We start from the raw sequence: 41,936 nt of genomic DNA, 5'->3' as shown, positions 1-41,936 counted from the left end.
TAGGTGACAGAGGTAACTTTTGAGCATTTCTATCTTCTTTGATCAGAGCTGTATAGCGTTTTTTCGTACATCAAAATACTTATGCAACGTATTTACTTCTAATATCTTAACTCTGAGTCGCAACCTTGAGCTTCGTGTGGGCGTTTTGCCGGAAACGTAGCGGTGGATGAGTTAAAGAGCTTGAGGATGTCATTTTGTAACGCAAATAACTATCCCTTACCTACGACAGGTTAATGGCGGTGAGCAGTGGGCGGTAGGCAGTAGCCTGTATTCGGTATTCAGGAGGGCTTTTTGCAGGAATTGTCGCAGGGTGTCAGGCTGAAAGGAATTTCCTCGGGAAAGCGCCGGGCGTGAAGAGCGGAATGCCGTTCCATTCGGCAGGATCGAGCGGGATGTAATGTTGCCGGAGATAATTTCAATCATTTTGGAGCTTCCTGTGAAGGTGCCTGTAAAGGTATTCGCGGAAATTATTGGCGACACTCTGTGATTGTATTGTTGTGACGACAATGTGCGTATACTGTATTGGACGTAAATTCGCCTTTTTAGAGGTTCCCGTCCATTAAAGGAGACGTCTGGCCACTACACATGTCACGGGCTCTTTCTTCCGTTTAAACGACCCACAATGCTTTACAACCTTCTCATGCTGCTCGTCATCTCATGTTTCAGTATTGACGCATACGGACATGATAAGGCGGCATTTGTGCTCTACGATAAAGCCGGCAGGGAGGTGAGCTATCATAAGCTGCTGAAAAAGGCGAAGAAAAGCGACGTCGTCCTGTTCGGGGAGTTGCACGACAACCCCATTGCACACTGGCTGCAGCTGGAGCTGACCAGGGATCTGCACAAAAGGAAAAAACTGATTATGGGCGCCGAAATGTTCGAGGCCGACAATCAGAAGGCGCTCGACGATTACCTGTCGGGCCTGATCGATTACTCCAGGCTGAATTCTCTCGTCAGTCTGTGGTCGAACAATAAAACCGATTATGCTCCGCTGGTGGATTTCGCCAGAGATCATCGGATTCGCTTTATCGGAACGAATATCCCGAAAAGATTCGCTCGTCTGGTCCATAAAAACGGAGGCTTCGCCGCCCTGGAGAAGCTCGGCGATGAAGAAAAAAAGTGGATCGCTCCACTGCCGGTTCATTTCGATCCTGAACTGCCGGGGTACAGGAACATTCTGACGATGATGGGTGAACACGGGACTCCCGAACTGGTCAAGGCCCAGGCCATCAAGGATGCCACGATGGCGCATTTTATTCTGCTGAACCATAGGCCCGGCCATATCTTTCTTCACTTCAACGGGGCGTACCATTCGGACTTTCATGAGGGAATCGTATTCTATTTACGGCGAGAGAATGACTCCCTGCGATACTTGACCATCACCACGGTTGAGCAGCAGGATATCCGGCATCTGGAGGTACAGCACAGAGGACGTGCCGATTTTATTATCTGCGTGGATAGCGATATGACGAAAACCTACTGAAGGTTGATGGCGATGAGCTGAGGGAGGTAGCCGGAAGAGTGTAAGCGGTGAGCGGTGGGGGTTTTGCCGGAATGTGGCGGTGGATGTGGCCGATCATGCGTTGGCTTTCCCTGAGGATCACTGCTTGTTGCGTTATGCCTCGTAAGGCTCCATGATATACCCGAGACAATCCTGCAGGATAACCTTCACATCACTGGTGAACATCGATGGTACGACCGGCACCCTGGTGAGAATGCGGTTCTCGCTGAAAAGGAGGTAGCGGTCGGTGACGTCGCGGTTAAGGTTGTCGATGACCACGAGCGGCGGAAGGCCGTTGCGGTAACGACCCAGTTCCGTTCCGTCAGGCACCCGCTCGAAATTGAGTGTTTCAAGATCCTCACGAAAACAGACATCAGTATTGTCGGCGCACCGGCCGAATCCGGGCCTGATGCCATCAGGGAGGAGTATCCTTGCGGTGGTATGGAACAGATCGTTGTGGTGATTGGCCGGTGGTGTGAAAAAGCTCTCCTCGGGCAGTTCAAGGCAATGCCGGAGATAATTTTCCACATGCTTTGTTCCTGCCGCATCGCCTGACACTCCGCATTCAAGCGTGACCGTTGGGCATATCGAGGAGAGCGCGACCGCAAGGACTTCGTGCGGTTCCGTAAACCAGACGATGGTTTTGCTGAACCGCCGGGCAAGAGAGAGGGAGTTGTGGTCGAGTCGGTTGATACAACCATAGTGCGGGTTTTTGCCGGTGTTGTTGTGCAGGTCGATGCCGGCAATCGGAGCCGCCTTCGAGATTTCCGCCAGAACATGCCGTGCCAGCAGGTGTTCCGGATAGCGGTTTCCCTGCCAGATGCGATTGTAATCGGCCTGCCCGTCGAGTTTGCGCACGCCCCGCACGGCAGCGGCGACGTTGCCGACAAACAGCAGCAAAGGTCTCGGCAGCTCGCGGAGGGGCGCCCCGAATCCGGCGAGGAGTTGCTGCATGGCTGTAAACCCGGTGGTTTCGTTGCCGTGCAGCAGGATCGAAACGAAGAGCGGAGAGCCTTGTTCGCCCTCGATACGGATGAGCGAAGGGCCCGGGAGGATCGAGGCGAGTTTTTCGGTCTCGATTCCGGTGAACCCGTCGGGAAGTCGGTCGAACAGGTGCAGATCGGGCGGATGAATGTGGTTCAGATGCTCCATTCGTGTACGGGAATGTTTCTGTTCTGGTTTTCGAGATATGCCTGGGTCATTGCCCTGAAATCGGGGCCGTGGCGCCTGATGAAGGCTTTTTGCCACCAGGCGCCGTTCCGGCGCGTCGCTACGCGTCTTGAGAGGATATCGCCAAGGTAGTATTTCAGATCATGACGTTCGATTCCCCGTTCGCCGAGAGCCTGCATGGCTCCGGGGATCAACTGTTGCAGCAGAAGAGTATCCGCTGGTATGGCATTTCCCGAACTCCAGATGAGCATGGCTTCAAGCCCGAAGCGCGAGGCGGTGTAAAAGTTCGTGCGAGCCTGTTCGAACGATATCGCTACCTGGGGAACTTCGGGCTGCAGGTGAAGTACCGCGCCATAAAAAAAGAGGATATTGGCTACAATGTCCGGAATCGATGGTCCTGCCGGCGGTACGCGATGTTCGATCCGCACATGAGGGCGACCACCCTCACCGAATCCTATGAGAGGACGGTTCCAGCGCCAGATGGTTCCGTTGTGCAGCCGCAGATGGTTGAGCCGGCTGAAATCCTCGTCGAAGGTGACCGGCAGGAGTACAGGAAATCCGTCGAGATTTTCGAGGAAGACCTCCTTGAGCGAATTGCGGACGTAGTCACGTCCGAACGTGACGCGCGAAACTACTCTTCCGGAGAGGTCAACGAACGCAGGGGTTTTTACGGCCTGCTCGTAAAGGGGAATGCGTGTTTCATCCCAGAGCTCCCTGCCGAAGAGGAACGGGGAGTTGGCCGTGAGTGCGACCATCGGCGCCGACAGCACATGGGCGATGTTGTAAACGGCGGCTGCCTTGCTGACGGGAACCTGAAAGTGGATCTGCAGCGATGTCGTGGCCGCCTCTGCCATGACGTCCTGATGGACGACCTCCAGCGAATCACCGGTTCCTTCGATGTGTATTCTGAGGGGGTGATGGGCTCTCGATCGCAGTATTTCACGGTTCAGTGCGAGATACCTATGCAACGAAGAGATGTTTCGGAGCGTCAGCATCCTGTCCTGCAGGGTCGGCAGGATGCCCACCATAAGGGTATTGCACCCCATGTCACGTGCATTGACGGTGCAGATATTCCAGAGCTTCCGGAGTTCCCTGTTCAGGAATGCGGGGAGATGGCTATCCAGCGGATGCGGTGCAATATTGAGTTCGAAGTTGTATTTCGACAGCTCGGGCACAACCAGGGGACTGTTGACCCGCTGGAGGAACTCCTCGTTTCTGGCAGTCGGAGCGCAATGCCGGTCGACGAGCCATGCTTCGAGTTCGAAGCCGCACATCTCCTGGTGGTTGTCGAAGAGATCCGAGGAAAACCACTCCATCAGAATCCGCGTTTCCTTTCTCAGATTCTGGTGAAACTGCCGGAAATCCTCTTCGCTGAACTCTGTTTTTGCTATTTCACTGCCCATCGATGACTGGTTTACGGTCGGTCTGACGGATAGGGTACTTTGAACAATCTGGATAATAGCATGCTTAGATGCAAATGATTTGCAGGCAGTTGTGAAAAGAGAGTTGGGAATTGGACGGTTTGATGGGTATCCTTTCTTTAGAGATACCTTTGAAATCGAAATCGTTGAACAGCAGTGCATTTTTCAGGTTTAAAAATTTTCCGGACGGCGGCCATTCGAAAATTTTTTTTCCCCGTTGTTTCGTGGATTTTGTTGAGTGTTATTTTTGCGGCTTGTTCGTCTCAAAACCATGAGCCGGCGTCAAGAGCTCGTCAGGCAGGCGAACATGCCGTAACACAGCAGGCTCCGATCAATGGGGGATCCCGGGATATTGACGTGCAGGAACCGGCAGAGGCCGGCTTTGCGCTGATGCAGTCTGAACGACTCGGCCCTCTGAGGCTTGGATTACCTGCAGGCGAATTGCTGCAAGTGCTTGGAAAACCGGAAGAAAAGTCTGAACGCAACGTCTGGGGGGCTGATGGTGCGGAGCATCAGTCGTGGCGTTACGTTGCACAGGGAATAGTACTTGGCATGATTGCCGAAGGCGCAGCCAACAAGCAACAAATCGACGGGATAACCATATCGGTTCCGTGCCGGTTCCGGACAACAAGGGATATAGGGATCGGGAGCAGCAGGGAGGCGGTGCTCGAAGCGTATCGCAAGGAGATAGCTCAATCCTCCGGAGACAGTGCGGTCGGAATCAGTGACGACACGGTTATCGCGGGATCTGTCTATGGGGGAGTCGTGTTCACCATCAAAGACAATAAGGTTTCAGGTATTTTTATCGGAGCCGGTGCGGAATAGAGCTTCACTGAAACGCAGCGGCGGACGATTATAACAATCTTCGGATACGGGGATTCTCGATGAAACAGACAGTATCGGATCAGGAGCGCAGTCGTCTGGATGAGCGTGTTGCCGAAACGGAACGGCGCACCGGAACACAGATCGTCCTGAGCGTCATCCAGCGAAGCGATTCCTATGCGGAACTGCCTTGGAAAGCGTTCGCCCTCGGCGCATCGGCCGCCGGACTGATTCTTCTTCTGCTTTATTGGCGGTTGTACGACTGGTATCCGGATGTGCCCGCTCGAATCATGGTGGTGGGCATTCTCTCATGTGGTGCCCTGTTGGCGCTCATGAGCGTGGCGTTTCCACGATTCGCGAAATGTTTTTTATCCGACTATCGCGCAGAAGCGGAAGTGCGGCAATATGCAAAATCGCTGTTTCTGGACCGGGAGCTGTTTGCTACCCAAAAGAGGAGAGGCATTCTGCTGCTGCTGAGTCTGTTTGAACGTCGGGTTGTTATTCTGCCGGACAGGGGGCTGGATGAGCGTTTCAGGGAAGAGGATGTGGAGAAGATGATTGCGGCGATGACTCCGTTTCTGAAGCGTAAACAGATCGGTCATGCATTCGATGCCGGTCTGGACTGTCTCACCCGAATACTCACTCCTCCCATTCCCGAGGCCAGTAACGACGAATTGCCGAATGAAATCATCGAGGAGAAGGGAATATGAAGGCCAAAGCGATGTTCCTGCTGCTCCCGATTGCAATGCTCATCAGTACCATACTTTTTGCTGCTGACGTTCCCTATCTGACCGGGAGAATCACGGACAATGCGCAGCTTCTCTCGCCGGAGGTCAACCGGTCATTGTCGGACAGCCTGCAGGCGCATGAAAAGCGCACCGGCAACCAGATTGCGGTTCTGACGATTGCAACACTCGATGGCGAGAGCATTGAAGATTACGCAGTCAGGGTGTTCGAGTCGTGGAAACTCGGACGGAAAGGCAAGGATAACGGTGTTCTGATCGTGGTGGTTCCCAATGACCGGCGGATGCGCATCGAAGTGGGTTACGGGCTTGAAGGAACCCTCACCGATGCCATGGCGGGGCGGATCGTTCAAAACGTTATGACCCCCAAATTCAAAAACGGCGACTTTGACGGAGGTATCGCCGATGGAGCCGGGGCCGTGATCGAGCTTCTTGAGGGCGGCGAACTGCAGGAGTCAGGCATCAAAACCGGTTCGACGGAAAAGTCGGAATTCTTTGAAATGGATGGGCCTGAGCTTTCGATTCAGGAGCGTATTCTTCTTGGAGCGTTTATTTTCGGAATCATCGGACTGTTTACCGCCATCGGGATACTGACGCCGGGAGTCGGATGGTTTTTATACTTCTTTCTGATCCCCTTCTGGGCGGTATTTCCGATCGTTGTCCTTGGCTCGGGCGCTTCGTTCTATTGTTTTATCGCCTATGTGATCGGCTTTCCGATTACAAAACTGTTCATCCGAAAGACCGACTGGTATATAAAGGCTCAAAAAGATTTACGCACCAAGGGGCAAGCTTCAATCGGCGGCCTTTCGATCGGTTCCGGCAGTTCCGGTTCATCGTGGTCGTCGGGCAGCTCGGGCTTTTCAGGCGGCGGCGGATCATCCGGCGGCGGCGGTGCGTCCGGCAGCTGGTAGGGATTCAGGGACTTGCCGTGCTGAAAACCCAAAACAAGAAGTCATTCTGATGCAATATAATTATGCCAAATGCCTGGCCATGGATCGACTGCAGGCGTTCAGGCTTCGATGTGCTGTGTTTTTTTGAGCAGAATCCTGAAGAATGTGCTGAACTCCTGTTTCAGCCATTTCCGCTCGAATCTGGTGTCGAATTGAGGAGGTATGGTGCTGTTTTCAACCTCGAAACCGGTATCGGGGAGCTGTTTCAGCATCCAGTTGCAGTAATCTTCGCTGTCGGTCACGATGAGCGCTTCGCATCCTGAAACAAGCCGGTTGTTGAGCAGGCGCAGGTATTGCGTCGAAAAGAGTCTGTACTTGCTATGCTTTCTTTTTGGCCAGGGATCGGGAAAGAGCGAATATGCCCGTGAAATGGAACAGGCAGGGAACAGATCGGTGAAGGCGTCCCTGGCGCACGACTCGAGCAGCCGGATGTTATTGAGATTATGGCTCGCAACCCTTTTAGCAACCTCCGTTATCATGCCGGGTTTCTTTTCGATGCCGATAAAGAGTCTGTCAGGGTATTGCGATGCCCTCCTGAGAAGATACTCTCCGCTGCCGAAGCCTATTTCAACCTCGATCGTTCCGGCATCCTTCAGATGTATCTCCTCCCATGCTTCCCGATCTGCGATAATGACAGGATTCTCGCACAATGACGTTCTGGTATCCATGAACATGCAGGATTGCGGTATGACTCACGGGAACCTCTGAAAAGTTATCGCACTCCTTTACAGCGGTTCCTATAAAACGGATGGCAATATACGCAAAGTCCTGAAAGAGGCCTCAACGAGCCTGAAAAAGCCTCTCTGTTCGTCCGGCATGCCGAGTGACACCCTTGTTGCCTGCCGCTTTATGGCTATATTTTCAGAAACGGCCCATCCCGCTTTTCTTTGAGACAAATACTTTAGTTACGGACATTTACAACCATTAAAGGTTATAGTTGATGAAAACCCTTGATTTGCTGAACAAGACGGGATCGGGCGAATCGCTTTCGCGCGATGAACTGGTTTTTCTGCTCGATCTTCCTCCCGATTCATCCGATACCTATATGGTTATGGGTGAGGCAAACCGGATATCGAAGGAGGTATCGCAGGGAAAAGCCGAAGTTCATGCCCAGTTCGCTCTCAATCTTGCGCCGTGCAGCTGCGATTGCCTGTTTTGCTCGTTTGCGGAAGTGAACGGGGTTTTCAGTACGTCATCCGCGTTGAGTTCCGCGCAGGCCGTCGCTTACGCGCGTCAGTTCGAAACGGACGGCGCGAACGCTCTTTTTCTGATGTCGACGGCCCACTATCCTTTTGAGCGTTTTCTGGAAATATCGGGGGAGGTGCGCAAGAACCTGAAGCCGGAAACGACCTTGATTGCCAATGTGGGCGACCAGTCGCTCAAAAGCGCCCTCAAGCTTAAGGATGCCGGGTTCACCGGCGTGTATCATGCGCTTCGGCTTCGCGAAGGAGTCGATACCACCCTCGATGCCGGCAGGAGAAAGCGGAGTATCGAGAATTTCAGGGAGGCAGGTCTCGAAGTCGGAACATGCGTGGAGCCGGTTGGGCCCGAACATACCAACGAGGAGCTTGCCGATATGATAGCATTCACCGCGTCGTTCGATCCGGCCTATAGCGGCGCGGCACGCAGGATTCCCATTCCGGGCACCGGATTGGCCGCGCTCGGCATCATCAGCGAGCTGCGAATGGCCCAGATCGTTGCCGTCACGAGACTGGGTATGCCGAGGAGCGTTTCGGGAAATTGCACCCATGAACCCTGCACGTTAGGAGCTATTGCCGGCGCAAACCTTTTCTGGGCCGAAGTCGGAGCCAACCCTCGTGACGTTCAGGCGAAGACCGAGGAGGGGAGAGGCGAAAGTGTGATCAGCTGTCGCTCTATTTTTCAGGAAAGCAATTGGGAGGTGCTGCAGGGGCCGTCACGGTTTTATAATCGGTAGCCAGCAGGCGGTGGTAGGCAGTATTCAGGAAGATGAAGGGGAGGAAGATGTGAGCGGTGGGCTGGAGGCTGGAGCCGTAAGCTTGTATCCAGTTCCTGTTTTCACATCTTTTGTGACTCCGGGAATCTTCGTTGTGGTTCGCACTTTATGTCTGTAACCCAGATTCGAGTGTTTCAGGATGCTGCTCTGCCGGTGAACCGACAAGTAGTTCAACTGCATTATCCGCATAGCCGAATGCCGCAAAGCAATGAACAGTTAAATGATAACGTTCGATATCGCAATCTGTTGGTATGCTTATCGGTAATTCACGATTTCTACATTGTCCGGGTTGATGGATCGCCAGAAAATCAAGGTCAAAAGAGTTTCAAAATTGTTGTTATTTTAATAAATTATAACGTTGATATTCCTTCATTTTTTTTCATAATGCTACACCAGCTGTTCAAGCAGTACCTGTTGTATTTGGATTTTTATCCCGGTTCGGTTTTTGCTGTATCGCTACGTTGCTTCCCACTAGCCGCCTCGTCCTATGCCTGGATAGTTCTGACTCCGATTCATATCATGCGGGTTTTCTTTTTTCGATTTAACTGGTGAATGGTCCTCAGTGTATTCCTGTTTTGCTGAATATCAGACAGGTGGTTTTTGAGGTTCCTGATTCGAGTTTTTCGACGAACTCTCGTTGCCTGAATTATGCAAAAAGTAATTCGTAAGACAGTTCTGCTTGTATCCATGGTGCTTATCCTCGTTGTTGCAGCTCGAATCCTGTTTTCTTTTTCACCTGGATACATGGATGATCTTAAGTGGGAGCTGACGGGTAAAAAAGGCACTGCAGCTGAATACGCATCGTACCTGAACGCATGTCCACAAGGGAAGCATGCTCCAGAAGCCAAAAGCAGGATTTTCTCTTTGCTTCACAATGAAAGTATCTATGCTGCTGCCTTGAAGTCAGGAAACGAGGACTCCTTGAAAAGGTTTCTTGATGAATATCCCGGCCATGTCAAGCAGGATGAAGCCAAAAAAGTTTTGAAAGGGATGAGTGAAGGGGAAGATATTATCGATCTGCTGAATGAACGGAAAATAGATGTGAAAACCGAAGGAAGCGGTATTCAGAATGTCAGCATCAGTATCCGCAGGCTGGTTCCCTATCCGGTTACCGTGCTGATTCCTGTCGGTACCTTTTTTGTTTCCTCGATATCTTCGGTTCAGAATATGGTCACGACCGCCAAAAGCCGGGTGTTTCTTGGCTCGGATGAGTGGACAGAAGGGCTACTCGATGCTGCATGTGCGAACCGGCCTCGCGATATTCCCGGTCAGGAGAACCGCTTTTCGGTACAGCGATTCCCCGAGAAGGCTGAACTGACAAGACTGATGCCAGTGCTCGAAAGCGCAAATGTTACATACGCGGTACGGCAGGCTGTAGTATGGATCGTGACAGACAATGCTGATTACGACGAGCTTGGAATTCTTGTCAGTCGCTCACAGTACCAAGGGTTCGGGGGCTCAAGAGAGATCAACGAATTTGAAACTGCCTCGGCCTTGAAGATTCTGGACAAAGCGGGAATCAATATCAAAAAGAAGCGAGTCTGGAAGAATCGGGCGACGATTATTAAAGGTCTTGCGGATCCTGAGCTGAAAAAATGGCTTGAAAGCAGATAGGTCATATAGGGGGATAGGAAGATATCCTTGTATTCCTGAATGAATCAAGGTATTTAACAGCGAATATCGAGAGAATGAGTGCTGAATAAAAAATAAATTAGGGCGCGGATAGAAAATAGTTGTTAAAATATACTTGTTTATTGGCGAGGTTCAACTCAAATAAATGAGATGTAATCATTGTTTTGATTAGTCCGAGTAGTTGATGTGTTCAAAACTTATAAAATATATAATATCATGCTCAAAATAGTTTTTTTATTATTATTATCTTTTTTTTTCAGCATGCAGGCTAAGTCTGAAGAGATCTTATTAACAGATAAGGTTAAGGAGATACCTGCACATTCTTCAATCTTGATATGTGATAGTCGAATAATATTTGAAAATATTGTGAATGAGATGATATATGAGTTTCCTGATGCCTCCCAATTAAACTCATTGTTTGTGGCTGAGGCAAAAAATGCGATTGCAAGTAGTAATGCACAAATAAATATTATAGACAAGACCTCCGCCATCAATACAGTGTATCAGCCACATTGTCAGGAATTGTCTGGCTTGGCAAAGAAGCTTGCTTTGGGGCAGCTTGATGATTATGCATATAAAATATTAAAAAAATTATCAGCGTCTAACAAAAATATATATGTCCTATCTCATGAGCTATATGCTAAAACAGGCCCGGGTGGTTCATGGGATCCATATTCTGGTGCGATTAGTTCAACCTCATCTGTCGCCAGATATCGAATATCATTGATTGATTGTCAAACAGGGGAGGTTATTTGGAAAAATGAAAAATATATCAGGAAAATACCTGATTATAAAAGTACAAAATTTATTGGCTTTATAAGGATGGCTCTTGAAGGTACAAAAAAACATTAAATCAGGAGGAAAAGAAAATGCTGAAAAAAACAAATCTTCTTTATTGGTTTGTCACATCGTTATTCCTGCTTGTTATATGCGGTTGTGGTAGTACGTCTCCACGTACACCGATTTATAGTGCTGCTGGGTTTCAGATGGAATCAATACCTCAACTTGCAATATTACCACCATATGATTCAAGGTTTGATAAAAAAGAGAAGGTTGATATAAAGAAAGTTCAGGAAAAAAGCTCAAAGATGATTCAGAAAAAAGGCTATGTTATTACAGAAGTGCCTGTTGGTGTTGAAGCTGTGAGAATTGATGAGGATGAATTAAAGTCGCCAAATAAAGTGTTTATTAATAACCTTTGCCCTGCCGAAAAGAACAGATATATAATGGTCATAAATATTCTTGATGTCTCAACAAAACTAACATTCGGTAGTACTGGTAATGCAGAGATATCAGGATATGTTTTTGATAAAGATGCCGGAATTACAGTTTGGCATGATAAAGGTATTGGTAGTACTGGGCAAGGGGGATTATTAGGAATGATTATGAAGAGCGGTATGGATGATGAGGCAATCAGTATTGCGTTATATAATCTTTTTTCAAGTATACCGGAGAAAAAAGCTGTACAGTAACTACTGTTTTGGGACAAATTTATGATTTATTATTTCAGATAGAGAATAATTTTGGCAGGAAAAAGAGTCATCGATGGTTGAGTTTTTCGATGATCTGCTTCGGGAACGAATCGTAAAAAATGAATTTCACACCCCGCAGCTCTGCTGCGGGGTGGTTCATTAACAATATCTAATTAAAAGAATAGGGTAAAAACAGAATCAACAATACTTTTTCATATAGTTTTTCTGCTTTCTTGTGGTTGATATCCACTTTTGAAATTGTTGTTTCAGGTGGGAATCAGGGACAACCATTATATAACGTCGAACCATATCTTGAAATACCGCTTTAAAATACATTAATTGTATGGGTAGCGAGTGACGATCGGTGATCGGTGGATTAGGGACAGAAGCCGGTAGCCAGCAGGCGGGAGTCAGGATAGGAAAGAGGCTGGATTGCCGGGTGAGGGTTAAACTTTCGGTTTCCGGGATGGAAGCATCATACTTTTTGGAGGGGCCCTTTATTTCCATGCTTCTTGGGGATTTTGTAGTTTCGGTACTGTGGCATTATACCACGCAAGCCATTCTGCCAGGATTATGTACTGGCACATGAATTTCCCCGGCATAAACCCTTTATCAAGGAGGTTATCATGACACCGTCAACGGAAGCAACCAAACCGGAAAAGCAGACAGGTGCTCCTGCCGCCAGCAGTCCGAAGCCGAAACCAGCCAACAGCCCGAAGCCGAAGCCTAATGTGACAGGCAGGCCATCCGGTGTTCAGGCAGGGAGTGCTTCGAGACTCGCCCCGTTTGATGCGTACAAGCGCGTCGATATTGCAGCCAGCGGCAGTTCGAACGCGGCCACTGCAGAAGGTCGCATGACGACAAAGCCTGTAGCGAAGAAAAGGCTGATTGCCGTTTTTCCCGGCGGCTCCACAAAATCCTGATCATCGGCCAGGTCTGTACTCTTTTCTTCAGGCTTTTCCTGCTGGAAAGGTATGGCAAGCCTCAGCAGGTGGCTTCAGTTCCGTGAAGCAACCTGAAAAGAGAGCGGCAGCCTGTTTTTCCCCTGAGGCTTCAGTTTGCCGGAGGGGGGGTTTTTGTGAGAATGCCGTCCGCTACCATTTTGTCGATCATCTTCGTAAGCTGGTCGTGTGTACGAATCAGCGCAGGCATCGAAAGGGCAAGACGTCCGACTGGCTGAATGTCGGGTTCCTTGCCCTTTTCGACTGAAATGACGTTGACAAGATCGATGCGTATGACGCCGTCGATAAGGGTCATGTTTGCGATTCCGTCAGCATAAATCGTCTGCATGTTGTTTCCTCCGGGGGTAGGGTTTCGTATTTGCAATTGGTTCATAAAGCGGTCGCAATATACGGAAAGAAGTAGTCAGTAGGCAGTAGTCAGTAGTCAGTAGGCAGGATACAGGATACAGAATACAGGATACTGGATACTGGATACTGGATACTGGATACTGGAGATGTGAGCGGGAGGAGGAAGTCAGTAGCCAGTAGCCAGTAGGCGGCAGGCAGAAGAAGGTAGGCTGTATTGTTTTCCTTAACGTAACGTAGGGACTCTTTCCACGGTTCGGGAAAAGCCGTAACATAGCAGTTGTGCCGTTGTTGTTGGAGAAGTGAATGCGAAAGGAAAGATGAAAAAAGGTGTCTTACAGGTCGGAAAACACGAAACGGAATACTGCCATGTCAAACGATGCGATTGAACGGGATGCGCTGACACCGGAACAGCGAGAAGAGCAGATCAGGCTTGCCGCCTATTTTATCTGGAAAGCAAATGGTGAGCCGGAGGGCACTGCCGAAGAGGACTGGTTGCAGGCCGAGGAAGCCTTTGCAGAAGAGAGCGTCGAGGCCGTTTAGGCAAGGTACTGCACTCTCTCTCCTTATCCGTGACTGACCGGTAGTGCCGCATGGCAGCTATCGGTCAGTCATTTTTTTTTCGTTATTTCCCGGAAGAGGTGAACTGCTCATTCCGGATACCATCATGCGAAAACTCCTGCGCCCTATCCTGCTGCTGTCGGCGATTGCCGCAGTAGCCGCACTTGCCTGGCACGCATAGTCGTCGGGCCGCTCCGTTCCGGACGGGCGACACGACCTGCGTACCAACGGCATCTGGCTCCAGCACGGCTGGATAGGGGACGACGGGTGGTTCCTGCGGAACGGGAGGGATCGGTCGCGGTTCCGTAACGATGCAAGGATCCATGAACTGGCGCTTCTGCTCGCGGAGCACGGAGTGAGGGACGTTTTTCCGCACCTCTGTCCCTGCACATCCGACGGACGGATCGCTCTGGCCGATTCTCTGCAGACGGAACGGTTCCTCGACGGGTTTTCAGGTTTCAGGGTACTGCCATGGGTTGGCGGAGTTTCCCGGAAGCATTGCTTTCCGGATTCCGCCCTATGGAGGGAGCGTTTCGTTTCGTCCGTGGTTGCTTTGCTCAATGCCCACCCGCGGCTGGCAGGCATCCATCTCAACATCGAACCTGTTCCTGATGGTAATGAGGCATTTCTCGCGTTGCTCGACGAGCTGCGCCAGGCAATGCCGGAGGGGAAGATCATTTCCGTGGCGGCTTACCCGCCGCCAAAGGGTTCCCGGCCATTTATTAAAATACACTGGAACAAACCGTATTACGCTGAGGTTGCCAGACGGACAGAGCAGATCGTTCCCATGATGTACGATACTTCGATCCGGTCGGCCAGGTTCTACCGCCATCTGATGAAAGTCTGGAGTGTGCAGGTGCTTGACTGGTCCGGCAGGACGGAGGTGCTCCTCGGCATTCCGGCCTACGAAGATTCCGGCGCAAGGCTCCATGTCGCTGAAACTGAGAGCCTGCGAAACGCGCTTTCCGGGATTCATGCGGGACTGGAAACATACCGGGTGCTGCCGGATAACTATGCCGGGGTGGCCATCTACTGCGAATGGGAGATGGACGCGAGCGAGTGGGCCTTTTTCAGTAGCCGGTAGGCAGTAGACAGTAGACGGGAGGCAGGAACGAGAAGGCTGTAGCCGGTAGCTGGGAGAGCGGATGCGGAAGATTAAAGATTGAATACTGATGTTGAGCCGCTTGCGCTTCGGGGCTATGTGCCGAAGCGAAAATGATTTTTGAAAAGCGCAGATTTTGTATAATTATCCGAAGAGACCGGGGTGGATATTCTGGTAAAGCGCCAGCCCCTGTAATAACTATTACCAATCAATAACGACTATAGAGGAGGATGTGGATGAAACGGGTGGTTCTTTTTTTGTTGACAAACATTGCGGTGATGCTGGTGCTGTCGGTCAGTGCCCGTCTGTTGGGCGTCGACCGGTTTTTGACTGCCAACGGCCTGAATCTCGGCATGTTGCTGGTATTTGCCGCCCTGATCGGCTTTGGAGGATCCTTTATTTCGCTACTGATGTCCAAAACCATGGCGAAATGGAGCACCGGCGCTCGGGTTATCGAACGGCCAGCCAACCAGGACGAGGCGTGGCTTGTTGACACCGTGCGACAGCTCACCAAGAAGGCAAACCTGTCGATGCCAGAGGTGGCCATCTATGACGGCGCTCCCAACGCTTTTGCCACCGGCCCCAGCAGGAACAGATCGCTGGTGGCGGTATCGACCGGGCTCATGCAGAGCATGAACAAAGAGCAGGTTAAGGCTGTACTCGCCCACGAGGTCGCCCACATCGAAAACGGCGACATGGTTACCCTGACGCTGATACAGGGGGTGGTCAATACTTTCGTGATTTTTCTCTCTCGCGTGGCTGCCTACGCGGTGGACAGCTTTCTTCGCAGGGACGAGGACGAGTCCGGCAGTCCTGGTATCGGCTACTGGATCAGCAGCATTGTCTTTGAAATCATGTTCGGCATTCTGGCAAGCATCGTCGTCATGTACTTTTCACGCAAGCGCGAATTCCGGGCTGACGCGGGAGCGGCAGCACTGATGGGTGACCGTCGCCCGATGATCGACGCACTGCGGGCGCTGGGAGGTCTCCAGGCCGGCCAGTTGCCCAAGGAGATGGCAGCGAGCGGCATTGCCGGCGGCGGCATGATGGCGCTTTTCAGCAGTCACCCGCCCCTTGAATCGCGGATTGCAGCGCTCGAATCGGCTCGCTGAATTTGAGCCGTTCAATTGACAAAGCCCCGCCTTTAGTGCGGGGTTTTGTTATATGGAAAACCGGGTGCTGCCGGATGATTACGTTGCTCTTTGCCTGTTGAAGGGTTATTTTGGGGTGTTTCCGATACGTTTGATTAAACTCATGAATATGAAGCTCGACAAGCCACTGACCGGTATTACGGCGTTTTTTATCGTTTTGCTGACGATGCCTCTCGGTCATGCGGCGGTTATTCTTCTGCAAAGTGCATTGGGCAAGGATCATGTCGTGCTTGCCGGGCTTCTGTCGGGTTTGGCTGGAACCGCTATGCTGCTCTTCGGCATGCGCGTTTCCAAAGAGCTCGTCGCGACGCTGCTCGGCTTGTTCGGCGCTCTTTTTGTATGGGCCGGCTGGATAGAGATCGGTTTCGAGTACTACGCCAAACGCCTGGGCATAGAGCCGGTGATGCTGAACGGGGAACTCGTCACCAAGGCTGAATATCTGCTCATGCCCTCCTCCGTTGGTTTTTTTGCGGTTGTCATGCTCTATTATCTGTTCGGCGTCCGTACAGGGTGCCGGTTTTTTCTATGGTTTCAGCGCCTTCTGGGTATCGACAAGGTGCTTGAACAACCGGTTCGGCTCTCCCGTAGTTCGGCGATGACAACCTTTATGGAGTTCATTGTGTTGCTCTGGGGCTTTTACATGGTGCTGCTTTTCGCCTATGACGATCAGTTTGCCGGAGACCGTCATCCCGTCACCTGTTTTATCGCTTTTGGTTCGCTACTGTGGTCGGTACTCCTGTTCGTGAAGCTCATAAAGATCATACGACTGGACTGCGCAATCCGGTATGCCATACCGACGGTCATCATTTTCTGGAATGTTGTCGAAATACTCGGCAGGTGGAATGTGTTTACCGAAATCTGGATCGATCCGTCGAATTACGTGCCGGAAATAGTGCTGATGACGGTTGTGCTCCTGATTCTGATCCTCTCGGTTCTGTACGGCGAAAGGGGAGCATGGAGGGGAAGCGAGGAATAAACTGACGGGCAACGGCATGCCTTCGGAGATTGTAGCGCGTTGCCGCAGGGGGTAGAGGTTCGGGATGGGTATAATCTTAATAGGTCATGCGATGCAGCGGACTTTGCCGGACAGTGTTGTGGTGCTTGATTTCGAGACGACGGGCTTGTCGCCGCAGTATGGCGACCGGGCTATCGAGATCGGGGCGGTGCTTCTGGAGAACGGGGAGATTGTCGAGCGTTTTCAGAAACTGATGAATCCCGGTTTCCGGATCAGTCGGTTTATCGAGAGTTATACCGGCATAACCAATGCGATGCTCGGAGGCCAGCCCTGCTGTGAAGAGGTGATGGCCGAGTTTTCGGAGTTTATAGCTGGCCGGAATATCGTGGCGCACAATGCGTCGTTCGACCGCCGTTTTCTGGATTTCGAGCTGAAACGGGCTAAACGGGTATATGATGGTGCCTGTTGCTGTTCTCTTTTGGTGTCGAGAAGGATCTATCAGGATGCTCCGAACCACAAGCTTCAGACGCTGGTGTCGCATGTGGGCATTCCGGAGACCGGAAGGTTTCACCGCGCGCTGGCGGATGCCGAGATGACTGCGCATTTGTGGATGTCGATGATAGAGCGGATTCGCCGGCAATACGGGATACCGGAGATTAGCTTCGACCAGCTGAGCGAGCTCTCGAAAATCGACAAGCTCTATACCCACAGGTATCTCGCCTCTCTGGCAGAAGGCGGTTAATGGCACACCCGTGAAACCCCATAGGGGTGTAATATCGGTAGAGAACCGGCCCTCCACCCTCATTCGTCTCCTGCGGAGCCTCGGAGAATCGGGGCGGGTGGGCGAGAATCGTGCTTCCGGAGCACAAGAGCGTGCAGCTGTCGGCGTCAAACAATCATCGGAATTTCGTCAACCTCATTTCATAAGAAAGCTCATGAAGAACCGTTTGTTGCCGTTCCTGGTCGCCGTCAGCATCCTGCCCGGAAGCACGATTCTCGAAGCCAGGCCCGCCGCCGGATCTCCCAGGGCGGGCGCGATACGGGAGGTCTCGCCCGGAAAGACCATGGAGAAGTACTCGCTTCAGTACGACAACCTGAGGCCGGTCGATGGCCGGTGCCCGTCGGACTACAAGCTGGTGCAGCTGGCGCTCCTGCTCGATACGAGTAACAGCATGGACGGGCTGATCAACCAGGCAAAAAGCCAGCTCTGGCGCATCGTCAACGAAATGTCACGCATGCACAAGAGGGGCGATCAGATCCGGCTGCAGGTGGCACTGTACGAGTACGGCAACAACTCGCTTTCACCCGCATCCGGATACATCCGTCAGGTAACGCCCTTCACCGAGGACCTCGATCTGCTCTCCGAAGCATTGTTTTCGCTCACGACCAACGGGGGTTCGGAGTATTGCGGGCACGTCATCGGCAGCAGCCTGAACCGGCTGCGCTGGAACAGCTCCCGTGAAGGCCTGAAACTGATCTACATAGCCGGCAACGAGCCGTTCAATCAGGGGGAGGTAAGCTACGAAGCCGCCTGCCGATGGGCTGCGGAGCGGGATGTCACGGTCAATACCATCTACTGCGGGGATTATCGGACGGGGATCGACTCCTTCTGGAAAAGAGGGGCCGAGATCGGTCGCGGAAGCTATTTCTCCATCGACAGCGACATGGTCACGCAGGGGATCGTCACCCCCTACGACCAGGATCTCATGATGCTCAACAGCCGGATCAACAAAACCTATGTGCCTTACGGCAGGGAGGGTAAAGCGCGTCAGGAACGACAGGCGAAGCAGGATATGAATGCGGCGGCTCTATCAGCGCCAGTTGCCGCAGAAAGGGCAGCATCGAAAGGTTCGAAACTGTACGAGGCTTCCCAGTGGGATCTCGTGGATGCCCTCGACAGGAAAGCCGTGACGCTCGATAAGCTCGAAAGGGAGAACCTCCCCGACGAGCTGAAGGGCAAGTACCGCAAGGAGATCGAAAGCTATGTGCAGAAGAAAAAACTGGAACGGGACACATTGAAACAGCAGATCGCGGAGCTCGGCAGCAAGCGCGACACCTGGGTGCAACAGAAGGAGAAGGAAACGGCGGGAAGCGAGAGCCTCGGAGCGGTTATCCTCAAAGACCTGCATACCCAGGCTGCGTCGAAAAACTTCGGATTCAGGTGATGTTCGGTCCTGACTGGCTGCTCGAGGGCGCAATCGTGGTGATCGAGCGTACGCACCGGGTGGAAACCCTGGCGACCGCCGACCTGGCCGCGCTGCTTGCAGGGCTTGAACCTCCATTGCTGTTCGACGTTCGCTCCGCCAGCGAGTTTGAGAAGAGCCGGATTGCGACTGCAGTGCGTCTCGATCCCCAGACCGGCCCGGATGAGTTCGAGGCTCGCTACTCCTCACTCGTGGCGGGGCGTGACACGGTCTTTTACTGTTCGGTCGGCCAGCGCAGCTCTGAACTGCTCGAACGGGTGGAGGGCGTGTGCCGGAAAGCGGGGGCCAGGAGCTGCAGAAACCTGCGCGGCGGTATCTTTCGCTGGTATAACGAGGGGAGGCCGGTTGTGGATGCGTCAGGTCCGACGGACGATATTCACGGGTATGATCCGGTCTGGGGCGTGATGGTCGAGAGGCGCCGGTAGCCTGGCTATGGGCTGAACGGTCTCCGGAGCAGGGCCAGGAGCCGCTGCTTGCCTGCGTCGCTTTCATGGTCGAGACCGAGACGGAGGCCGTCGAGACTCTCTTTCATCAGGAAGCTGCCGAAAAGGCGATCCCAAAGGGAGAGCATGCTGCCATAGTTGGAGTCGTGTTCACTCCTCTCTCTCGAGTGGTGCAGGCGGTGCATCATGGGGGTGGGGATGACGAGCCGGGCCAGACGATCCAGGGCGGGCGGAATGGAAAGGTTGCTGTGGTGGAATTCGATGACCGGCGTCATGAGGAGCGAGTAGAGCAGCAGGTGTTCGATACCGGCACCCATCAGCATGAAGAGGCTCAGACGCAGCAGTTCCGAGATCAGGATCTCCATGTAATGGAACCGCCAGCTGGTGGTGACGTCGAGCGTGGCGTCGCTGTGGTGTACGGAGTGGAATCTCCAGAGAAATGCCGCTTCATGGTTGAGCCGATGCCAGACGTACATCCACAGGTCGATGATGAGGATGATCAAGATGGCTTCGGCGGCGGGGTGAAGGGCCAGCATCCCGATTCCCGGCCAGAGGTTTCTCGACCAGTCGAGTATGAAGGCCATGAGTATGCCCGAAGGGAGCAGGATCAGCAGGTTGAGTCCTGCCATCGAAAGGTTGAGCCTTGCATGGAGGCCGCGGCGCTTCTGCCCGGAGAAAAAAGGGAAGAGGCCTTCGAGGATCCAGAGCAGCACTCCGCCGGCCATGGTGGCGCCGTAGGAGAGTATTCGCAGGTCGGGTATGGAATAAAAGATTTCTGCCATGCTGTTCCGGAAGAACCGGTTGATTGAAATAAAGGATGCAGACGTCCAGGCTGCGTTTCTCTGAAGCGGGCCGGTTCAGCTCGCGTTCCTTTCCTCTTTGCGGATTTTGATCGCATACGCCACTAACCGCTTTTGGCCGCGAGTTCGCGGAAGAAATCCTTGAGATGTTTCGTACCGGTTGCCGGGGCGACGTTGTCCATTCGGCTGACGGACAGCGCAAAGGACATGATGCTTTTCAGTGGTTTGTTGACGATGCCTATAACGAAAAGGGCGATGTCGCCGACCCACATGGGCACGTGTGTGATCTTCGGTTCCATGCCGAGGGCCTCGAACGCCATGATGTTGGTTTCGTCGTAGGTAAAGATGTCCGGCCCGCCGATGGCGATCTCACTGTTCGTCTTGTTTTCGGCAGCATCGACACAGACCCGGGCCAGGTCTGCTCCGTGGATCGGGTTGAAGCGATTCTTGCCGTCGCCGAAAAGAAAGACGTGTCCTTTACGGGCGAAGGAGAAAAACATGCCCATGTCGTTGAAGTAAGCGGTAGGGCGGATGATGGTGTACGGCATGCCGGAATCCCGAAGGTCCTGTACGAACAGTTCATGTGCTTTCACCATATCCGAATCCATCATCCTGTAGGAGTTGAAGACCGAGATGTAGATAAACTTTCTGACACTGTGGGAGATGGCGTCCTCCAGGAGGGCTTTGTTCCCGAGGTGGTCGACCTGCTGGCTCGTGATGTTGTGCAGGGGTTTGGTGAGGCCCATGCAGGAGAATACGATATCCATTCCCTTGCAGGCCTCTTTCAGGGATGCCCTGTCGACTGCGTCGCCGATGAAGATATCTTCGACGAACTCCGCAATCGGGGGTTCGAGGTTCGGCCCTTCGCAAGCGAGTTTCTCCTGGCTTCTCACGAGAGACCGAACGCTGTAGCCGCGCGCAGCGAATTCCCTTACGACATGCCTGCCGAGATAGCCTGAAGCTCCTGCAACGAGTACCTTCTGTTTTGCCATGGTCACGTTTTCTGTATTGGTCGAGCGTTTCCTTGCTGCCGGGCAGGGTTTACGCTTCGTCGATCTGACGCAGGAGTTCCCGCAGCGAACAGGCCTTTGTCAGCTTCTCCCCGTCGGTGGCGGAGTTGTAAAAATCGATAATGGCTTTGCCGCCCATAGCGATCGGGGGATACTCCTTTTCGGCAAGCGTCGGCATCAGGGCGAGGAATTTCGACACACTCTTCTCGTCCATGCCGTTGATCCTGCCCATTACCTCTTTGGCTATCCCGGCGGACGCATCCTTCCCGAGACCGGCAATGTATGCTGCACTCTGTACGGCGCCGTACTGGAATCCGAGCACGGCAAAAACCACATCCCTGTTCGTGCTCCCTTCAAGTCCGGCCGGACACAGCCCGATCGCTTCCGCGAGGAAGAGCAGTGTCATTTTTGTAACGGCCTCTATGTTTTCTTCAGAATTCTTATGCATAACCATTGATTCCTTGACAGGAGATGGTGTTTTGCCGATACAGGAAGGGACGACTTGCCATCGCCCCCTCGTTTATCAGTCAGTCATTTTCCTTCACCTCTTCCAGAACGAAAAGCAGCTGTTCCTGTTTTACCATCTGGTTGAGCCGTACCGTGATTTCGGTGATCTGCGCGTCATAGGGTGCGAAGATCGCGTTTTCCATTTTCATGGCTTCGAGATTTGCGATCTCTTCTCCCTTGTGGACAATGTCGCCGGCCCTGACCGAACCGCGTTCAGGGTTTCCGATACGCCAGACGGTTCCGTTGATCGGGGCGCCGATATCGGTTATGCCTTTGGCCATCCGGATTTCGGTTTTCCTTGCGCGGGGCGTTTCGATCTTGAATACCCGGATCTGGTTGTTCACCTTCATGACGGCGTGAATGACACCGTCATGCTCTGCGCCGATCGAGACGCGCTCGATGGAGTAGGGAACCCCGCGGTATTCGAACTCGACCTTGTCGCCCGCTTTCTGCAAACCGGATCTCCAGACATCGGTCGGCAGAACGAGCGGGGCGTCGCCGTATTTTTCACGGAACCGGATAAGGTCGATGGCGTCTTTCGGGTGCATGAGAAAGAGAATGAACTCCTCTTCGTCCGGTACCCGGTCGAGTTGTTCCGAGAGCTCATGGTGCAGGCGATCCAGATCCTCGTCCGGAAGGGCGTCAAGTGGAGACTCTTCGTGGCGCTGAGCGATTTTCTCCCGGCCTTCCTCTCCGAAACAGCTTGTATAGACCCAGTCAGCAGGCCATCCCATAGGCAGTTTTCCGTAGTTGCCGATGATGAGGTTCCTGAAATCCCCGGGAGCGCCCCTGAAAAGATGGAGCAGTTCGTCCTGGTCTTCGGGCGGCATGGTGTCGAAATCCTGCTTTTTCTCCTCGACAAACCGGGTCAGAAGATCGATCACATGATTGACGCCTGCCAAGCCCCTCTCCTTGTCGTAGTGGTTGACGATGCCGCTGCAGGTTACCCACGTGACCTGTGAGCCCGGCGTGACGTCGAAATATTTCACGATCTGGTTGTAGAGCGACATCATTTTGAGAATCGCGGGCATCAGGTGCAGGAAGCCCCCTTTCTGCGCCTGCTCGAAAGAGCTTGGAAAGGCGCCGCCGGGCATCCGGTGCATTAGGACGCCGTGATCGAAGCCTTTGAAGGGCGACTCCGCCCATTCGTAGTGACGGATCCATTCGCGCACTTTCTGAACCGCACCATCGGCCGCCCTGGTGTTGAGATGGACCTTTATGCCCGATTCCTCGAGGAACGAAGACACGCTCATGAGCGGCGCCTGACCGTAGAAACGGGTGAGCGAGTCCTCTTCGACATCGAGGATGCCTGCGCCGGCCTTTGCGGCGGCAAGGAGGGCCGGCAGGGCAAGGCCGTCAGTGGCATGTCGGTGATATTGCAGAACCAGATCGGGAAACTCCTGCTTTATGGCATCAAAGAGCGAATGGATGCGTCGCGGGCTGCCGACTCCCGCCATGTCCTTGACGCAGAGAATGATTTCGTCCGTGCCGCCGCAAAGATCGACGATCGCCCTGACGAGTTTCAGGAAATAGTCGTTCGTTGTCCAGTCGGCCTGGGTAAATGCGATGGCGGGCTGGAAAAGGCGGCCGCGCTTCATGACGACTTCGGCGACAGTGCGCATGTTGCGCACGTCGTTGAGGAAGGAGAAACAGCGCCATACATCGATATCGACCCTCGAGATAACATGCTCGATGATGTTTTTCGGATAAGGGCGATATCCCCAGAGGTTTGTTTCGCGCACGAGCGTCTGCAGCAGCACGTTCGGCATCCTCTCACGGAGAAGGGCAATCTCTTCGAAGGGGTTTTCGCGGCGGTTCATGATTCCGACATGCCAGCGCGCTCCGCCATGGCACTCGGAACTGAAGAGCCCCATCTCGTTGTATTCGCTGGAGAGGGTGGCAAGGTCGCGTATCCTCAGCCGGTTTTTATAATCCGACTGTCCGGCGTCTCTCATTCCGGTCGAGGTCAGGGCAATCGCATCCAGATTACGAACGTTTTGAACGATCTCTTTGGGGCTCATCCCCGGTTTTACGAAGACAGGGTTTGTCATGTTGGTTAAATCCAGTTCGGTGTTCCAAGAGCGGAAATTTCAGCTACATATCTGGCGATTTTCAGCGCATCCTCCTCACTGTCGCTTTCGGGGAACATGGAGACGAGTTCGTCCATATGCTCTTCGATAAAGCGTGTCGAGAAATCGCCCCTGAGGAAATCGCGGTGCCGGATAAGGCTCAAAAGCAGAGGGGCGAGGGTTTTGACCCCTTCGACCCTGAGGTTCCGGCAGAGAATGCTGTCCATCTTCATGATGGCGGTTTCCCTGTCGGGGCCGGTTGTCATCAGAAGCATGATCAGCGAGTCGTAGTAGGGTGGAATTTCGGAACCTTCATAGACTCCCTGCGACACCCTGACGCCGGGATGCATGTTCAGATGCAGGCGGCTGATGTTGCCGAACGAGGGATTGAAGGTTGCCGGGTCTTCGGCATTGAGGCGGACTTCCAGTGCCCAGCGGTTCGGGCGGATGTCCTCCTGCCGGAAGCCGAGGGGGGTGCCCTGGGCTATGTCGAGCATCAGGCTGACGATATCCACGCCGGTCACCAGCTCGGTAATGCCGTGCTCCACCTGAAGACGGGTGTTCACTTCGAGGAAGTAGAACTTGCCGGTTGCGGCATCGAGCAGAAACTCGACCGTGCCTGCAGAGGAGTAGCCGATCGTGCGCATGAGCCGGACGGCGGTTTCGCAGATCGAGTTACGGGTCTCTTCGTCGAGGCTGGGAGAGGGGGCCTCTTCGATCACCTTCTGGTTGCGGCGCTGCAGCGTGCACTCGCGATCGTAAAGATGGATCACGTTGCCGTGCTGGTCGGCAATGATCTGCACCTCGATGTGCTTGCCTTTTTCGATAAACTTTTCAACGAGTATTTCGTCGTTGCCAAACGATTTTTTCGCCTCGGATTTGGCCTGCGCCAGCGCGGTATCGAGTTCCGTGTCGTTGCCGACCCTCACCATACCCTTGCCGCCGCCTCCCGAAGAGGCTTTGATGATGATCGGAAAGGCGACATCCTCCTCCTGCATCCACCTGCGGATCTCATCGGTGGTTTTCGGGGAATTGATGCCCGGGATGGTGGGGACGCTGGCTTCTTTGGCAATTTTTTTCGACTCGATCTTGTCGCCCATCATGTGGATCACATCAGGGCTCGGCCCGATCCAGATCAGGCCCGAATCCTGCACCATTCGGGCGAACTTCGCGTTTTCGGAGAGGAATCCCCATCCCGGATGCACACCGTTCGCCCCGGTCTTGAGGGCTGCGGCGATAATCTTTTCCATGTTCAGGTACGATTCGACCGGCGGAGCCTCGCCGATATGAATCGCGTCATTAGCCATGAAAACATGTGCCGCAAGCCGGTCCGGAGTACTGTAGACCGCCGTCGTCGGGATTTTTCTGTCTTTGCAGGTCTGAATGATCCGTACCGCCGGTACGCTGCGATTGGCTACAAGAACCTTTCTGATTTTTTTGTCCATTATGGCTTTGCCGACTTGAATAATGTTGAAGTATTGATGCTGAAACCGGACGAAAGTGACCCGCTGGCTGCAGGAGATTCTGGCGTTGGGAAATATCATTATTTTCTTCAACTCCGCCAACACCGGCCCATAATTTGGCTGCAGACTTTTTTCGGGCTGAAAGACCGGGACGGAAGATAGCAGGCGTGAACAGACCGTGAAATTGCATGAGTGGCGTAGTCCTCTCTTTTTTTCCGGAAAATCCTGCGTATATTTGGGCATGATGTTTTAAAGCCAGAGGGCTACAGGTGCGCCCGTTTGGTCTGTAACCAGAACTACAACAGGGAGTTGTACAATGCTGAAGGACGCTGCTGCTGCGGCTGGAGGTGCCATACTCCTGACGCCGCTTGGAATGCCTTTAGTAATGCACGGAGTCGCCGGAATGCTTGTCGGTGGTGCAGGACTTTTTATTGCCGATTCGCTCATGAAACAGGTTGTCGAAGCCATGAACCCACAGTCGGATAGTTCCGAAACGCAGGGAGAGGGAAGCGGTGTTGTTCACGTGGACGTGACCGGTTCGGATGGCGGACAACAGAAATAGGTGGAGAGATTTATTGATGGAGAACGGGCTCTCCGGCTCAGACGGGATAAGGGTGGACAATATAGGACTCGAACCTATGACCTCTCGCGTGTGAAGCGAACGCTCTAACCAACTGAGCTAATTGTCCATTCTGTCGGGTTTACTGCGGGAACGGACGTTCCGGCATGCGGTAAAGTAAGGATTGACTTCGATTTGTCAAAATAATCTTACAAAAACGGATATATAACAAATGGAATCGATGAAACCTCCGGATGGAGTTCTGAAAGTCGCGGCAGGTGTTGCCGGCGCAGCGGTGATCGGACCGCTTGCAGCTCCTTTGATGCCTGTTCTTGCAGGTATTGCGGTAGCCGGACTCGGCATTTTCGCCGCTGGCTCGATTCTCGGTCAGGTCGTGGACGGGGTAAAGCAGAAGGGTGAGCGCGAGGACATCGAGGACCGGCTGCCGTTCAACGGATAGCTTCCTTCAGCAGTTCATCGAGCGCTTCGGGGGTGGTTGCCGGCAACCGGCAGGAGTGCCCGATGCACAGAAAGACCACAGGCGTCGCCGCGTCAGGGTCGATGGCCTCCGGTATTTCCACCCCGTTCAGGCTTCCGGCCGATGCATGCATAATGGCCAGGCCCGGCATGTAGGGTGCGTTCAGCATTTTCAGCAACTTCTGCATTTCCGGCGACTCCCTCCTGCCGGCCAGGATGGCCAGAATTCCCCCTTTACGGGCATTGTTCAGTGCCGCGAGCATGAGCGGCAGCGCATGGCTGCTGAGTGAAAGCATGGTGCCGAAACTCCTGAAGCACGCTTCCGCCATACCGAAGTACTCCTCGTTGCCGGTCATTACGGCAAGGTCGAGCAGGTTCAGAATGCATACAGACGTGGCCGCAGGTTCTGCGCCGTCATACTCCTCCTTGAGCCGCACAGGAACCGAGTCGTCGTCCATTGCGGTGCTGAAATACCCTCCGCCTGCATGATCGTAGAAAAGGTTGTTGCATTTGCTGCAGAGCCTGTCGGCGACATCGAGGTACCGGTCGTCGAAACAGGCCTGATAGAGGTCGAGCAGCCCCCTTGTAAGAAAAGCATAGTCCTCGCCTTTACCGGCGAAGGCCGCATCACCGTCCCGATAGCGGCGGAGCAGACGATTTCCGTTTTCCTCATAGAGATGCCTGAGTATGAAATCTGCGGCATTACGGGCCGCCATGAGATACTCTTCATGGCCGAGAACCCGGTACCCTTTTGCGAGAGCCGATATCATGAGCCCGTTCCATGAGGTGATGATCTTGTCGTCGAGCAGCGGACGGGGACGATGCAGGCGCTTTTCGTAGAGCAGCGCCCTAACCTCGTCAAGCACCGTGGCGGTATTTTTCTCATGCTCTTCAGGTGCCGATTGCTCCATGAGCACGTTTTTTCCTCCGAACTCGCCGTGCGGATCTACAGGCACGTTGCCTTCCGGTTTCATGCCGTAGGTGCGGGCGAACAGTTCCAGCTTCTCCGGATCCGCAGGAAGCGACATTACCTCCTTCCAGCTCCACACATAGAACGCGCCTTCACGTTTTTCCGGCGCTTCGCCGTCAGGGAAGCTGTCGGCATCCTCTGCCGAATAGAAGCCGCCCTCCGGTGACTGCATATCGTGCAGCACATAATTGAAGATGTCTTCGGCCACCGACGAGAAAAACCTGTCGCCGCTTATCTGGTATGCTTCCAGATAGCTCATGGCAAGTTGCGCATTGTCGTAGAGCATTTTTTCGAAATGGGGGAGATGCCAGCGCAGGTCGGTGGAGTAGCGGGCGAATCCTCCTCCTCCTTTGCCCATGCTTCGCACGTGATCGTGTATGCCCCCGTCGGCCATTTTTTTCAGCGTGAGCAGAGCCATCGAGGCCGCTTTCGGGTTACCCGTATGAAAGGAGTGGCTGAAGAGAAAGGTGAGCAGTACCGGCCTTGGAAATTTCGGTGCGCTGCCGAACCCGCCCCAGATGGGATCGAAAAGGGATTCAAGCCACATAAAACAGGCTTCCTGCGCCTCGCCCTTTTCCGGAATCCCGTTTTTTTCAATTGGGGAGGGGGGCTGAAGCTGCTCGAAAAAGATTCGGGACGCATCCCTGATGCGTGCCGGATCGGTTTTCCACAATTGCGCAATGGAGGAGAGCACGGTTCTGAACCCCGGCATGCCGTAGCGGTCTTCAGGTGGGAAGTAGCTTCCCCCGTAAAAAGGTTTCAGGTCGGGCGTGAGCCATACCGACATCGGCCATCCTCCCCTTCCCGTGGAGGCCTGTACATAGGTCATATAGAGCCGGTCGAGATCCGGAAGCTCTTCGCGGTCGACCTTCACCGGTATGAAGTTGTCGTTGAGCAGCCTTGCGGTCTCTTCGTTTTCGAACGATTCCCGCTCCATTACATGGCACCAGTGGCAGGTCGCGTATCCGACGGAAAGAAAGATCGGTATGTTGCGTTCCCTCGATTTTCGGAAAGCCTCCGGGCCCCAGGGGTGCCAGTCAACCGGATTGAAGGCGTGCTGCAGGAGATACGGGCTTTTTTCCCTTGCCAGGAGGTTCGGTTCTGCCGGTTTACGGTTCATGGGGCTTGTTCTGTGCATTTGCGTTCAGTGGAAGCTCTTTCTTCAACACCCCCGAAGGGGGTGAAAGTTCTCATGCTCCGGAGAAACCAACAGGATAACCTTGCGGTTATATGATTATTGAGTTTTTCGGGTTATTCCGCTTCCGGCAAACGCATCGGCCTCTTACAATGAGCTTCACTTTCGACAGCGCCTTGGGCACCATAAGGAGATTGACTCTTCTTCCGGTAACGTTTTTTGTGATGCTGCTGCTTGCATCCTGTTCCGGCAGTGCTCCGCCGGTGCCGGAAGTTCATCTTCAGGAACAAAAGGAGAAAAATATGCCATACAATCAGCTTACGCCCGAAGAGGAGCGCGTGATCGTCCGCAAAGGCACGGAAGCGCCCTTTTCAGGTAAATATTACCAGAACAGGGAAACGGGTACCTACCAGTGCAGGCGGTGCGATGCCCCCCTGTTCCGTTCCTCCGACAAATTCGAGTCGGGCACCGGATGGCCGAGCTTCGACGATGCCCTGCCCGGCGCGGTCAAGGAGGTTCGCGATGCGGACGGACGGCGTACCGAGATCGTTTGCGCCAACTGCGGCGCTCATCTCGGCCACGTTTTCTTCAACGAAGGCATGACCGCCAAAAACGTGCGCCACTGTGTGAACTCGGTTTCGCTGAACTTTCAGCCCGAAGCCCAGAAGCCGTCGGCAACCCGGACGGCGGTTTTTGCGGGCGGCTGCTTCTGGGGGGTGGAGTACCATTTCAGCAAGGTAAAGGGCGTGCTTTCGGTTAAATCCGGCTACACCGGAGGAGAGATCGCGAACCCTTCCTACAAGCAGGTGTGCAGCGGAAGGACAGGGCATGCCGAGGCCGTAGAGGTCGAGTACGACCCGTCGCAGGTGAGTTACGAAACCCTGGCGAAGCTGTTTTTCGAAATCCACGATCCGACGCAGGTGAACCGGCAGGGCCCGGATGTGGGGACGCAGTACCGTTCGGCGGTTTTCTACGCCGACGAGGAGCAGCGCAAGGCGGCTGAAAAGCTCATCGCCGAACTGAAAGCAAAAGGGTACCGGGTTGCTACCAGGGTTGAAAAAGCCGGAACCTTCTGGGCGGCGGAGGATTACCATCAGGATTACTACGAAAAGACGGGGCATCAGCCGTATTGTCATATATACACGAAACGATTTTGATACTCGCGCTCCTTTACGTCGCTTGACACTCGCGCGGTGGCGTGTGAATGGAGTTGTTGCACGGCCCGATAGCTGCGTTGGCCCCGACCTGTCGGGATCGAAATCCTCGTGCGTGTACACTCCGGTTTCTGTGCTGCATCCGACTTGACCTCACCGACTTACCCTCAAGTTTACGACACCCCGTAGTGAATGCCCGTTTTTCTCTTTTTTCGCTGCGCATAAAGAACTTTAATAAATAAAGTATGCGCAAAAAGGGGGAAGAAGAGGGAAAAGAGGATATGCGGGGGAGGGTGCCGCTGTCGGGACGGGGTGCGTTTTTCTCCGCTTTGTATGTATCTTGCAGAAAAGTCCGGCGTTACCCCATCTGAAACCGATATGAGCGATTCAGTGATTCTCTTTTTGCTGCTGCTTGTGCTGCTGCTGCTTGTTTTCATCCTTTTCCGCCAGTTCGGCGATGCGCCCAGCAAGGCCGAACTGATGCGCCTGCAGGGTGCCGAAGCGGAGAGGGACCGTGCGCTCTCCCGGCTCGAGGCGGCAGGAGGAGAGCTGGAGAAGCTCAGGGTCGAGCATGCCCGTCTCGAAGCCGACCTGCAGCATGAGCGCCGGAGCGCCGCCGAGAAGATCGCACTGCTTCAGGATTCAGAAGCCCGGCTTCAGAAGGAGTTCGAAAACCTTGCAGGGCGGATCGTCGAAGAGCGGGGAAGGGTGCTCGGCGAAGAGAACCGGAAAAGGATGGATACCCTCCTGCAGCCTTTTCGCGAACAGCTCGACGGTTTCCGCCGCAGGGTGGACGAGCTGCACGAAACCAATATCGCCGGTTCGGCAAGCCTGCGTGAACAGGTGCGGCAGCTTATGGAGCTCAGCGGAAGGGTCAGCGACGAAGCCAACACCCTTGCCCGTGCGATCAAGGGGGACGCAAAGGTGCAGGGCGACTGGGGAGAGATGATCATCGGACGGATCTTTGAGGCTTCAGGACTCGAAAAGGGGCGCGAATATGAGGCGCAGGAGAGTTTCCGCGACGAGGAGGGCGCTCTGAAGCGCCCCGATTTCATGGTGCTGCTTCCGGGCGAAAAGGCGGTCGTCGTCGATTCCAAGGTGTCGCTGACCGCGTATGAACGGTTCTGCAGCCTCGAAGACGAGAGCCGGAGGGAACAGGCCCTCAGGGAGCATGTGCAGTCGGTTCGCCGCCATATTGCGGCACTGCAGGAGAAGGAGTACCACGATATCGGGGGCAACCGCACGCTCGATTTCGTTATCATGTGCATCCCGCTCGAACCGGCGTGGCAGGCGGTCATGCAGGCCGATCCGGATCTGCTATACGATCTTGCCGGAAAAAATATCGTGCTCTGCGGGCCGGCAACCCTGATGATCACCCTCAAGCTTATCGCCCAGCTGTGGCGGCGCGAGAACGAAAACCGGAATGCCGAGCTCATTGCCCAGCGGGCGGGCCGGATATACGATCAGGTAGCTCTCATCGTCGAGAGCATGGAGGATGCCCGAAAGAAGCTTTCCGGCGTTTCGGAATCGTTCGATCTTGCCGTGCGACGCCTGAGGGACGGACGGGGAAATCTTGTCGGCAGGGTAGAGGAGATACGAAAGCTCGGCGCGAAGGTGAGCCGGAGGATTGCCCGGGGTGCCGGAGAGGATCCGGCACCGGGAGCAGAAGAGTGAGCCCTAAGCTTCGGCGGGGTTCTCGAACACGCGGATATCGCGTTCGATGCTGTTGCCGGCTCTGTTCATGGCGAGCTTCAGATCGTAGTCCATCTGCAGGCCGAACCAGAACTGGGCCGGTGTGCTGAAATATCTCGCAAGGCGAAGAGCCGTGTCGGCGGTTATGCACCGCTTGCCGGTGATGATATCGTTGATTCGCCATACGGGAACATGAATGTCTTCGGCAACCTGTTTTTCGGTCAGCTGCAGGGGATTGAGAAAATCCTCGAGAAGAACAGTTCCCGGGTGAAGCGGAATATTTTTACTGACATGCATAAAGCGGATCTCCTGGTTGCAGAGCGAAAAGATTTATCTGGGGATATGTAACCTCAGATTACTACTTTTTTCCGGATTTCAAACCCTCTAAACACCCTGTTTCTTGCAACGCCGCTCCGGGAACCCGCAAGGGAAGATCACTATCCGACCTCCTTGCCGGCCATGACCAGTGTCGGCGGGGCGCCCAAATGCCTTCCGGCGAGCAGAACGTTCCAGTAAAGCCATTCGAACCCGAGTTTTCCGTACCAGTTCATTTTTGTCTCCTTCAGCAGGGAGAAGGGTCCCAGTTTCGGCATGGGGAATTGCCCCGGAAGCGGTTCGATCTTGTAGTTGAAATCGATGACCGAAGAGGTGCCTTTGGAGTAGACGATAAAGCAGGTGGAGTGGCCGTCGAAAATTTCCTCGGGCTTGACGCCGTGAATTTCAGCCATGATGTTGAACACCACAACGTCGGCTTCGTAGTGCGCGACCGATCCGGCTTTCGAGGTAGGCACGTTGGTGGCGTCGCCGATCACGTAGATGCCTTCGTGCTTGAGGGCTTTCAGGGTGTTCTGGTGCGTCGGCACGTAACCGATACCGTCGTCGATGCCCGAATCGCTGATCATCCTGTCGCCGAGTGTCGTCGGTATCGATACCAGCAAATCGTATTTCACCTTGTCGCCCTTGACGGACTCGATGTACTTTTCCTTGCCGTTCACCTCGCTCAGCTCGAAGGTCGGAGTGATTCTGATATTCTTTTCCTTTGCCGATGCGGTGAATACCGCCGAAGCCTTGGGCTTGGTGAAAGCGCCCTGGAGAGGAGTGACCAGTTCGATATCCACCTTGTTCCTGATGCCTTTCTGCTTGAAATACCAGTCGGCCATAAATATGAACTCGATCGGGGCAACCGGGCACTTGAAGGGGAGTTCGGCAATGTTCAGCACAACCTTTCCGCCATCGAACTCCTTGAGCCTGTTGCGGAGCAGTTCGGCATCAGGGATGGTGTAGAAGGTAAAGGCGTTCTTTCCCCACGCATCGAGCAGGCCGTCGTTTTCCTCGGGGGCGATCCGGCATCCCGTGCTGATGACCAGAAAGTCGTACGAGAATTTGTGCTTCAGGGTGGTCACCTCTTTTTTGTCGGGATCGATGCGGGTGATTTCGTCGATGACGAAATTTATTCCCGGTGTGATGTACTTTCGCCTCGATTTGACGAGCCGGCCCGGCTTTTGCATGTCGAAAGCAACGAAGAGCATGCCCGGTTGGTAGATGTGCTGGTCGTCACGGTCGATGACCGTTATTTCCCACTCTTCGGGCAGATGCCTTCTCAGGTTGTTGGAAATGATGGTTCCTCCCGTGCCGGCCCCAAGGACAACGATTTTTTTTGACATGGTTCAGCCTCCAATCTGTTTATTGTTTCATGAAAAACGGTCTACGCCAGTCTGTTTCAGGATATGCTGTCGTGAGCGATAGGCGGCAGGAGGAGGAGAAGGCCGGTATTACGGGCCGCCGGGAGTAACGGTACAGCGCTCTTTATATATCTGAGTAATTATATAATTTAACAATTATATGAATATGTACAATAGTTGCTTGTTTTGCATGCGCGAGTATTTGCTCTCTGCCCCCCGGCGCTTCGAAGGGTGTGCCGGTAAGGTTGCCTCAAAAACTTTTCGGGCAGATACCATGCGGTTAATAGCGTCAGGCAGGCCTATATTACCGGAGTGCGACCCGCAATCCGTCAACAAAAAAGGAATACGCCATGCATTTCGCTCAGCTTCTGCAGGACTTTGCCGTCGATATCGGCTGGAAGGATCAGGTCGAAAGGATTGAAGATGAAGGGATATGCCGACTTGCAGTCAGGCTGTCAATAGGCGGCCGTTCCTACCGCCTCATGATCGAAGGCCATGAAACGAGGGAGTGGCTTGCGCTTTATCTCTATGCGCCGTTTACCGTAAGGGAGGACAAACTGGTCGATGCCTGCATGCTTTTCAACTTCATCAACGGAAGCTTCAGCTACTCCGGCAGCATCAACGGAGCGGATGACGGCATCATCTCCTACAAGCAGCTTGTCGATCTCGGCGGTTGCACGGCGGATATGGCATTGATATACAACATGCTGCATGCAGCGGTCGACATGTTCGAACGCAACGCGGCGGAGCTGGAGGCCGTAGCGGCAAGCGACCTTCGTTACGAGGAGGTTCGCAGGGAGATGGAAAGAAATATAGCCCGTCAGTTCCAGGAAGGGAGCCAGGAGGCGCAGGGCTGAAATTTTTCTGCATGAGAAGTGTGCCCGCACCCTCGGGGGCACCCCTCAGTATACTCTTAAGGCTTTGCCGGGTTTTATGCCTTTAAGCCGCAGATCCGCCTTTGCATCGACCTTGAGCAGCAGGTGCACCTTCCTGCTGTCGAGGAGGATGTCGCACCGTTCAACCCGCAGACTGTCAACCCTCAGGTCTATAACTTTTCCTGTTTTGCCTTTGGCGATAGCGTTGCTGATGATGCCGGGAACCTTTTCGATGAGCGTGTCGAGCTTCACGTTAAGTCTCGTGGCTACCGTATCGCGTACGAATTCATGCAGAAGTTCATCGCCGGTACGGACAATGGCGTTTCCGGTGTCGAGGGCGTAATCGAACTTTTTCACCTTCATGGTCTGGGAGGGGGCATCGAATATGATTTTGCCGCTGGTTACCAGATAGCCCCTGATATCCCTGTCGGTACTGACGCCGATCGAGAGTCCCTTTTTTGAGGCATAGGTTTTTATACCGGTGATGGTCACGTTGTACCCCTTTTTCGACAGTGTTTTTCCCCTGAGGTAGCCGTTAAGCTGCTCGTTGATCTCATCGAATGAGGTGAAAGCGTAAAGGTTGATGACGGAATGCGTACTTTTTTCATCCGGCAGGAGCCTGCTGAAAGGGGGCAGCGGGTTCGGAACGGCTATTGCCGTGGTATCGGTGAGCATCACCATTCCGGCGTCGATGCGGGTAAGGCAGGTGATGTCGTTACGGTTCAGTACCATATCGCCCCGGATGCCGCTGCAGTGAAAGCGGATCCAGACCGGAGCGGGTTTTCGGCTGACGAGAATTGGCTCCTGAAGATCGTGCCATACGTCCGAAATGGTGGATTGCAGGTTTGCCGCCCTGTATATCTCCCGGTCCAGCATGGCGGTCAGTTTGCCTCCCTTGCTGTTCAGGGCTTCGGTAATTGCCGGCCTGAGATTTTTTTTGAAGGGTCCGATGCGGACAACCGGCTCACTCAGCCACCGGATGTTTCTGATGCGGAACCTGGTGACGATGCTCCAGTTCCGGTCGAGAGCGATCGGTGTCGAGAGCGTGACGATGATGGTGGTGCGCAGCGGCTTTACCAGACCTGAAAGCGTTTTTCCGAACCGGCTGTCGAGCAGCGTTGCGTCGACCGTCAGGGGAAAGGTACAGACAAGTTCCCGCCCACTGGAGTTTATGACGATGTCGTTCTGTCTGGTAAGTGCCAGGGCAATTTTTTCTTTTTCGCCTTTCCGGAGCCGGAGGTTTTTCCGCAGAAAGGTGCCCCGGATTTTCCCGTTCAGGTATGCGGCCAGAGTTTTTGTTTCGATGTGTACCGGAAGATTGAACGTGGAGGGCGGCGCCGTGACGGAAACTTCGGTTGTGAGCGGTTCAGGAGGCTTGTTTCGGGATGATTCATCGATTTTCCGGTAAAGAAAAAGCCCGGAAACGACAAACGCTATGACGATTCCGGCGGCTATGAGAGGTTTTTTCATTGGAGGAAGTTCTAACGGGTTTCCGCTCGGCCGGGAGGGGGTGAAAATGGTTCCGACCCGGCCGGAAGTGATCGGAAAACTATCCTGAAAAAGCGCTCGAGGTTACTTTTTGGGTTCCCAGTAGCAGCGTTTCGGTGATACGATCAGCTCTTCGTCCTTGAGCGTTTTCATGGCTTTATCGACCTCTTTGCGATCCAGCTTGCCCGAGTCGGCAATCTGGCCGGCGCTCATGGGTTTGCCTTCCTTTTCAAGCAGGTCAAGAATGGCTTTCCTGATGTCCATAGGGATACAATGGTTTATTTATTGGTGGATATACCGGAATGATTCATTTCTTCATGCTTCCGGTAAACGATCTGTAAAGATAATAATTCCCGTTTACAGGACAGGCGGGTATTAATACCGTTTTTTTTGCTGCTGAATCGTTAGCACCGGATTTTCCGGTGTCGGGAAAGCAGTGCCTGAAAATAGAACGGCCGGGCGGCGCATCTTCTTTTCGGACTGCTACTGTACTGTTTTGGAAAGAATCAGGTAGAGCGATATGGCCGCCCCGAGAAAGTGGGCAAGGGCATACATTTTGAATTTCCACCCGAGTGAAAAGGTGTAATGAACTCCCAGAAGCAGGGAGTACACCAGGGCTCCTGAAACTACGTATAGCATAACATCAGACATATTCTTTTTGAGAACGTCTATATGTCAGTTTTCCTCAGGCCGCAACTATTACCGGTAAACGATTTTGCAACTGTTCCTGGTAACGCCGACATGCGAAAACATTTCGTTCAGGTTTTTCTTTCCGGGTCTTTCAACGCCTGAATCGATGGGGGATGACATAATAGTTTGGGGGTAATGTTAGGTTCTTTAAAGTTACAACTTTTTTTAAACTTTCTTTTAATTTTAAATGCATTATTAAACAGCGCAGGTTTTGACCGGCCCTGCGATGTAGTAATACTTTTGAGGTAACTGTTTTTTTTGGTAGTTTTTCCGCATAGGGTGTTCCGGTATTCCCCCAGCCACATGATATCCGGTGTTCCCCTTGTTCCGGTTGATTCCTGCAGCCCCTTTTTTATTTCGGATTATCTGGTTTTATCTGTTTTCTGCCCTCATCCTGTCAACCTTGCAAAAGGAGGTGCCTGTTCACATGATTGCAGTTGAATGCGGTATTGCTTTTTTGAAACAATTGAAGCAAAAGGAGAACGATATGCCTGAACCATACATTTCGGGTCCACATATGGACTTTCAGCGCATGGAGTGGAAGTGGAAAATCGGTATTCCTGCCGATTTCTGGCTTGTCGAGGAGGAACTGATCGGCAAGTTCATCAGTGCTAACAAACTGAAGGCGGTCGGGAAAGTCGCTGCCGGCGTTGTAAAAAGTTCGGCCAAAGCTATCTCGATCGATAACATTATCGATCCGAGGGGTGGCAGAAAAACGCCCCATCTGCATTTCAAAGGCGATATCTATCTGCTCGACGCCAAGCAGTGGCGAGAGTTCAGCGCTCCGATTCTCAAGGAGATGAGCGCCAGACTTGCTGCGGTCAAATCGATTCCTTTCGAGAGTTTTATCGAAGTCAGTCAGGCAGTGCTTCCACATCAGTAATCCCTGCGGAAAACAGCGACGGATTTGTTTCGGCAAGAGAACAATGCCGTAATCAAGCCGTCGCTGACCGCTCTATTTTTCCAGCCAGATATGAAGTATACCATTGCGGTTACCCGGCAGTGTAATTTCGGATGTGCCTATTGCTATATATCAGGCATATCCGGACACGATGCCGTCATGAGTCAGGAAACGGCCGATCGGGTTATCGACTTTATTTTTCGCAGGACTCCCGAGCATGAAAAAATCGATATCGGTTTTTTCGGCGGGGAACCCCTTCTCGAATTCGAACTGATCAAATCCATTATGAGGAGGATTTACCGCCATGAAGGTTATGACCCGGAGCGGTTTCTTTTTTCGGTGGTCACCAACGGATCGATTTTCAACGAGGCCATAGCTGCCGATCTCCGGGATTTCCGGATTTCCCCCGGCATAAGCTGCGACGGTCCGGCATTCATTCAGGAACGTTCGAGAGTGTTCCGGGACGGATCGTCGACTTCGGCTATCGTGGAACGCAACATCCGGCATGCGCTGGAATTTTTTCCTTTCATGCCGGTCAATGCGGTTTATACGCCCGATACCCTCGAGGCTCTTCCCGACGTGGTGGAATATTTCCATTCTCTGGGGGTAAGAAACATCTATCTCAATCCCGATATTTCGGCTCGCTGGAGCCGGCCTCATGCCGAAAAGCTTCCCGGGCTGTTCAGCCGGATAGGAAAACTCTATCTCGACTACTACGGGGCAGGCACGCCCTGCCATATCAGCATTATCGACAGCAAGATAACCGTCATACTCCGGGGTGGCTACGAGCCGCTCGAACGATGCAGGATGGGCAAGGGCGAGTTTGCCTTTGCGCCTTCGGGCAACATCTATCCCTGCGAGCGTCTTATCGGTTCCGATGACGGAGATGAGCACTGTCTCGGTAATGTGCACTCCTCCACGGGTCTGGTGAAAAGCTGCAGTCACGATTCGGAGCACACGACAAACCCGTTCTGCCTGAACTGCGGCATCAATCGGTACTGCATGAACTGGTGTGGCTGCACGAACTATTTCGCCACGGGAGATTACAACTCGCCAGGCGCCTTTATCTGCTCTTCCGAAAAAGCCTCGGTGACAACGGCTTACGAGCTGATCGAAACGCTTGGGGCTGATGGGTTTTCTTTTGCGGATCATCTTGCAGGTACCCCGCTCATGAGCATTATCGGGGAGGTTACCGGCTCGAAATGACGGTGGAGGAGCAAAAGGGATTTCTTCGCGGTCCGCTCAGGCTTCAGGCTTTTTTCGGGTGCGTGCGTAGGCTTCGAGCGCCCGGCGGCGCGAAGCCCGAAGCTCCACGAGAGGTTCGGGGTAGGTTTTGCCGATAGAGACCCCCGCGGCCTGCAGCACACCGGCGGGCGCTTCCCACGGGGCGAAGAGGTGGCGGTCGGGCAGCCTGCCGAGTTCAGGAACGAAACGGCGGGTATAGGCTCCCCCAGCATCGAATTTCTCTCCCTGGGTGACCGGATTGAAGATGCGGAAGTAGGGCACCGCGTCGGCTCCGCATCCGGCGACCCACTGCCAGCTTGCGCTGTTGACGGCAAGGTCGGCGTCACAGAGGCAGTCCCGGAACCACCGCTCGCCGTGGCGCCAGTGCAGAAGCAGGTTCTTGACCAGAAAGGATCCTACGATCATGCGCACGCGGTTGTGCATGTAACCCGTCTGCCGGAGTTCACGCATGCCGGCATCGACAATCGGGTAACCGGTCATGCCTTTCTGCCAGCGCCTGAGCGCCGCCGGATTTTCCATCCACCCGAATGTGTCGAACGAGGCGTGCAGGTTGGTGCGGGGCAGGTCGGGATTGTGCCAGATCAGGCTGTACGAGAACTCCCTCCAGGCGAGTTCGCTCAGAAAATGGTCCACATCCGGGCTGTTTCCATGGTTTTTTACGGCGTGCCAGACCCGGTTTGGCGAGATTTCGCCGAAATGGAGCGAAGGCGAGAGGCGCGAGACGTTCGGCCGTGCCGGGTAGTCGCGTCCCTCCCTGTAGCCGGTCAATCCATGCTGCAGAAAGGTTTCGAGCCTCAGGGCGGCGGCCTGTTCGCCGATAGTCCAGTGCGCTTCGAGCTGCAGGTCCCAGCGTATGCGGGGTAAAAGGTCAAGTGCGTCGAGCGGCAGGCTGCCTGTCGGAGGAAGCGCTGTTTCGAGCCTTTCGGGAGCCGCGAGCGGGAGGCGGGGCTGTTCGGCGCCGAGGCACCCTTTGCGGTAGTAGGGCGTGAAAACCCTGTAGGGCGTGCCGTCCGGTTTTTTTATCTCCCACGGCTCCCAGAGCAGCGAACCGTTGAAACTCTCCGCACCGATCCCCTGTTCTCCGAGTTTTTTTTTGAGCAGGGTATCCCGCTTAATGCGCCAGGGTTCGTAGCAGCGGTTCCAGTGCACTGCGGAAGCGCCCGTTCCGGCGGCCAGGGCCGGCAGGATTTCCAGCGGATCGCCCGAGAAAAGGGCGAGGCGCCCCTCCAGCGAGCGGTCGAGCGAGGCGAGGCTGTGGTGAAGCCACCAGCGGCTTGCCGCGCCCATGCGGAATTCGGCGGCGTTGCCGTCGTCGAGAATATAGACCGCCAGCACGCGCCCTTTCAGGGCGGCATGGCGGAGTGACGGGTTGTCTCCGAGCCGGAGATCCTGGCGGAACCAGTGGATGGTCAGGGTGTCGCTCATCAGTCAGGGAATCGGGGTGTTGCCGTCATGATCCGTTATCCTTCGGGTTGAAGCTGCAAGTCGCATCTACATGGGAAAATAAACATTTTCTCCGGCTGCCTGCAGGAGAAAGGAAACCGGAAAAATTGCTGTATTTTACCATTCTGAAAACGACTCTATTACGCGCATTTTCTTACCGTTCACGTTCATGGTCAGCAAACTGTTCCGTTATCTCAGTATCAGCAGGGACGCCGAGTCGTTCAGGGACATTCACGCTGCCGTCGAAAGCGACATCGAATTCAAGGGCAGCCGCCTCTGGATCCTGATTTTCGCCATCGTGCTGGCCTCGGTCGGGCTCAACACCAATTCGACGGCGGTCATCATCGGCGCCATGCTCATCTCTCCCCTGATGGGTCCGATCAACGGCATCGGGTACAGCATCGCTACCTACGACTTTCCGATGCTCCGCCGCTCGCTCAAGCACCTGTCGTTTGCCGTGGCGGCAAGCCTCGTCACCTCGACGCTCTATTTCGCCATCAGTCCGGTATCGAGCGCCTATTCCGAGCTTCTGGCACGCACCAGCCCCACCATTTACGACGTGCTGATCGCCCTGTTCGGCGGCCTTGCCGGTACGATGTCGCTCACAACGAGACTGAAAGGGAACGTGGTGCCGGGCGTCGCCATCGCCACGGCGCTGATGCCCCCGCTCTGCACGGCGGGGTACGGGCTTGCGACCGGTCAGTTCGGATTCTTTTTCGGCGCCTTTTATCTCTTCACCATCAACGCCGTGTTCATCGGTTTTTCGACGGTGTTTTTTTCGCAGTTCATGAAGTTTCCCATCAGAAGCGATATCGCCGAAACGCAGAAAACGCGCATCAACAGGTGGATAACCGCGGTCATGCTCGTTACGCTCGTCCCCAGCATCTATTTCGGTTATCTGCTCGTCAAGAAGGAACGCTTCATGGAGAATGCGGGCAGGTTCGTGCAATCGGTGCAGGTGTTCAGGGGAGAATACCTGCTTCGCAACGATATCGACGCGGACAGACGCCGCATTACCCTTATCTATGCGGGGCGTTCGCTTACTGATGAGAGCAAGGGCGTGCTTCGCAGGCGTGCCGGGGAGTTCGGCCTCGGTGATGCGACGCTTTCGTTTGAACAGGGAATTTCGTTTGCCGATATTACCGGGGATCTCAGCGAAAAAGAGAAGGTACAGGCCCGGCTGAGGAAGCTCTCGCTCACTCTCCAGGAAAACGGAAAAATCCGCGACAGCCTGCAGCGGCGGGCATATACCGGAAAATCGCTGCTCATGGAGTTGCGCGCGATTTTTCCGTCGGTAACCGCCTGCCTGTTTGCCGAACCTTACCGTTTCAGCGTCGAGGATGCTGAAACACCGCGCAGGCTGGCCTACGTCGTGGTTTCGGCAACGGGAGGGCTTGCGCCCGACGAGCGGGAAAAGGCTATGGCCTGGCTCAGGGCGAGGCTGCGGAACGATACGCTGCGTGTTGTTTTCGAGCAGGGAAACGAGCTGCTGATCGACAAGGGCGAAAAAAACAGATAACGTCAATATTCAGGATATGGGATACGTCGAGAAAAACCTCATGCAGGGCGAAAAGCTCTATGCCAGGGCAACCCTTCACTGGACAGTGTTCGGCAAGGCGATACTCTTCATGGCACTCTCTGTGGGGCTGATGATTTTTTCGTACCGGGCCACGCTTGACGGGAGCACGGAACTCTCTTCGGCTGCCTGGTATACCGGAGTCGTCATTCTGGTGGCCGGGCTGTGGTTTACGGGTGAGGCGTTCGTCAAGCGGCAGTCCACCGAGCTTGCCGTCACCTCCAAGCGGGTGATCGCCAAGTTCGGCTTCATCCGGCGCAGCACCATCGAACTGAACCACAGCAAGGTGGAGAGCTTCCATGTGGAACAGGGGGTGCTGGGCCGCATGCTCGGCTACGGAACGCTCAGCATCAACGGCACCGGCGGAGGGATAACCCCGATACCTGGCATCGGCGATCCGCTGGGGTTCCGCCGCAAGGCCATGGAGGCGATCGATGCGTTTCAGAGCAACTCCTGAGTCCGTCCCGATGCCGCAGTTTCCGGTTTACGGCTCATTCCGCCTATACCGTCAATACCGCCCATGACGCTGCACCTCTACACCGGAAACCGGATGGAAGTTCTCGCAGACGCTCTGGCAGGCGTGCTGCAGCGGAATCCTGTGCCGGTTTTCGAGTCCGAACGGATCGTGGTGCAGAGCCGCGGCATGCAGCGATGGCTGTCGATGCGGCTCGCGGCTCGTTTCGGAGTCTGGGCCGGAGCCGACTACCCGTTCCCGAACAGGCTGGTGCAGCAGCTCTTCGACTGGCTGGGCCTCTCCCGGACCGATTCGGAGAAGTTTTCCAAAGAGGCGA

Annotated in this window: 44 protein-coding genes and 1 tRNA gene; 26 read left to right on the top strand and 19 right to left on the bottom strand. The window is 54.0% G+C overall.

Annotated features, from left to right (window positions below; all coding sequences use genetic code 11):
• The first annotated feature begins 622 nt into the window (after window positions 1-622).
• Complete coding sequence (locus K9G39_RS08555) at window positions 623-1,483, top strand: ChaN family lipoprotein (protein ID WP_292004508.1); 861 nt, start codon at window positions 623-625, stop codon at window positions 1,481-1,483.
• A gap of 132 nt (window positions 1,484-1,615) precedes the next feature.
• Here the strand turns inward: K9G39_RS08555 and K9G39_RS08550 are convergent, their stop codons facing one another.
• Together K9G39_RS08550 and K9G39_RS08545 are read right to left on the bottom strand one after the other, a co-directional pair.
• Window positions 1,616-2,653 carry a M14 family metallopeptidase gene (locus K9G39_RS08550; protein WP_292004507.1) on the bottom strand — a complete coding sequence of 346 codons (1,038 nt, stop codon included), beginning with the start codon at window positions 2,651-2,653 and terminating at the stop codon, window positions 1,616-1,618.
• Complete coding sequence (locus tag K9G39_RS08545) at window positions 2,641-4,074, bottom strand: glutamate-cysteine ligase family protein (RefSeq protein WP_292004506.1); 1,434 nt, start codon at window positions 4,072-4,074, stop codon at window positions 2,641-2,643. Before K9G39_RS08545 ends, K9G39_RS08550 begins: the two co-directional genes overlap by 13 nt.
• A 375-nt stretch (window positions 4,075-4,449) precedes the next feature.
• Here K9G39_RS08545 and K9G39_RS08540 point away from each other — a divergent pair, with 375 nt between their 5' ends.
• From K9G39_RS08540 to K9G39_RS08530, 3 genes are read left to right on the top strand one after another with little or no spacing between them, the layout of a single operon-like run.
• Window positions 4,450-4,917, top strand: a complete 468-nt coding sequence (locus K9G39_RS08540) for a hypothetical protein (RefSeq protein WP_292004505.1) — start codon at window positions 4,450-4,452, stop codon at window positions 4,915-4,917.
• 59 nt (window positions 4,918-4,976) lie between these two features.
• Window positions 4,977-5,624, top strand: a complete 648-nt coding sequence (locus K9G39_RS08535) for a TPM domain-containing protein (RefSeq protein WP_292004504.1) — start codon at window positions 4,977-4,979, stop codon at window positions 5,622-5,624.
• Entirely contained in the window at window positions 5,621-6,568 is a 948-nt protein-coding gene (locus K9G39_RS08530) for a YgcG family protein (protein WP_292004503.1), read from the top strand. The genes K9G39_RS08535 and K9G39_RS08530 overlap by 4 nt, the downstream gene beginning before the upstream one ends.
• 98 nt (window positions 6,569-6,666) lie before the next feature.
• Here the strand turns inward: K9G39_RS08530 and K9G39_RS08525 are convergent, their stop codons facing one another.
• Window positions 6,667-7,275: a tRNA (guanine-N7)-methyltransferase gene (locus K9G39_RS08525; RefSeq protein WP_292004502.1), complete on the bottom strand. Its 609-nt coding sequence runs from the start codon at window positions 7,273-7,275 to the stop codon at window positions 6,667-6,669.
• 272 nt (window positions 7,276-7,547) lie between these two features.
• On the opposite strand from K9G39_RS08525, the gene K9G39_RS08520 reads away from it, so the two are divergent.
• The 4 genes from K9G39_RS08520 (at window position 7,548) to K9G39_RS08505 (ending at window position 11,686) form a co-directional block, all read left to right on the top strand.
• A complete protein-coding gene (locus tag K9G39_RS08520; RefSeq protein WP_292004501.1) occupies window positions 7,548-8,543 on the top strand; it encodes a radical SAM protein in 996 nt (331 codons plus the stop codon).
• Between the two features lie 1,029 nt (window positions 8,544-9,572).
• Window positions 9,573-10,196: a hypothetical protein gene (locus K9G39_RS08515; RefSeq protein WP_292004500.1), complete on the top strand. Its 624-nt coding sequence runs from the start codon at window positions 9,573-9,575 to the stop codon at window positions 10,194-10,196.
• A gap of 234 nt (window positions 10,197-10,430) precedes the next feature.
• Window positions 10,431-11,066, top strand: coding sequence for a hypothetical protein (locus tag K9G39_RS08510; RefSeq protein WP_292004499.1), 636 nt, complete (start codon window positions 10,431-10,433; stop codon window positions 11,064-11,066).
• Window positions 11,067-11,083: 17 nt separating this feature from the next.
• On the top strand, window positions 11,084-11,686 hold the full coding sequence (locus K9G39_RS08505; protein ID WP_292004498.1) for a hypothetical protein: 603 nt from the start codon (window positions 11,084-11,086) through the stop codon (window positions 11,684-11,686).
• A gap of 198 nt (window positions 11,687-11,884) precedes the next feature.
• Here K9G39_RS08505 and K9G39_RS08500 read toward each other — a convergent pair whose 3' ends face one another.
• On the bottom strand, window positions 11,885-12,193 hold the full coding sequence (locus K9G39_RS08500) for a hypothetical protein (RefSeq protein ID WP_292004497.1): 309 nt from the start codon (window positions 12,191-12,193) through the stop codon (window positions 11,885-11,887).
• Window positions 12,194-12,312: 119 nt separating this feature from the next.
• Between K9G39_RS08500 and K9G39_RS08495 the strand changes: the two genes are divergently transcribed.
• Window positions 12,313-12,609 (top strand): hypothetical protein, encoded by a 297-nt coding sequence (locus K9G39_RS08495; RefSeq protein WP_292004496.1) that lies wholly within the window; start codon window positions 12,313-12,315, stop codon window positions 12,607-12,609.
• A gap of 130 nt (window positions 12,610-12,739) precedes the next feature.
• Here the strand turns inward: K9G39_RS08495 and K9G39_RS08490 are convergent, their stop codons facing one another.
• Entirely contained in the window at window positions 12,740-12,976 is a 237-nt protein-coding gene (locus K9G39_RS08490; protein ID WP_292004495.1) for a hypothetical protein, read from the bottom strand.
• A gap of 386 nt (window positions 12,977-13,362) precedes the next feature.
• On the opposite strand from K9G39_RS08490, the gene K9G39_RS08485 reads away from it, so the two are divergent.
• On the top strand, window positions 13,363-13,536 hold the full coding sequence (locus K9G39_RS08485; protein WP_292004494.1) for a DUF2934 domain-containing protein: 174 nt from the start codon (window positions 13,363-13,365) through the stop codon (window positions 13,534-13,536).
• 82 nt (window positions 13,537-13,618) lie between these two features.
• Here the strand turns inward: K9G39_RS08485 and K9G39_RS08480 are convergent, their stop codons facing one another.
• Entirely contained in the window at window positions 13,619-13,906 is a 288-nt protein-coding gene (locus K9G39_RS08480; RefSeq protein ID WP_292004493.1) for a hypothetical protein, read from the bottom strand.
• Window positions 13,907-13,909: 3 nt separating this feature from the next.
• On the opposite strand from K9G39_RS08480, the gene K9G39_RS08475 reads away from it, so the two are divergent.
• The 6 genes from K9G39_RS08475 (at window position 13,910) to K9G39_RS08450 (ending at window position 19,391) form a co-directional block, all read left to right on the top strand.
• The gene (locus K9G39_RS08475; RefSeq protein ID WP_292004492.1) at window positions 13,910-14,638 is read left to right on the top strand and encodes a glycosyl hydrolase family 18 protein; all 729 of its coding nucleotides are present in this window, start codon (window positions 13,910-13,912) and stop codon (window positions 14,636-14,638) included.
• 254 nt (window positions 14,639-14,892) lie between these two features.
• Window positions 14,893-15,768: a protease HtpX gene (htpX, locus tag K9G39_RS08470; RefSeq protein ID WP_292004491.1), complete on the top strand. Its 876-nt coding sequence runs from the start codon at window positions 14,893-14,895 to the stop codon at window positions 15,766-15,768.
• Window positions 15,769-15,910: 142 nt separating this feature from the next.
• Window positions 15,911-16,783: a hypothetical protein gene (locus tag K9G39_RS08465; RefSeq protein WP_292004490.1), complete on the top strand. Its 873-nt coding sequence runs from the start codon at window positions 15,911-15,913 to the stop codon at window positions 16,781-16,783.
• 91 nt (window positions 16,784-16,874) lie between these two features.
• Window positions 16,875-17,504, top strand: coding sequence for a 3'-5' exonuclease (locus K9G39_RS08460; RefSeq protein ID WP_363319373.1), 630 nt, complete (start codon window positions 16,875-16,877; stop codon window positions 17,502-17,504).
• Window positions 17,505-17,697: 193 nt separating this feature from the next.
• Window positions 17,698-18,927: a hypothetical protein gene (locus K9G39_RS08455; protein WP_292004488.1), complete on the top strand. Its 1,230-nt coding sequence runs from the start codon at window positions 17,698-17,700 to the stop codon at window positions 18,925-18,927.
• Window positions 18,927-19,391, top strand: coding sequence for a rhodanese-like domain-containing protein (locus K9G39_RS08450; RefSeq protein ID WP_292004487.1), 465 nt, complete (start codon window positions 18,927-18,929; stop codon window positions 19,389-19,391). Before K9G39_RS08455 ends, K9G39_RS08450 begins: the two co-directional genes overlap by 1 nt.
• A gap of 5 nt (window positions 19,392-19,396) precedes the next feature.
• Here the strand turns inward: K9G39_RS08450 and K9G39_RS08445 are convergent, their stop codons facing one another.
• The 5 genes from K9G39_RS08445 to K9G39_RS08425 all read right to left on the bottom strand — a co-directional run bounded on the left by K9G39_RS08445 (window position 19,397) and on the right by K9G39_RS08425 (window position 25,240).
• Window positions 19,397-20,191: a sterol desaturase family protein gene (locus tag K9G39_RS08445; RefSeq protein WP_292004486.1), complete on the bottom strand. Its 795-nt coding sequence runs from the start codon at window positions 20,189-20,191 to the stop codon at window positions 19,397-19,399.
• A gap of 122 nt (window positions 20,192-20,313) precedes the next feature.
• A complete protein-coding gene (locus K9G39_RS08440; RefSeq protein ID WP_292004485.1) occupies window positions 20,314-21,201 on the bottom strand; it encodes an SDR family oxidoreductase in 888 nt (295 codons plus the stop codon).
• A 49-nt stretch (window positions 21,202-21,250) separates the two neighbouring features.
• Complete coding sequence (locus tag K9G39_RS08435) at window positions 21,251-21,667, bottom strand: hypothetical protein (RefSeq protein ID WP_292004484.1); 417 nt, start codon at window positions 21,665-21,667, stop codon at window positions 21,251-21,253.
• A gap of 79 nt (window positions 21,668-21,746) precedes the next feature.
• Window positions 21,747-23,777 carry a biotin/lipoyl-containing protein gene (locus K9G39_RS08430; protein WP_292004483.1) on the bottom strand — a complete coding sequence of 677 codons (2,031 nt, stop codon included), beginning with the start codon at window positions 23,775-23,777 and terminating at the stop codon, window positions 21,747-21,749.
• A gap of 5 nt (window positions 23,778-23,782) precedes the next feature.
• Window positions 23,783-25,240, bottom strand: coding sequence for a biotin carboxylase N-terminal domain-containing protein (locus K9G39_RS08425; protein ID WP_292004482.1), 1,458 nt, complete (start codon window positions 25,238-25,240; stop codon window positions 23,783-23,785).
• A 334-nt stretch (window positions 25,241-25,574) separates the two neighbouring features.
• Here K9G39_RS08425 and K9G39_RS08420 point away from each other — a divergent pair, with 334 nt between their 5' ends.
• Window positions 25,575-25,820, top strand: a complete 246-nt coding sequence (locus K9G39_RS08420; protein WP_292004481.1) for a hypothetical protein — start codon at window positions 25,575-25,577, stop codon at window positions 25,818-25,820.
• A 53-nt stretch (window positions 25,821-25,873) separates the two neighbouring features.
• Here the strand turns inward: K9G39_RS08420 and K9G39_RS08415 are convergent.
• Window positions 25,874-25,947 (bottom strand) — tRNA-Val (locus K9G39_RS08415).
• 102 nt (window positions 25,948-26,049) lie between these two features.
• Between K9G39_RS08415 and K9G39_RS08410 the strand changes: the two genes are divergently transcribed.
• Complete coding sequence (locus K9G39_RS08410) at window positions 26,050-26,277, top strand: hypothetical protein (RefSeq protein ID WP_292004480.1); 228 nt, start codon at window positions 26,050-26,052, stop codon at window positions 26,275-26,277.
• Here the strand turns inward: K9G39_RS08410 and K9G39_RS08405 are convergent.
• Window positions 26,267-28,384, bottom strand: coding sequence for a thioredoxin domain-containing protein (locus tag K9G39_RS08405; protein ID WP_292004479.1), 2,118 nt, complete (start codon window positions 28,382-28,384; stop codon window positions 26,267-26,269). The two genes, K9G39_RS08410 and K9G39_RS08405, sit on opposite strands and share 11 nt — an antisense overlap.
• Window positions 28,385-28,701: 317 nt before the next feature.
• On the opposite strand from K9G39_RS08405, the gene K9G39_RS08400 reads away from it, so the two are divergent.
• Window positions 28,702-29,556 (top strand): bifunctional methionine sulfoxide reductase B/A protein, encoded by an 855-nt coding sequence (locus tag K9G39_RS08400; RefSeq protein ID WP_292004509.1) that lies wholly within the window; start codon window positions 28,702-28,704, stop codon window positions 29,554-29,556.
• 375 nt (window positions 29,557-29,931) lie between these two features.
• Window positions 29,932-31,227, top strand: a complete 1,296-nt coding sequence (gene rmuC / locus K9G39_RS08395; RefSeq protein ID WP_292004478.1) for a DNA recombination protein RmuC — start codon at window positions 29,932-29,934, stop codon at window positions 31,225-31,227.
• A gap of 3 nt (window positions 31,228-31,230) precedes the next feature.
• Here rmuC and K9G39_RS08390 read toward each other — a convergent pair whose 3' ends face one another.
• Both K9G39_RS08390 and K9G39_RS08385 read right to left on the bottom strand, forming a co-directional pair.
• A complete protein-coding gene (locus K9G39_RS08390; RefSeq protein ID WP_292004477.1) occupies window positions 31,231-31,542 on the bottom strand; it encodes a HigA family addiction module antitoxin in 312 nt (103 codons plus the stop codon).
• A gap of 140 nt (window positions 31,543-31,682) precedes the next feature.
• Window positions 31,683-32,909, bottom strand: coding sequence for an FAD/NAD(P)-binding oxidoreductase (locus tag K9G39_RS08385; RefSeq protein WP_292004476.1), 1,227 nt, complete (start codon window positions 32,907-32,909; stop codon window positions 31,683-31,685).
• A gap of 368 nt (window positions 32,910-33,277) precedes the next feature.
• On the opposite strand from K9G39_RS08385, the gene K9G39_RS08380 reads away from it, so the two are divergent.
• Window positions 33,278-33,784 (top strand): YbjN domain-containing protein, encoded by a 507-nt coding sequence (locus K9G39_RS08380; RefSeq protein WP_292004475.1) that lies wholly within the window; start codon window positions 33,278-33,280, stop codon window positions 33,782-33,784.
• Between the two features lie 45 nt (window positions 33,785-33,829).
• Here K9G39_RS08380 and K9G39_RS08375 read toward each other — a convergent pair whose 3' ends face one another.
• The 3 genes from K9G39_RS08375 to K9G39_RS08365 all read right to left on the bottom strand — a co-directional run bounded on the left by K9G39_RS08375 (window position 33,830) and on the right by K9G39_RS08365 (window position 35,929).
• On the bottom strand, window positions 33,830-35,272 hold the full coding sequence (locus K9G39_RS08375; protein ID WP_292004474.1) for a DUF4403 family protein: 1,443 nt from the start codon (window positions 35,270-35,272) through the stop codon (window positions 33,830-33,832).
• A gap of 102 nt (window positions 35,273-35,374) precedes the next feature.
• The gene (locus tag K9G39_RS08370) at window positions 35,375-35,554 is read right to left on the bottom strand and encodes a MarR family transcriptional regulator (protein ID WP_292004473.1); all 180 of its coding nucleotides are present in this window, start codon (window positions 35,552-35,554) and stop codon (window positions 35,375-35,377) included.
• A 219-nt stretch (window positions 35,555-35,773) separates the two neighbouring features.
• Window positions 35,774-35,929: a hypothetical protein gene (locus K9G39_RS08365; RefSeq protein ID WP_292004472.1), complete on the bottom strand. Its 156-nt coding sequence runs from the start codon at window positions 35,927-35,929 to the stop codon at window positions 35,774-35,776.
• A 538-nt stretch (window positions 35,930-36,467) separates the two neighbouring features.
• Between K9G39_RS08365 and K9G39_RS08360 the strand changes: the two genes are divergently transcribed.
• Together K9G39_RS08360 and K9G39_RS08355 are read left to right on the top strand one after the other, a co-directional pair.
• On the top strand, window positions 36,468-36,863 hold the full coding sequence (locus tag K9G39_RS08360) for a hypothetical protein (protein WP_292004471.1): 396 nt from the start codon (window positions 36,468-36,470) through the stop codon (window positions 36,861-36,863).
• Window positions 36,864-36,953: 90 nt separating this feature from the next.
• Window positions 36,954-38,087, top strand: a complete 1,134-nt coding sequence (locus K9G39_RS08355; RefSeq protein WP_292004470.1) for a radical SAM protein — start codon at window positions 36,954-36,956, stop codon at window positions 38,085-38,087.
• A gap of 36 nt (window positions 38,088-38,123) precedes the next feature.
• Here K9G39_RS08355 and K9G39_RS08350 read toward each other — a convergent pair whose 3' ends face one another.
• Window positions 38,124-39,551, bottom strand: coding sequence for a deoxyribodipyrimidine photo-lyase (locus K9G39_RS08350; protein ID WP_292004469.1), 1,428 nt, complete (start codon window positions 39,549-39,551; stop codon window positions 38,124-38,126).
• 187 nt (window positions 39,552-39,738) lie between these two features.
• Here K9G39_RS08350 and K9G39_RS08345 point away from each other — a divergent pair, with 187 nt between their 5' ends.
• The 3 genes from K9G39_RS08345 to K9G39_RS08335 form a co-directional block, all read left to right on the top strand.
• Window positions 39,739-41,088 carry a DUF389 domain-containing protein gene (locus tag K9G39_RS08345; protein WP_292004468.1) on the top strand — a complete coding sequence of 450 codons (1,350 nt, stop codon included), beginning with the start codon at window positions 39,739-39,741 and terminating at the stop codon, window positions 41,086-41,088.
• Between the two features lie 16 nt (window positions 41,089-41,104).
• A complete protein-coding gene (locus K9G39_RS08340; protein ID WP_292004467.1) occupies window positions 41,105-41,602 on the top strand; it encodes a PH domain-containing protein in 498 nt (165 codons plus the stop codon).
• A 63-nt stretch (window positions 41,603-41,665) separates the two neighbouring features.
• Window positions 41,666-41,936, top strand: a 271-nt coding sequence (locus K9G39_RS08335) for an exodeoxyribonuclease V subunit gamma (RefSeq protein WP_292004466.1), incomplete at its 3' end; no start/stop codon positions are given.

This window comes from Chlorobium sp. (genome assembly GCF_021740465.1).
Taxonomy (GTDB): Bacteria; Bacteroidota; Chlorobiia; order Chlorobiales; family Chlorobiaceae; genus Chlorobium.
The sequence above is the reverse complement of the archived record's forward strand: the minus strand, read 5'-3'. Positions and strand labels throughout refer to the sequence as shown.

Excerpts from the sequence above, each read along its gene's own strand:
- K9G39_RS08495 (WP_292004496.1), top strand. The coding sequence starts at position 12,313 with ATGACACCGTCAACGGAAGCAACCAAACCGGAAAAGCAGACAGGTGCT.
- K9G39_RS08530 (WP_292004503.1), top strand. The coding sequence starts at position 5,621 with ATGAAGGCCAAAGCGATGTTCCTGCTGCTCCCGATTGCAATGCTCATC.
- K9G39_RS08385 (WP_292004476.1), bottom strand. The coding sequence starts at position 32,909 with ATGTCAAAAAAAATCGTTGTCCTTGGGGCCGGCACGGGAGGAACCATC.
- rmuC (WP_292004478.1), top strand. The coding sequence starts at position 29,932 with ATGAGCGATTCAGTGATTCTCTTTTTGCTGCTGCTTGTGCTGCTGCTG.
- K9G39_RS08445 (WP_292004486.1), bottom strand. The coding sequence starts at position 20,191 with ATGGCAGAAATCTTTTATTCCATACCCGACCTGCGAATACTCTCCTAC.
- K9G39_RS08375 (WP_292004474.1), bottom strand. The coding sequence starts at position 35,272 with ATGAAAAAACCTCTCATAGCCGCCGGAATCGTCATAGCGTTTGTCGTT.
- K9G39_RS08490 (WP_292004495.1), bottom strand. The coding sequence starts at position 12,976 with ATGCAGACGATTTATGCTGACGGAATCGCAAACATGACCCTTATCGAC.
- K9G39_RS08550 (WP_292004507.1), bottom strand. The coding sequence starts at position 2,653 with ATGGAGCATCTGAACCACATTCATCCGCCCGATCTGCACCTGTTCGAC.
- K9G39_RS08350 (WP_292004469.1), bottom strand. The coding sequence starts at position 39,551 with ATGAGCGACACCCTGACCATCCACTGGTTCCGCCAGGATCTCCGGCTC.
- K9G39_RS08345 (WP_292004468.1), top strand. The coding sequence starts at position 39,739 with ATGGTCAGCAAACTGTTCCGTTATCTCAGTATCAGCAGGGACGCCGAG.
- K9G39_RS08460 (WP_363319373.1), top strand. The coding sequence starts at position 16,875 with ATGCAGCGGACTTTGCCGGACAGTGTTGTGGTGCTTGATTTCGAGACG.
- K9G39_RS08370 (WP_292004473.1), bottom strand. The coding sequence starts at position 35,554 with ATGGACATCAGGAAAGCCATTCTTGACCTGCTTGAAAAGGAAGGCAAA.
- K9G39_RS08430 (WP_292004483.1), bottom strand. The coding sequence starts at position 23,777 with ATGACAAACCCTGTCTTCGTAAAACCGGGGATGAGCCCCAAAGAGATC.
- K9G39_RS08500 (WP_292004497.1), bottom strand. The coding sequence starts at position 12,193 with ATGGAAATAAAGGGCCCCTCCAAAAAGTATGATGCTTCCATCCCGGAA.
- K9G39_RS08435 (WP_292004484.1), bottom strand. The coding sequence starts at position 21,667 with ATGCATAAGAATTCTGAAGAAAACATAGAGGCCGTTACAAAAATGACA.
- K9G39_RS08440 (WP_292004485.1), bottom strand. The coding sequence starts at position 21,201 with ATGGCAAAACAGAAGGTACTCGTTGCAGGAGCTTCAGGCTATCTCGGC.
- htpX (WP_292004491.1), top strand. The coding sequence starts at position 14,893 with ATGAAACGGGTGGTTCTTTTTTTGTTGACAAACATTGCGGTGATGCTG.
- K9G39_RS08525 (WP_292004502.1), bottom strand. The coding sequence starts at position 7,275 with ATGGATACCAGAACGTCATTGTGCGAGAATCCTGTCATTATCGCAGAT.
- K9G39_RS08420 (WP_292004481.1), top strand. The coding sequence starts at position 25,575 with ATGCTGAAGGACGCTGCTGCTGCGGCTGGAGGTGCCATACTCCTGACG.
- K9G39_RS08535 (WP_292004504.1), top strand. The coding sequence starts at position 4,977 with ATGAAACAGACAGTATCGGATCAGGAGCGCAGTCGTCTGGATGAGCGT.
- K9G39_RS08355 (WP_292004470.1), top strand. The coding sequence starts at position 36,954 with ATGAAGTATACCATTGCGGTTACCCGGCAGTGTAATTTCGGATGTGCC.
- K9G39_RS08365 (WP_292004472.1), bottom strand. The coding sequence starts at position 35,929 with ATGCTATACGTAGTTTCAGGAGCCCTGGTGTACTCCCTGCTTCTGGGA.
- K9G39_RS08505 (WP_292004498.1), top strand. The coding sequence starts at position 11,084 with ATGCTGAAAAAAACAAATCTTCTTTATTGGTTTGTCACATCGTTATTC.
- K9G39_RS08555 (WP_292004508.1), top strand. The coding sequence starts at position 623 with ATGCTTTACAACCTTCTCATGCTGCTCGTCATCTCATGTTTCAGTATT.
- K9G39_RS08360 (WP_292004471.1), top strand. The coding sequence starts at position 36,468 with ATGCCTGAACCATACATTTCGGGTCCACATATGGACTTTCAGCGCATG.
- K9G39_RS08400 (WP_292004509.1), top strand. The coding sequence starts at position 28,702 with ATGCCATACAATCAGCTTACGCCCGAAGAGGAGCGCGTGATCGTCCGC.
- K9G39_RS08340 (WP_292004467.1), top strand. The coding sequence starts at position 41,105 with ATGGGATACGTCGAGAAAAACCTCATGCAGGGCGAAAAGCTCTATGCC.
- K9G39_RS08545 (WP_292004506.1), bottom strand. The coding sequence starts at position 4,074 with ATGGGCAGTGAAATAGCAAAAACAGAGTTCAGCGAAGAGGATTTCCGG.
- K9G39_RS08380 (WP_292004475.1), top strand. The coding sequence starts at position 33,278 with ATGCATTTCGCTCAGCTTCTGCAGGACTTTGCCGTCGATATCGGCTGG.
- K9G39_RS08390 (WP_292004477.1), bottom strand. The coding sequence starts at position 31,542 with ATGCATGTCAGTAAAAATATTCCGCTTCACCCGGGAACTGTTCTTCTC.
- K9G39_RS08485 (WP_292004494.1), top strand. The coding sequence starts at position 13,363 with ATGTCAAACGATGCGATTGAACGGGATGCGCTGACACCGGAACAGCGA.
- K9G39_RS08450 (WP_292004487.1), top strand. The coding sequence starts at position 18,927 with ATGTTCGGTCCTGACTGGCTGCTCGAGGGCGCAATCGTGGTGATCGAG.
- K9G39_RS08425 (WP_292004482.1), bottom strand. The coding sequence starts at position 25,240 with ATGGACAAAAAAATCAGAAAGGTTCTTGTAGCCAATCGCAGCGTACCG.
- K9G39_RS08455 (WP_292004488.1), top strand. The coding sequence starts at position 17,698 with ATGAAGAACCGTTTGTTGCCGTTCCTGGTCGCCGTCAGCATCCTGCCC.
- K9G39_RS08515 (WP_292004500.1), top strand. The coding sequence starts at position 9,573 with ATGAGTGAAGGGGAAGATATTATCGATCTGCTGAATGAACGGAAAATA.
- K9G39_RS08465 (WP_292004490.1), top strand. The coding sequence starts at position 15,911 with ATGAATATGAAGCTCGACAAGCCACTGACCGGTATTACGGCGTTTTTT.
- K9G39_RS08510 (WP_292004499.1), top strand. The coding sequence starts at position 10,431 with ATGCTCAAAATAGTTTTTTTATTATTATTATCTTTTTTTTTCAGCATG.
- K9G39_RS08520 (WP_292004501.1), top strand. The coding sequence starts at position 7,548 with ATGAAAACCCTTGATTTGCTGAACAAGACGGGATCGGGCGAATCGCTT.
- K9G39_RS08410 (WP_292004480.1), top strand. The coding sequence starts at position 26,050 with ATGGAATCGATGAAACCTCCGGATGGAGTTCTGAAAGTCGCGGCAGGT.
- K9G39_RS08405 (WP_292004479.1), bottom strand. The coding sequence starts at position 28,384 with ATGAACCGTAAACCGGCAGAACCGAACCTCCTGGCAAGGGAAAAAAGC.